Annotated in this window: 46 protein-coding genes, 1 pseudogene and 1 riboswitch (1 of these 48 running past the window's edge); of the genes and pseudogenes, 29 read left to right on the plus strand and 18 right to left on the minus strand. The window is 67.4% G+C overall.

Translation table 11 applies throughout. The annotated features are described in order from the left end of the window. Positions 1–1696: pseudogene (sucB, locus tag EKO23_RS15890) on the plus strand (2-oxoglutarate dehydrogenase, E2 component, dihydrolipoamide succinyltransferase); the annotation flags it as partial. A 104-nt stretch (positions 1697–1800) separates the two neighbouring features. On the opposite strand, the gene EKO23_RS15895 reads toward sucB, so the two are convergent. Further along, entirely contained in the window at positions 1801–2823 is a 1023-nt protein-coding gene (locus EKO23_RS15895) for a ribonucleotide-diphosphate reductase subunit beta (protein ID WP_217702654.1), read from the minus strand. Next, entirely contained in the window at positions 2820–5294 is a 2475-nt protein-coding gene (locus EKO23_RS15900) for a ribonucleoside-diphosphate reductase subunit alpha (protein WP_134719038.1), read from the minus strand. The genes EKO23_RS15895 and EKO23_RS15900 overlap by 4 nt, the downstream gene beginning before the upstream one ends. Before the next feature lie 128 nt (positions 5295–5422). Continuing rightward, positions 5423–5661, minus strand: a riboswitch (cobalamin riboswitch). A gap of 92 nt (positions 5662–5753) precedes the next feature. Between EKO23_RS15900 and EKO23_RS15905 the strand changes: the two genes are divergently transcribed. Beyond that, positions 5754–6647 (plus strand): TIGR01777 family oxidoreductase, encoded by an 894-nt coding sequence (locus EKO23_RS15905; RefSeq protein ID WP_134719040.1) that lies wholly within the window; start codon positions 5754–5756, stop codon positions 6645–6647. Positions 6648–6649: 2 nt separating this feature from the next. Here the strand turns inward: EKO23_RS15905 and EKO23_RS15910 are convergent, their stop codons facing one another. Further along, positions 6650–7168 (minus strand): hypothetical protein, encoded by a 519-nt coding sequence (locus EKO23_RS15910; RefSeq protein WP_134719042.1) that lies wholly within the window; start codon positions 7166–7168, stop codon positions 6650–6652. Positions 7169–7237: 69 nt separating this feature from the next. Here EKO23_RS15910 and lipB point away from each other — a divergent pair, with 69 nt between their 5' ends. The 5 genes from lipB (at position 7238) to EKO23_RS15935 (ending at position 11670) form a co-directional block, all read left to right on the plus strand. Further along, the gene (lipB, locus tag EKO23_RS15915; protein ID WP_217702655.1) at positions 7238–7957 is read left to right on the plus strand and encodes a lipoyl(octanoyl) transferase LipB; all 720 of its coding nucleotides are present in this window, start codon (positions 7238–7240) and stop codon (positions 7955–7957) included. 94 nt (positions 7958–8051) lie between these two features. Continuing rightward, positions 8052–8996 (plus strand): ABC transporter ATP-binding protein, encoded by a 945-nt coding sequence (locus tag EKO23_RS15920; RefSeq protein ID WP_217702656.1) that lies wholly within the window; start codon positions 8052–8054, stop codon positions 8994–8996. Then, a complete protein-coding gene (locus EKO23_RS15925; protein WP_134719046.1) occupies positions 8993–9979 on the plus strand; it encodes an ABC transporter permease subunit in 987 nt (328 codons plus the stop codon). The genes EKO23_RS15920 and EKO23_RS15925 overlap by 4 nt, the downstream gene beginning before the upstream one ends. A 42-nt stretch (positions 9980–10021) precedes the next feature. Then, positions 10022–10954 (plus strand): lipoyl synthase, encoded by a 933-nt coding sequence (gene lipA, locus EKO23_RS15930; RefSeq protein WP_134719048.1) that lies wholly within the window; start codon positions 10022–10024, stop codon positions 10952–10954. Positions 10955–10971: 17 nt separating this feature from the next. Next, positions 10972–11670: a DUF4191 domain-containing protein gene (locus EKO23_RS15935; protein ID WP_134719050.1), complete on the plus strand. Its 699-nt coding sequence runs from the start codon at positions 10972–10974 to the stop codon at positions 11668–11670. Between the two features lie 37 nt (positions 11671–11707). On the opposite strand, the gene EKO23_RS15940 is transcribed toward EKO23_RS15935, so the two are convergent. From EKO23_RS15940 to EKO23_RS15950, 3 genes are all read right to left on the minus strand, one after another. After that, positions 11708–12136, minus strand: a complete 429-nt coding sequence (locus tag EKO23_RS15940; RefSeq protein ID WP_134719052.1) for a hypothetical protein — start codon at positions 12134–12136, stop codon at positions 11708–11710. A gap of 149 nt (positions 12137–12285) precedes the next feature. Beyond that, positions 12286–13110, minus strand: coding sequence for an SCO4651 family lipoprotein (locus tag EKO23_RS15945; protein WP_134719054.1), 825 nt, complete (start codon positions 13108–13110; stop codon positions 12286–12288). 38 nt (positions 13111–13148) lie between these two features. Then, the gene (locus EKO23_RS15950; protein WP_134719056.1) at positions 13149–13547 is read right to left on the minus strand and encodes an RDD family protein; all 399 of its coding nucleotides are present in this window, start codon (positions 13545–13547) and stop codon (positions 13149–13151) included. 200 nt (positions 13548–13747) lie between these two features. Between EKO23_RS15950 and glnA the strand changes: the two genes are divergently transcribed. The 6 genes from glnA (at position 13748) to EKO23_RS15980 (ending at position 21836) form a co-directional block, all read left to right on the plus strand. Further along, on the plus strand, positions 13748–15166 hold the full coding sequence (gene glnA / locus EKO23_RS15955; RefSeq protein WP_134719058.1) for a type I glutamate--ammonia ligase: 1419 nt from the start codon (positions 13748–13750) through the stop codon (positions 15164–15166). 303 nt (positions 15167–15469) lie between these two features. Further along, complete coding sequence (locus tag EKO23_RS15960) at positions 15470–16471, plus strand: hypothetical protein (RefSeq protein WP_134719060.1); 1002 nt, start codon at positions 15470–15472, stop codon at positions 16469–16471. Between the two features lie 166 nt (positions 16472–16637). Beyond that, positions 16638–17750 carry a hypothetical protein gene (locus EKO23_RS15965; RefSeq protein ID WP_134719062.1) on the plus strand — a complete coding sequence of 371 codons (1113 nt, stop codon included), beginning with the start codon at positions 16638–16640 and terminating at the stop codon, positions 17748–17750. A 163-nt stretch (positions 17751–17913) separates the two neighbouring features. Continuing rightward, entirely contained in the window at positions 17914–18288 is a 375-nt protein-coding gene (locus EKO23_RS15970; RefSeq protein WP_134719064.1) for a hypothetical protein, read from the plus strand. A gap of 114 nt (positions 18289–18402) precedes the next feature. Continuing rightward, positions 18403–19854 (plus strand): ATP-binding protein, encoded by a 1452-nt coding sequence (locus EKO23_RS15975; RefSeq protein ID WP_134719066.1) that lies wholly within the window; start codon positions 18403–18405, stop codon positions 19852–19854. Beyond that, positions 19851–21836, plus strand: coding sequence for a Druantia anti-phage system protein DruA (locus tag EKO23_RS15980; RefSeq protein ID WP_134719068.1), 1986 nt, complete (start codon positions 19851–19853; stop codon positions 21834–21836). Before EKO23_RS15975 ends, EKO23_RS15980 begins: the two co-directional genes overlap by 4 nt. A 6-nt stretch (positions 21837–21842) precedes the next feature. Here EKO23_RS15980 and EKO23_RS15985 read toward each other — a convergent pair whose 3' ends face one another. The 4 genes from EKO23_RS15985 to EKO23_RS15995 are packed head-to-tail and all read right to left on the minus strand — an operon-like array spanning position 21843 to position 32554. Beyond that, the gene (locus EKO23_RS15985; RefSeq protein ID WP_167880511.1) at positions 21843–23075 is read right to left on the minus strand and encodes a PD-(D/E)XK nuclease family protein; all 1233 of its coding nucleotides are present in this window, start codon (positions 23073–23075) and stop codon (positions 21843–21845) included. Continuing rightward, complete coding sequence (locus EKO23_RS15990; protein ID WP_217702657.1) at positions 23063–28633, minus strand: DEAD/DEAH box helicase; 5571 nt, start codon at positions 28631–28633, stop codon at positions 23063–23065. Before EKO23_RS15990 ends, EKO23_RS15985 begins: the two co-directional genes overlap by 13 nt. Then, on the minus strand, positions 28623–29711 hold the full coding sequence (locus EKO23_RS25880; protein ID WP_217702658.1) for a hypothetical protein: 1089 nt from the start codon (positions 29709–29711) through the stop codon (positions 28623–28625). The genes EKO23_RS15990 and EKO23_RS25880 overlap by 11 nt, the downstream gene beginning before the upstream one ends. Further along, the gene (locus tag EKO23_RS15995; protein WP_134719072.1) at positions 29711–32554 is read right to left on the minus strand and encodes a hypothetical protein; all 2844 of its coding nucleotides are present in this window, start codon (positions 32552–32554) and stop codon (positions 29711–29713) included. Before EKO23_RS15995 ends, EKO23_RS25880 begins: the two co-directional genes overlap by 1 nt. Positions 32555–32930: 376 nt before the next feature. Here EKO23_RS15995 and EKO23_RS16000 point away from each other — a divergent pair, with 376 nt between their 5' ends. Further along, positions 32931–33152: a hypothetical protein gene (locus tag EKO23_RS16000; RefSeq protein WP_134719074.1), complete on the plus strand. Its 222-nt coding sequence runs from the start codon at positions 32931–32933 to the stop codon at positions 33150–33152. Here EKO23_RS16000 and EKO23_RS16005 read toward each other — a convergent pair. Further along, positions 33112–33471 carry a hypothetical protein gene (locus EKO23_RS16005; RefSeq protein ID WP_134719076.1) on the minus strand — a complete coding sequence of 120 codons (360 nt, stop codon included), beginning with the start codon at positions 33469–33471 and terminating at the stop codon, positions 33112–33114. The two genes, EKO23_RS16000 and EKO23_RS16005, sit on opposite strands and share 41 nt — an antisense overlap. 108 nt (positions 33472–33579) lie before the next feature. Beyond that, positions 33580–37071: a MobF family relaxase gene (gene mobF, locus EKO23_RS16010; RefSeq protein ID WP_134719078.1), complete on the minus strand. Its 3492-nt coding sequence runs from the start codon at positions 37069–37071 to the stop codon at positions 33580–33582. A gap of 350 nt (positions 37072–37421) precedes the next feature. On the opposite strand from mobF, the gene EKO23_RS16015 reads away from it, so the two are divergent. The 12 genes from EKO23_RS16015 (at position 37422) to EKO23_RS16070 (ending at position 48135) form a co-directional block, all read left to right on the plus strand. Continuing rightward, positions 37422–38042 (plus strand): hypothetical protein, encoded by a 621-nt coding sequence (locus tag EKO23_RS16015; RefSeq protein WP_134719080.1) that lies wholly within the window; start codon positions 37422–37424, stop codon positions 38040–38042. Beyond that, positions 38027–38986 (plus strand): hypothetical protein, encoded by a 960-nt coding sequence (locus EKO23_RS16020; protein WP_134719082.1) that lies wholly within the window; start codon positions 38027–38029, stop codon positions 38984–38986. The genes EKO23_RS16015 and EKO23_RS16020 overlap by 16 nt, the downstream gene beginning before the upstream one ends. A 216-nt stretch (positions 38987–39202) precedes the next feature. After that, entirely contained in the window at positions 39203–39691 is a 489-nt protein-coding gene (locus EKO23_RS16025) for an SAF domain-containing protein (RefSeq protein WP_281280954.1), read from the plus strand. 56 nt (positions 39692–39747) lie between these two features. Then, complete coding sequence (locus tag EKO23_RS16030) at positions 39748–40455, plus strand: CpaE/TadZ family protein (RefSeq protein ID WP_246051124.1); 708 nt, start codon at positions 39748–39750, stop codon at positions 40453–40455. Positions 40456–40736: 281 nt separating this feature from the next. Next, entirely contained in the window at positions 40737–41924 is a 1188-nt protein-coding gene (locus EKO23_RS16035) for a TadA family conjugal transfer-associated ATPase (RefSeq protein WP_246051125.1), read from the plus strand. A gap of 152 nt (positions 41925–42076) precedes the next feature. Then, positions 42077–42781 carry a type II secretion system F family protein gene (locus EKO23_RS16040; RefSeq protein ID WP_425464405.1) on the plus strand — a complete coding sequence of 235 codons (705 nt, stop codon included), beginning with the start codon at positions 42077–42079 and terminating at the stop codon, positions 42779–42781. Between the two features lie 191 nt (positions 42782–42972). Continuing rightward, positions 42973–43680, plus strand: a complete 708-nt coding sequence (locus EKO23_RS16045; protein WP_246051126.1) for a type II secretion system F family protein — start codon at positions 42973–42975, stop codon at positions 43678–43680. Between the two features lie 29 nt (positions 43681–43709). Further along, on the plus strand, positions 43710–43904 hold the full coding sequence (locus tag EKO23_RS16050; RefSeq protein ID WP_134719089.1) for a hypothetical protein: 195 nt from the start codon (positions 43710–43712) through the stop codon (positions 43902–43904). Further along, positions 43873–44289 carry a TadE family protein gene (locus EKO23_RS16055; RefSeq protein ID WP_134719091.1) on the plus strand — a complete coding sequence of 139 codons (417 nt, stop codon included), beginning with the start codon at positions 43873–43875 and terminating at the stop codon, positions 44287–44289. The genes EKO23_RS16050 and EKO23_RS16055 overlap by 32 nt, the downstream gene beginning before the upstream one ends. Next, complete coding sequence (locus EKO23_RS16060; protein ID WP_134719093.1) at positions 44286–44708, plus strand: TadE/TadG family type IV pilus assembly protein; 423 nt, start codon at positions 44286–44288, stop codon at positions 44706–44708. Before EKO23_RS16055 ends, EKO23_RS16060 begins: the two co-directional genes overlap by 4 nt. Next, positions 44705–45124: a TadE/TadG family type IV pilus assembly protein gene (locus tag EKO23_RS16065; RefSeq protein ID WP_134719095.1), complete on the plus strand. Its 420-nt coding sequence runs from the start codon at positions 44705–44707 to the stop codon at positions 45122–45124. Before EKO23_RS16060 ends, EKO23_RS16065 begins: the two co-directional genes overlap by 4 nt. Beyond that, complete coding sequence (locus EKO23_RS16070) at positions 45121–48135, plus strand: LysM peptidoglycan-binding domain-containing protein (RefSeq protein WP_134719097.1); 3015 nt, start codon at positions 45121–45123, stop codon at positions 48133–48135. Before EKO23_RS16065 ends, EKO23_RS16070 begins: the two co-directional genes overlap by 4 nt. 134 nt (positions 48136–48269) lie before the next feature. Here EKO23_RS16070 and EKO23_RS16075 read toward each other — a convergent pair whose 3' ends face one another. From EKO23_RS16075 to EKO23_RS16100, 6 genes are all read right to left on the minus strand, one after another. After that, entirely contained in the window at positions 48270–49259 is a 990-nt protein-coding gene (locus tag EKO23_RS16075; protein ID WP_217702660.1) for a uracil-DNA glycosylase, read from the minus strand. Positions 49260–49361: 102 nt separating this feature from the next. Continuing rightward, entirely contained in the window at positions 49362–50186 is an 825-nt protein-coding gene (locus tag EKO23_RS16080) for a hypothetical protein (protein WP_134719099.1), read from the minus strand. A 6-nt stretch (positions 50187–50192) separates the two neighbouring features. After that, positions 50193–52553 (minus strand): DUF262 domain-containing protein, encoded by a 2361-nt coding sequence (locus EKO23_RS16085; RefSeq protein ID WP_134719101.1) that lies wholly within the window; start codon positions 52551–52553, stop codon positions 50193–50195. Next, a complete protein-coding gene (locus EKO23_RS16090; RefSeq protein WP_167880513.1) occupies positions 52550–54340 on the minus strand; it encodes a DUF262 domain-containing protein in 1791 nt (596 codons plus the stop codon). Before EKO23_RS16090 ends, EKO23_RS16085 begins: the two co-directional genes overlap by 4 nt. A gap of 47 nt (positions 54341–54387) precedes the next feature. Next, positions 54388–54900: a hypothetical protein gene (locus EKO23_RS16095; protein WP_134719105.1), complete on the minus strand. Its 513-nt coding sequence runs from the start codon at positions 54898–54900 to the stop codon at positions 54388–54390. Next, positions 54897–55727, minus strand: coding sequence for a class I SAM-dependent methyltransferase (locus tag EKO23_RS16100; protein WP_134719106.1), 831 nt, complete (start codon positions 55725–55727; stop codon positions 54897–54899). The genes EKO23_RS16095 and EKO23_RS16100 overlap by 4 nt, the downstream gene beginning before the upstream one ends. Before the next feature lie 186 nt (positions 55728–55913). Between EKO23_RS16100 and EKO23_RS16105 the strand changes: the two genes are divergently transcribed. The 3 genes in view from EKO23_RS16105 to EKO23_RS16115 are tightly spaced (each overlapping or abutting the next) and all read left to right on the plus strand, a layout consistent with a single transcriptional unit that may run on beyond the window. After that, positions 55914–56822: a bifunctional DNA primase/polymerase gene (locus tag EKO23_RS16105; RefSeq protein WP_134719108.1), complete on the plus strand. Its 909-nt coding sequence runs from the start codon at positions 55914–55916 to the stop codon at positions 56820–56822. Further along, the gene (locus tag EKO23_RS16110; RefSeq protein ID WP_134719110.1) at positions 56819–57160 is read left to right on the plus strand and encodes a hypothetical protein; all 342 of its coding nucleotides are present in this window, start codon (positions 56819–56821) and stop codon (positions 57158–57160) included. The genes EKO23_RS16105 and EKO23_RS16110 overlap by 4 nt, the downstream gene beginning before the upstream one ends. Then, positions 57157–57671, plus strand: partial view of a serine/arginine repetitive matrix protein 2 gene (locus EKO23_RS16115; RefSeq protein WP_134719112.1) — the 5' portion only. The gene runs 334 nt beyond the window's last position; only the first 515 of its 849 coding nucleotides appear in the window; its start codon is at positions 57157–57159; its stop codon lies off the right edge, out of view. The genes EKO23_RS16110 and EKO23_RS16115 overlap by 4 nt, the downstream gene beginning before the upstream one ends.

Consider the following 57671-nt stretch of genomic DNA (forward strand, 5'->3'; position numbering starts at 1 on the left):
CCACCGACAAGGTCGACACCGAGATCCCCTCGCCGGTCGCGGGCACCCTGCTCGAGATCAAGGCCAACGAGGACGACACCGTCGAGGTCGGCGCCGTGCTGGCCCTGCTCGGCGACGCCGGCGAGTCGGCCGGCTCCGACGGCGGGTCCGGCGACCAGGAGGCGGCTGCGGAGGAGGCTCCCGCCGAGGAGCCGCAGCAGGAGCAGGCCGAGGCCCCCCAGCAGGAGGAGGAGGCCCCCGCTGCGGAGCAGCCGGCGGCCCAGGAGTCGTCGCAGCAGTCGTCGGGTGGGTCCGGGGGCGGCAGCGGTACGCCGGTCACGCTCCCGGCGCTCGGCGAGTCGGTCACCGAGGGCACCGTCACCCGCTGGCTCAAGCAGGTCGGTGACGAGGTCGCCGTCGACGAGCCGCTGCTCGAGGTCTCCACCGACAAGGTCGACACCGAGATCCCCTCCCCCNCCCCGTAGCCGGCACCCTGCTCGAGGTGAAGGTGGCCGAGGACGAGACCGTCGAGGTCGGCGCGGAGCTCGCGATCATCGGCTCCGGCGACGCGGCCCCCGCCCAGCAGGAGCAGCAGGCCGAGCCCGAGCCCCAGCAGGCCGAGCCCGAGCCGGAGCCCGCCCCGCAGCAGGAGGCCCCGAAGGAGGAGCCGGCCCCGGCTCCCGCCCCGGCCGCGCAGGAAAGCGCGCCGGCCGCGCAGGAGAGCGCGCCGGCCCCGGCACCGGCGGCTCCCGCCGCCCCGGCCGCGTCGTCGTCGGCCGGTGGGTCGAGCGACGGCGAAGCGGCGTACGTCACGCCCCTGGTCCGCAAGCTGGCGGCCCAGCACGAGGTCGACCTGGCCACCGTGTCCGGCACCGGCGTCGGCGGACGGATCCGCAAGCAGGACGTCCTCGAGGCCGCCAGGGCGAAGGGGGCCCCGGCACCGGCGGCTCCCGCAGCGCCGGCCGCCGCACCCGCGGCGAGCGCTCCGGCCGCGTCCCCGTCACCACTGCGCGGCACCACGGAGAAGGTCAGCCGGCTGCGCAAGGTGATCGCCACGCGCATGGTGGAGTCGCTGCACACCGCGGCCCAGCTCACCCAGGTGATGGAGGTCGACGTCACCAACATCGCGCGTCAGCGCGAGGCGGCCAAGGCCGACTTCCTGGCCCGCGAGGGCGTCAAGCTGACCTACCTGCCGTTCTTTGCCAAGGCGGCGATCGACGCCCTCAAGCAGCACCCGAAGCTCAACGCCAACCTCGACAGCGAGGCTGGCGAGATCACCTACTTCGACCGCGAGAACATCGCGTTCGCGGTGGACACCGAGCGTGGCCTGCTGACCCCGGTGGTCAAGGACGCCGGCGACCTCTCCATCGCCGGGCTGGCGAAGAAGATCGCTGACATCGCCGACCGCACCCGCAGCAACAAGATCACGCCCGACGACCTCACCGGCGGCACCTTCACGATCACCAACCTGGGCAGCTTCGGGGCCCTGTTCGACACCCCGATCATCAACCAGCCCCAGGTCGCCATCCTCGGCCCCGGCGCGGTGGTGAAGCGGCCGGTCGTGATCGACGACCCGAACCTCGGCGAGACGATCGCGGTGCGCTACATGGTCTACCTCTCGCTCACCTACGACCACCGCCTCGTCGACGGCGCCGACGCCGGCCGCTTCCTGCGCGAGGTCAAGCAGCGCCTCGAGGCCGGCTCGTTCGAGGTCTGAGACGACGACGTACGACGGCCCGGGACCGCTGCTGGTCCCGGGCCGTCGTTGCGTGTCCGTGGTGGTTTCGAGACGGTCTCTGCGCGACCTCCTCAAATCCGACGTCAGAAGTCGTCGTCGAACGACACCGCGCCGGTCACGCCCACCTGGTAGGCCGAGACCCGTCGCTCGAAGAAGTTCGACAGCTCCTGCACGTCCTGCAGCTCCATGAACGCCAGCGGGTTCTGCGAACCGTAGATCGGCTCCAGCCCCAGACGCAGCATCCGCCGGTCGGCGACGTGCTCGAGGTAGGCGCGCATGTCGGCGGTGGTCAGCCCGGCGACCCCCCTCCCGAGCAGGTCCTCGGCGAACTGCGCCTCGGCGTCGACGCCCTCGACCAGCATCTGCCGGATCTCGGCGGCCAGGTCGTCGTCGAACAGGTCGGGCTCCTCCTCGCGGACCGTGTCGACCACGTCGAACGCGAACGCCATGTGCATCGACTCGTCGCGGAACACCCAGTTGGTGCCGGAGGCCAGCCCGTTGAGCAGGCCGCGTGAGCGGAGGAAGTAGACGTAGGCGAACGCCCCGTAGAAGAACAGCCCTTCGATCACCGCGGCGAAGCAGATCAGGTTGAGCAGGAACGCCCGCCGGTGCTCCCGGGTCTCGAGCCGGTCGAGGTCGAAGACCGAGTCGATCCACCGGAAGCAGAAGTCGGCCTTGTGCTTGATCGACGGGATGTTGTCGACCGCCGCGAACGCCTCGTTCCGCTCCTTCTCGTCGGGGACGTAGGTGTCGAGCAGGGTCAGGTAGAACTGCACGTGCACGGCCTCCTCGAACAGCTGTCGCGAGAGGTAGAGCCGGCCCTCGGGCGAGTTCACGTGCTGGTAGAGGTTGAGCACCAGGTTGTTCGCCACGATCGTGTCGCCGGTCGCGAAGAAGGCCACCAGCCGCGACACCAGGTGCCGCTCGGCCTCGGTCAGCTTCGCGAGGTCCGCCAGGTCGGAGTGCAGGTCCACCTCCTCCACGGTCCAGGTGTTCTTGATGGCGTCGCGGTAGCGCTCGTAGAAGTGCGGGTAGCGCATCGGGCGGAGGGTCAGCTCCATCCCGGGGTCGAGCAGCATCCTGGTGCGATTCGGGGTGGTGGTCACTGGCAGGCCTCGCAGCTCTCGGGGTTCTCCAGCGAGCAGGCCAGGGCAGCCTGCTCGTCGGTGGTGGACGGGGTGGTGGTGTCGAGACGGCCCCGGCGGGCCTCCTCAACCACCGGCACGACCGAGACGGTCGCCTGCTGGATCCGGGTGGCCGGGCGGGAACGCAGGTAGTAGGTCGTCTTCAGCCCGGACTTCCAGGCATGGAGGTACATCGACGACAGCTTCCCGATCGACGGACCGGCGATGAACAGGTTGAGCGACTGGCTCTGGTCGACGTACGGCGACCGCGCCGCTGCCATGTCCACCAGCGCCCGCTGCGGCAGCTCCCAGGCGGTCCGGAAGAGGGTCCGCACCTCCTCGGGCAGCGCCGCGACGCCCTGGACCGAGCCCTCGGCGCGCTTGATCTCCTCGCGCACCTCTTGCGTCCACAGCCCGCGTGCCTTGAGCTCCCGCACCAGCGCGTTGTTCACCTGGAGGAACTCCCCGGACAGGGTCTCCCGCTTGAACAGGTTGGAGACCTGCGGCTCGATGCACTCGTAGCAGCCCGCGATCGAGGCGATCGTCGCGGTGGGCGCGATCGCGACCAGCAGCGCGTTGCGCAGACCGTGCTCGGCCACACGCGCGCGCAGCGCCGCCCAGCGCTCGGTCTGGGTCGGCTCGATCCCCCACAGGTCCGGCTGGAGGAAGCCCCGCGCCGCCCGGGTCTCGTCGTACGACGGGTGCGGGCCGTGGCGCTCGGCGAGCGCGCACGACACCTCGAGCGCGGTCAGGTAGATCTCCTCCGAGATCCGGGTGGACAGCTCCCGCGCCTCCGGGGAGTCGAACGGGAGCCCGAGCGCGAAGAACACGTCCTGCAGCCCCATCAACCCGAGTCCCACCGGGCGCCAGCGGGGGTTGGAGGCCGCCGCCTGCTCGCTCGGGTAGTAGTTGACGTCGATCACCCGGTCGAGGAACGGCACCGCGGTGCGCACGGTGGCCCGGAGCTTCTCCCAGTCGATCGTCAGGTGGGTTCGAGACAGGCGCTGCGCGCCTTCCTCGACCACCGGTTGGTCGTCCGTGGTGAGGTGCTGGGCGAGGTTCACCGAGCCGAGGTTGCAGACCGCGGTCTCGTCGTTGGAGGAGACCTCGATGATCTCGGTGCAGAGGTTCGACAGGTGCACCACCGGCCCGCCCGGGCGGTCCGAGGTCTGGTTGCAGGTGCGGTTGGCGGCGTCCTTGAAGGTCATCCACCCGTTCCCGGTCTGCGCCAGGGTGCGCATCATCTTCCCGTAGAGGTCGCGTGCCTTGACCTGCCGCACGTAGCGCCCGTCGGCCTCGGCCCGGCGGTACGCCTCGTCGAACGCCTCGCCCCACAGGTCGGGCAGCTCCGGGGCCTGGTCGGGGTCGACGAGCGACCACGTGCCGTCCGCCTCGACCCGGCGCATGAACTCGTCGGGGACCCAGTTGGCGAGGTTGAGGTTGTGCGTGCGGCGGGCGTCCTCACCCGTGTTGTCGCGGAGCTCGAGGAACTCCTCGACGTCGGGGTGCCACGGCTCGAGGTAGACGCAGGCCGCACCCTTGCGCCGGCCTCCCTGGTTGACCGCGGCGACCGACGAGTCGAGCGTGCGCAGGAACGGCACGATCCCGTTGGACTGGCCGTTGGTGCCGCGGATCAGGGCACCGCGTGAACGGACCCGCGAGAACCCGATCCCGATGCCGCCGGCGAACTTCGACAGCCTGGCCACCTGCCGGTAGCGGTCGTAGATCGAGTCGAGGTCGTCGCGCGGGCTGTCCACCAGGTAGCACGACGACATCTGGGTGTGCCGGGTGCCGGAGTTGAACAGCGTGGGGCTGCTCGGAAGGTAGGCCAGCGACGACATCAGCCCGTAGAACCCGATCGCCTCCCCCGGTGTCCGGGCCAGGCCGCAGGCGACCCGGAGCAGGAAGTACTGCGGGGTCTCCACGACCAGCCGGGTGGTCGGGTGCCGCAGCAGGTAACGGTCGTAGACGGTGCGCAGCCCGAAGTACTCGAACCGCCGGTCGCCGTCGGGGTCGACCGCGAAGTCGAGCTTGCGGGCGTTGTCCTTGACGAACGCCGCGGTCTCGTCGCCGATGAGCCCCTCGGCGTGGCCGAGCGCGATCGCCTGGCTGAACGAGGCGACGCCCTGGTTGCGCACCTCCTTGTCGACGTACGCCGCGAGCAGCCGCGCTGCGAGCCGGGAGTAGGCCGGCTCCTCGCCGATCATCTCGGCCGCGGTGCGGATCGAGAGCCGGTCGAGCTCGGCGGTCGTCGCGCCGTCGTACAGGCCGCTGATGGTGCGGGTGGCGACTCGCAGCGGGTCGACCGCGTCGAGGTCGGTGGCGACCCGCTCGACGGCCCGGACGATCTTGTTGACGTCGACGGGCTCGGTGTCGCCGTTGCGCTTGCGCACCTGCATGGTCGGGCGGGCAGGCGTCGCAGGGTCGGGTGGTGCTGTCGGGGTGACCGTCATGTCTCTCTCCTCGCGAGTCCGGTCGGGGACCGGTCCTCCGACGCGAGGAGGAGTCGACGGTGCAGGGCCGCGCACGGCGGGTCCTGGGAGCCGTCGGCCGTCCCTCGCGGCGTCGGACCACCACACCCGGCGGGTGCGGTGCGCTGGCAGGTCTTCGGACTGGCGGGCGCGCCTCCCGGCACCCGGACGGGTGCCGCTCGACCCCTACTGGCCGTCGCTTCCCAGACCGCCCTGTCGGGCTGCGTCCAGTGCTTCGTGACGGCGGTCGTTCCCACTCACCGCTGCGGGGCAGTCCCGGAGTCTCACCGGGTTCCCTCTTGCCTCGGACCGCGCGGACGCGACCCGAACCAGCTGCGCGACCAGCATATGTAGGGGTGGCCCGCAGGTCCGGCACCAGATGTTGTGTCGGCGTGTCGGCATGGACCGCCGTGACCAGGACCGCCGTGACAGAGTGGCCCCATGCAGGTCGTCATCGCCGGCGCCTCCGGCTTCCTCGGCAGCCACCTCACCGACGCGCTCTCCGGGCGCGGGCACGACGTGACCCCGCTGGTACGGCGCGAGGCGCAGGCCGGCGAGTCGCAGTGGGACCCCTATGCGGGCGAGGTCGACCGGGCGGTCATCGAGGAGGCCGACGTGGTCGTCAACGTCGCGGGCACCCGATTGCTTGGCAACCCGCACTCGACGAAGTACCGGCGCACCCTGCACGACAGCCGCGTCGTCACCACCCGGGTGCTCGCCGACGCCGTGGCCGCAAGTGCCGCCCCTCCCGCGTTCATCGCGCAGAACGCGAGCGCGTGGTACGGCGACCACGGCGACCAAGTGCTCACCGAGGAGAGCGACTCCCGCGGCGACGCCTTCATGACCCAGGTGGCCAGGGACTGGCAAGACGCGACCACCCCCGCCACAGAGGCCGGGGCGCGCGTCTGCGTTCTCCGCACGGTGCCCGTGGTCCACCCGGAGTCCCTCACCTTGAAGGTGCTGACGCCGGCGTTCCGCCTCGGACTCGGGGCTCGGCTCGGCGACGGGCGCCACTACTTCCCCGTCATCTCGCTGCAGGACTGGGTGAATGCCACCATCCTCCTTCTCGAGCACGCGACGGCCGCGGGCCCGTTCAACCTGACCAGTCCCGATCCGTGCACCAACCGTGAGTTCACCGACGCCTTCGCCGACGCAGTCGGGCGCCGGGCCAGGCTCGCGGTCCCCGCGCCGCTGCTCAGGATCGGAGCGGGCAAGCTCGCCCCGGAGACCCTCGGGTCCTTCCGTCTTGTGCCGGCCGCCCTGGAGGCGCTCGGGTACCAGTTCCAGGACCGGGACGTCCGGGAGATCATGGGCCGCACCATCGCCCGGGCCTGAGGTCACACCACCCGGGCCACCACCCACCTCCCTTCGTGCCGCACCAGCGTGACCGTGCGCTCCCCCGGCCGGTCGGCCGGCAGCCGGGCCCGCACGCCGCCGGCACGGACAGCCACCGCGCCCACCATCCGGTCGGTCACCCGGAGCACCATCCGCCCGGGACCGCGCGCGACCACCCGCCGGTCGAGCACCTGGGTGCGCAGCCCCTCGACCCGCAGCCCGCGACGCAGCCAGGCCCGCAGCACCGCCACGTCAGCCTCCCCGGCCCCGCTCCCGGGCAGGTAGAGCGAGCGCAGCGCCGGCACGTCGCCCCTGGAGTACGCCGCGGCCCGGCGCCGGTCCCACCCGGCCAGGACCGAGGCCTCGGCGCCGACCGGCTCCGCGACGACCGGCGACCCGGGAGCCCCGCCGGCCGGCCGGTCCGGGGAGGCGACCTGCCACCACGTGCCGGCGACGACCGCGAGCAGGCCGGCGACCAGCAGCAGTGCCGGAGCCACGTCGCGTGCGTCCCGAGATGCCATGCCCCCACTGTGCGCTCCCCCGCCGACAGCCGCACCCGGCTCTCCACAGGCCGCGGGTAGGGTGGCTCTGTGCCCCTCGACTTCCGCATCGCCGGCCTCGGTGACGACGCCGTCGACTACCTCGCCGCGTGGGACCTCCAGCGCGAGGTGCACGCCTCGGTGGTCGACGGAGCCGGCGACACCGTGCTGCTGCTCGAGCACCCGCCGGTGTTCACCGCCGGCAAGCGCACCGACCCGCACGAGCGCCCCGTCGACCCCGGCGGCGCGCCGGTCATCGACGTCGACCGCGGCGGCAAGATCACCTTCCACGGCCCCGGTCAGCTGGTCGGCTACCCGATCGTCCGGCTGCCCGACCACGTCAAGGTCGTCGACTACGTGCGCCGCATCGAGGAGGCGCTGATCGCCGTCTGCGCGGACTTCGGCGTCACCACCGCACGGGTCCCGGGTCGTAGCGGGGTATGGCTGCGCGCCGACGAGCGCGGTCCCGAGCGCAAGATCGCGGCCATCGGCCTGCGAGTCAGCCGTGGTGTCACCATGCACGGCTTCGCGCTCAACTGCGACGTCGACCTCGGCTGGTACGACCGGTTCGTGCCCTGCGGCATCGCCGACGCCGGCGTCACCTCGCTGACCACCGAGCTCGGCCACGACGTCCCCGTCGCCGAGGTGCTCCCGTCGGTCGAGAAGCACCTCACCGAGCTGCTGGCCTGGCGCGCCTACGACGCCACGCCCGACTACGAGCCGAGGCCTGAGCCGCCGCGGATCCCGCTGGTCACCCCCACCGCCGTCTGACCCTCCGGCGCGCCGTACGGCGGCCCTCGCAGGTGCCTGCGACCATCGTCGGATGCAGCGGACTGGGCCGCGGCACCGGAGCCCGGGGGGTCACGTGAGCGAGCTGGTCATCGAGACACGGGGACTGAACAAGACCTTCCACACCCGCTCCGGCGCGGTCCGCGTCGCGGTGCGGGACCTCGACCTCGCGGTGCCCGCCGGCGGGGTGCACGGCTTCCTCGGGCCCAACGGCTCCGGCAAGACCACCACCATCCGCATGCTGCTCGGGCTCTCGCGCCCGACCGGCGGCTCGATGCGGCTCTTCGGGCAGGACGTGCCACAGCGCCTGCCGGAGGTGATGCCGTGGATCGGTGCGGTGGTGGAGTCCCCGAAGTTCTCCCCCAACTTCACCGGCCGGCAGAACCTCCTGCTGCTGGCCCGCGCGATCGGCGAGCAGGACAGCCGGGTCGACGAGGCGCTCGCACTGGTGTCACTGACCGGTCGCGACCGGGACCGCTACCGCGCCTACTCGCTTGGCATGAAGCAGCGGCTCGCGATCGCGGCCACCCTGCTGAAGCAGCCCCGGCTGCTGATCCTCGACGAGCCCACCAACGGCCTCGACCCGGCCGGCATCCGCGAGATCCGCGAGACCATCCGCAACCTCGGCGAGCGGGGCGTGACCGTCCTGCTGAGCTCGCACATCCTGGCCGAGGTCCAGCAGGTCTGCGACTCCGCGACGATCATCGGCCACGGCCGGATGCTGGCCAGCGGTCGTGTCGACGACCTCATCGGCACCAGCACCACCTACCGCGTCGGCGTGCCCGACCCCGACACCGCGGCGCGGCTGCTGGTCGGCGGCGGGCACACCGTCCGGGCGGAGGAACGAGGCCTCCTGGTCGACACCCAGGCATCACCGGGCGAGATCACCAGGACGCTCGCGGACGGCGGCGTCTACCTGACCGAGCTCTCCCCCGTCCGTGCCGACCTCGAGTCGGTGTTCCTCCAGCTCACCGAGCAGGCGACGCTCGGACACGGCACCGACGAGGGGGCGTTGCGATGAGGCTCGTCGGTGTGGAGCTCACCCGGCTGCGCTGGCGCCGGGCGGTGACGATCCTGCTGGCCGGCTGCGTGCTCGTCCCGGCCCTGGTCTGGTACAGCCTGGTCTGGGACACCCGGCCGGTCACCGCGGAGGAGATCAGGCAGGCCAAGGAGGTCGTCGCCCAGAACCGGCAGGACAACCAGCAGATGATCGACGAGTGCGTCGCACGACCCGAGGAGTACGGCGTGCCGACGACCGGCGACGTGGAGGGGGCGTGCGAGCAGACGTTCGGGTTCGGCGACGAGCAGTACGAGTGGTACCTCACCCGTCAGCCGCTGGACGTCGGCGACCAGCGGAAGGGCTCCGGCCTCGGCGTGATCACGATCCTGGCCGCATTCCTGATGCTGGTCGGCACCACGTTCGCCGGCCACGACTGGAACAGCGGGTCGCTGAGCAACCAGCTCCTGTTCGAGCCCCGGAGGCTGCGCGTGTGGGGCGCGAAGGCAGTCGCCGTCGGCGCGGTCTCGCTGGTGGTCAGCCTGGTCGTGCTGACCGCCTGGTGGGCGGCACTCTGGCTGGTCGCGGAGCAGCGCGACGTGCAGGCGAGCGCCCACACGTGGGAGCTGATCCGGAACTCGGCGCTGCGCGGCTCGCTGGTGGTCACGCTGGCGGCGGTCGCCGGCTACGCGCTGACGATGTTCTTCCGCAGCACCGTCGCCACCCTCGGCGTGATGTTCGCGGTGGCCGTGGTCGGCCAGATAGCGGCGGTGGCGGTGTTCGGCGAAGGAGTGATCCGCTGGCTGATCCCGACCAACGTGGCGGCGGTGGTCTTCAACGGCTTCGACTACTACAGTCCCGACCACTTCTGCACGAACGCCGACATCGGTCCGAACGGCTGCATGGAGCACCTCGGCCTCGGTGCCGGGACGACGTACCTCGCGGTCCTGGTCGCCCTCGTCGTGGGCCTGTCCGTGTGGTCGTTCCGGCGCCGCGACGTCCCCTGATGGCGAATTGGGTGGTCCCGGGCCCCGGCGTAGAGTGACCGGGTGACCCAGGCCCCCACCGCACCCGACGGCCGCAAGCTGCTGCGGCTGGAAGTCCGCAACGCCGAGACGCCGATCGAGCGCAAGCCGGAATGGATCAAGACCCGGGCCAGGATGGGCCCGGAGTACACCGAGCTCCAGAACCTCGTGAAGTCCGAGGGCCTGCACACGGTGTGCCAGGAGGCGGGCTGCCCCAACATCTTCGAGTGCTGGGAGGACCGCGAGGCGACGTTCCTCATCGGCGGCTACCAGTGCACCCGTCGCTGCGACTTCTGCCAGATCGACACCGGCAAGCCGCAGCCGCTGGACCGGGACGAGCCGCGCCGGGTGGCGGAGTCCGTGCAGAAGATGCAGCTGCGCTACGCCACCATCACCGGCGTCGCCCGTGACGACCTGCCCGACGGCGGCGCGTGGCTGTACGCCGAGACGGTGCGCGCGATCCACGAGCTCAACCCCGACACCGGCGTCGAGAACCTCATCCCCGACTTCAACGGCAAGCCCGACCTCCTCCAGGAGGTCTTCGAGTCCCGTCCCGAGGTGCTCGCGCACAACGTCGAGACCGTGCCGCGGATCTTCAAGCGGATCCGACCGGCGTTCCGCTACGACCGCTCGCTGGACGTGCTCACCCAGGCCCGGGCGTTCGGGCTGGTCACCAAGTCCAACCTGATCCTCGGCATGGGAGAGACCCGTGACGAGGTCTCGCAGGCACTGCGCGACCTGCACGAGGCCGGCTGCGAGCTGGTCACCATCACCCAGTACCTCCGCCCGTCGGTTCGCCACCACCCGGTCGAGCGGTGGGTCAAGCCCGAGGAGTTCGTCGAGCTCGCGGACGAGGCGACGGAGATCGGTTTCGCCGGTGTCATGTCCGGACCGCTGGTCCGTTCGTCGTACCGAGCCGGTCGCCTGTACCGTCAGGCCCTGGAGAACCGTTCCTGACCGAGAAGGCACCACGCATGTCGACCCCCGACGCGCCGGAGAAGCTCAAGCGGCGCCAGCAGATCGCCCAGACCTACAAGATGGCCAAGAAGTCCGATCCCCGGATCGGGCTCTGGATCCTCCTCGCGTTCCTCGTGGGCGCCGTGGTCGGCTTCGCCCTGTTCTTCTTCCTGCCCGGCCCCAACCTGTTCTGGGGCATCCTGGGCGGGATCCTGCTCGGGTTCCTGGCCGCCACCATCGTCTTCGGCCGCCGCGCCCAGCGGGCGGCCTACACCCAGATGGAGGGGCAGCGGGGTTCCGCCGCGGCCGCGCTCAACATGCTGCGCCGCGGCTGGAAGGTCGAGCCCGCGGTCGGCTTCACCAAGCAGCAGGACGTCGTGCACCGCGTGGTCGGTCCGCCCGGCATCGTGCTGGTCGGCGAGGGCTCCCCGAGCCGGATCAAGCAGCTGCTGGCCACCGAGAGGCGCAAGCACGAACGGGTCGCCGCCGAGACCCCGATCCACGAGGTCGTCTGCGGCAACGGCGAGGGCGAGGTCCCGCTGCCGAAGCTGGTCAAGCACGTGCAGAAGCTGGGTCGCAGCATCAAGCCAGCCGAGATGACCGACCTGCTCTACCGCCTCAAGGCGCTGGACGCGAACCGCTCCAGCATCCCGCTGCCCAAGGGCCCGGTGCCCACCAGCATGAAGGGCCACCGGGGCAACCTGCGCGGCCGCTGAGCCGCGCAGGCCGCCCCTCGGCGGTCCGACGGACCGCTCAGGCGTCGCAGTCGTAGGCCGACGCGCCGGCGATCCAGGTCGAGACCATCTCGTCGGCCAGGGTCGACCCGGCGCCGAAGTACTCCAGGCCCTTGCCGTTGGCGCCGTTCGGGTTCATCTTGCCCTCGTCCTTCGGGTCGCCGATCGTCTTCGACTCCTTGATCTTGATCCCGACGGGCATGCCCGCGTCACGCAGGGCGGCGTACCCGGCGTCGGCGGCCCCGGCGCACTCCGCCTGGTAGTCGGCGATCAGCGCGGCGCCGTCCTGCGCCGAGACGACGAACCAGTTCGCCGACGCGGGGCCGTTGAGCGAGTACATCGGGATGTAGCAGTGGTGCGCCTGGGCGGTCGTGGTGCCCAGGACGATCGCTGCGGACGCGCCGGCGGCCAGGGTCATGGTGCGACGTGCGTTGCGGCTGAAGGACATCGGTGGTCTCCCCGTGGTCGAGGTCCGGCTCGTCCGGACCAAGACGCACCAGTCCACGACCGAGCCCCGATCAGCACATGACCCGTCTGGACCATTTCGCACCCCAGACGTGGCGAGTGGTCCTCTCCGTGGCGTGCGGCGACCCGGGCTCAGCTCCCCGGCATCTTCTGGACCTGCGACTTCGGCGGCGCCTCGATCGTCACCGGCTCGTCGTAGTTGCTCATCTTCACCGTCACGGAGCCCTGGTCCTCGAGGTCGACCTTCATCTGGACCGGCCGGTCCTGGCTGTCGAGCCACAGGTCGTAGGTGAGCTGGTCGGGCAGCTTGCCGGCGTCGGCGCCCAGGTCGCCGGCGACGGAGGCGGTGTCGGCGGTGACGACGTAGTGCGTCGCGCTCTGGCCGTCGACCTCCTCCTCACCGACCTCGGAGACCGAGTCGATGCTCTTGGTGAACGACTCGATCGTGGTGCGGGGGTCGAAGCTCTCCATGGAGCCGAAGCTGCCGGCCAGCGGGCTGTTGGGGTCGTCGAGCGCGACCTCGAGGTACTTGCCGCCCTGCCCGGGCATCTGCATGTACATCACGCGGTCGACCATGATCACGTTCACGGTGCCGCCGCCGAACGACGCACCGGACATCTCCATCGACATCGCCGGGTCGTCGCCGGAGTAGTCGACGTCGCCGGTGGCCTCCATGGTGGCGCCGCTGCCCTCGATCGACATCTCCATGCTGGCGCTCTTCAGGCCGTCGTACGCCGCAGCCAGGCGCTGACCGAACTCCTGCGGGTCGATCTCGTCCCCTGCGGGCTGGGTGTCAGGGGTCTCGGTGGCCCCGGCGTCACCGCGGTCGGGTGCCCCCTGGCTCGCGGGGGCGCCGGAGGCGGAGTCCTTGTCGTCGCCGCAGGCACTCACCCCCAGCAGGACCAGGGGTACGACGACCCCGGCGGCAAGCGCGCGGGAGAGCAGACGGCGACGCATGGGAGCTCCTCGGGTTTACTCTCGGGTGAACGGCCAATCTAGCCCCGGCCGCTGAGCCGGGACAGGTCCTCCAGCGTGGTGGTGGCGGTCCCGGCTGCCATGTCGTGCAGTCCGCGCCCGTCGGGGCGGAACACGAGTGGCGGGATCACCAGGCACACCATCACGGCTCGCAGCAGCGAGCGCAACAGGTTGGGCGGCCGGTTGGAGCCGTCGACCCGGATCACTCGCAGGCGGGTGGCGAGCTTGCCGAACGAGCCGCCCGAGAGAGCGGTGAGGACCGTGGCCTCCACCACGAACACGCCCATCGTGTAGAAGCCGGAGTAGCGGTCGTCGGACCAGCCGGCGGGACCGGTCACGACCAGCACGACCAGCGTGCAGGCGAACCAGTCGACGACGAGGGCGAGGACCCGGCGGGCCCAGGACGCGGTGGGAGGCACCCGCCGACCCTAGCCCGGCGCCGTACGGGATCGGCCGGGGGCATCTGTTACATCCGCGAAACAAACCGGATACGGTCAAGAAACTGCCCCTGACTACGTTGCAAGCGTCCGATGCAGCGTCGCATCGGCTGCTCGGACTGCACAGATACCTGGCACACACCCCGGCCGCGGCGAGACCACGCCGCCGCCAAGGAGGACGAATGTTCGCAAACAGCGACGAGCTGCTGAAGTACATCAAGGACGAGGGCGTCGAGATGGTCGACGTCCGCTTCTGCGACCTTCCCGGCGTCATGCAGCACTTCACGGTCCCGGTGTCGTCGTTCGACCAGTCGGTCTTCGACGACGGCCTGAACTTCGACGGCTCCTCGATCCGTGGCTTCCAGGCGATCCACGAGTCGGACATGTCGCTGTTCCCGGATCCCACCACGGCCTACATCGACCCGTTCCGCACCGCGAAGACCCTGGTCGTCAACTTCTTCATCCACGACCCGCTCACCGGTGAGGCCTACTCCCGCGACCCGCGCAACATCGCGCGCAAGGCGATGGCCTACCTCGCGTCCACCGGCATCGGCGACAAGGCGTACTTCGCTCCCGAGGCGGAGTTCTACGTCTTCGACTCGGTCCGCTTCGAGACCAAGACCAACGCGGGCTTCTACCACATCGACTCCGAGGCGGGCGCGTGGAACAGCGGCTCCGAGGAGAACAACCGCGGCTACAAGGTGAAGTACAAGGGTGGCTACTTCCCGGTGGCGCCGTACGACCACTTCGGTGAGCTCCGCGACGAGATGGTGATCGAGCTCGAGCGGTCCGGCCTCCAGGTCGAGCGTGCCCACCACGAGGTCGGCACCGCCGGCCAGGCGGAGATCAACTACAAGTTCGACGAGCTGCTCAAGGCCGCCGACGACGTGATGAAGTTCAAGTACATCGTCAAGAACGTCGCCTGGCGCAACGACAAGACCGCGACCTTCATGCCCAAGCCGATCTTCGGCGACAACGGCTCCGGCATGCACTGCCACCAGTCCATCTGGAACGACGGCGAGCCGCTGTTCTACGACGAGACCGGGTACGGCGGCCTGTCCGACACCGCGCGCTACTACATCGGCGGCATCCTCAAGCACGCCCCGTCGCTGCTGGCGTTCACCAACCCGACCGTGAACTCCTACCACCGGCTGGTGCCGGGCTTCGAGGCCCCGATCTCGCTGGTCTACAGCCAGCGCAACCGCTCGGCCTGCGTCCGCATCCCGATCACCGGCGCGAACCCGAAGGCCAAGCGCATCGAGTTCCGCTGCCCCGACCCGTCGGCCAACCCGTACCTCGCGTTCTCCGCACTGCTGCTGGCCGGCCTCGACGGCATCAAGAACAAGATCGAGCCGCCGGCCCCGATCGACAAGGACATCTACGAGCTCCCGCCGGACGAGATGGCCGAGATCGACCAGGTCCCGACCAGCCTCAACCAGGTGCTCGACTCCCTCGAGGGCGACCACGACTTCCTCACCGAGGGCAACGTGTTCACCCCCGACCTGATCGAGACCTGGATCGACTACAAGCGCTCCAACGAGATCCTGCCGGTGCAGCAGCGTCCGCACCCGCACGAGTTCGAGCTCTACTACGACATCTAATCAGCGGGGGCTTCGGCCCCGCTTAGGGTGCCTAAAAACGGCCCGTGACCTGCGGAAACGTCTTCCAACGTCTTCCAGCGTCAGGGGTCGTTTTTCGTTCGTCTGCGGCCCCAGTGCGGCCCAAGCTGCCCAAGCACTGCCATACGGGCGGGGGGTAATACATTGCTTGACGCTCTTCGCACGGACGGCCAGCGCGGCGCACAGTGGAGATCCATCCAAGTTTCTGAACGAAGTCGTCGAACATGACGCCAGCCGAGCGACAGCTTGCACGCGAAGGGTGACGACGGCCGCGAGAATGGCAGGGTGGGTGCAGCGGAGAGAGCCCTAGAAACCGAGTCGCAGCAGGTCTTGGCGCGACTCCTCGGTGGACGCGTGGAGCCGCGAGATGTTCCGCCGGCGCAGGGTCAGCGGGACTTCGACCTCGTGGACGACCAGGGCTCGGTCCTCACCGCTGTCGAGGTGACCTCCGTCCAACTTCCACTGGCACGTGCCACACGGGCACAGATGGAGCGGATTCGCCATCAGGACGTCGGGCTGCAGACGTCATGGATGGTCGCCATCCATGAGGAGGCCGATCTCGCAGCCTCGCTGGCCCAGGTTGTGTCGCTCCTCAACAAACTCGAGTCGCACGGCATCTCGGCCTTCGGGGCGCCTTTCGAAGCCGTCACCGGCCGAGCCGTGGACGCGGTCGACGAGCTCAGACGTCTGCGGATCGCCCAGGGCCGGGCGATGCCCGACTCGGTGCCGCCCCGCCTTTTCCCCAGCGGTTACGGCAGCGGCTCGATCGATCCGGCGAACCTCACCGCGGCGGTGGAGGCTGAGATCGAGAAGCCCGACAATAGGAGAAAGCTGGGCGAGGCCCCGACGGGCGCTGAACGCCACATGTTCGTGTGGCTCCACGACTCGCATTGGTATGTCTCAAGTCTCCTCCGAGATGGTTGGGGGCTACCGCCAGCGCCGGCCCTTCCATCCGAGGTCGACGTGGTTTGGATCGGGGTCGCGGACGGCAACCCACAGACTTGTTCGGCACTGCTGAGAGTCGACTCGAATGGCATCCAGGCCATCGATCCGATGACTGGCTCCCCCAGAACGATGTCGACCAACTCTCCGGCAACGGGGCCTCCGGAGGCCGCACCCCACTGCCCCGTGTGCGGGACGCCTGGCGTCTGGATGAGGACCGATCGGACGCGACACGACCCCTCCACCGGTCATTCAACAGCCATCCAGGCGTGGGAAGCCCGCTGTCCTGCGGACACCCATCATTGGTGGATGCCAGGACGACCCCTCACCAAGCGCGAACTCTGACCGCTGGGAAACCACAGGGACATTGAGCAGGTTTGTCGCCGACACGCGGGAACAGCGGGCCGGCCCAGCGCGCGCGGAGGTCGAGCCAGGTGCGGAGGACGCAGATCGGATCAGTCACCTCATGGAGTCGCGCCCACGGCCGGCTCGGTAAGGCACGATTTGGATCATGGCGACCGACGGCCCCAAGCACACCGGGAAGACAAGCCCTGCGGAGGAGCTTCTGGAGTTCTACGACGAGGTCGACGCCACCCTCAACACATACACGCAGATGGCGCGCATGCGTCCGATCGACACGACGTCGGCGGCGGCTTTCGCCAATTGGCTTCGTCCCTTCACCGACGAAGGGGAGCACTGGTCGTACTTGACATACCGATCGAAGACTGGGGTGCTGCGGGCGATCACGATGCCCACTACGGACATCGGCCCGAGCACGAAGGTGCTCTTCCCATTTGTTGAGGTTCACCAGACGATGTCCGTCTGGTGGCTGACGGCCGCCTGGCGGTCGAGGCAACTGCTGGTAACCGCTGATTGGACCCTCAACCAGGACCTGATTGTGCCTGCCGCCGCCTGCGCCCGGGGCCTCGCGGAGACGGCCGCGCAACTGCACGCCGACGCCGTCAAGGTGGCGGCCGGCTGGGACGCGCTGAAACTCGCCATGACGGGCGAGGAGGGCGCCGGCTTCGATGAGCGCAATGCGCTGCTCGGGATCCTGACTGACGCGACCATGGGCGGCAAGTTCGACGAGAAGGCGCCGGCACTGCAGGAGACGTTCGGGCGCATCAAGCGGTCGAACGTTCTCACGGCCGTAGACAAGCTCTCAGGGGCGTTCGGCTCGTCGTGGCAGGAGGACTACCAGTGGCTCTGCAACGTCGTGCACCCGTCAGTCGGCAACTACCTGAGCTTCGCCTCGCCGTTCATGGGACACGAGTCGGGAACGCACATCGTCGGCTGGTTCTCCGGCGGTTCGCTAGCGGTGGTGTCGGGCGACATGACCAAACGGCAGGAGGCAGTCTCGACCGCGATCCAGAGGACGATCGATCGGTCCGCAAAGGTCCTCCTAGCCGCCGGCGACGACGCGCTGAGAGTGCTCGACGACGTGGCGCTCAGCACGAGGGCCGCCGAAATCGCCGCCTTTGACTACTGGCGAGCAGTCCGAGTCCGCGACAGGCAGGCACCCTGCCCGTGCCGGTCCGGCCAGCGGGCCTACCGCTGCCTCCACATCCTCGGGCAGGCCGGTCCGCGAGTCCGGCCCGTCACGGCCGCCGCGTCGTCAGACTAGGGCGGAGCACCTGAGCACCTAGCATCGCTCCGGCCTCGCTCCCGTACGCGAATCCAGAGGCCACCGTGGCCAGATTGCGAGGATTCACAGTGCGACTCGCGCCGAGAACTGCCAACCACCGCTTGCCGCGCGCCGCGGCCCTGGTGTCATGGATGATGTGCCCATGGCAGACACTCAGCGGACCGACGACCTTCTCAGCGTGCTGAACCGGCTCGTCGGTGAGTCCGTCGCTCAACTTCAGGTTCTCGGGATCAACAGCCTGAAGTCCGTCACACCGTCTCCATCAGACTTGGTTGGGTCGGAGATCACCAGCGTTGGAGCGGCCGACCGCGTAGTGACTGTTGCCATGGGAACGTTTGCAGCGACGGTCGATCTTCAACGAACTGGCCGACTGGCCTGGCTCGACAAAGCCGAACCCGCCCAAATTGGACGTCCCTCCCTACCTACGATCCGACTGCTCCTCCGATCGGGCGCCGGCCTCGACTTCATTGAACCGGCGAAGACGAAGCGGATCGCGGTCACACTCCGTGCCGTTTGACCTCTACAGGAGCGGATGCGCCCGCCGTGCCCACACTCTCGAGTTTGAGGGTGCGCCGCCACCGCGCGACGAGCTACTCTTGCAGAGGTCAATCACTGCGAGAGGAGGCCGAAGATGACTGCCCACGCCCACGGCCAAGACGGCCTGATCGTTCCCTCCAACTTCATTCGGGCTGTGCGGGAATCTGGCTACTTGAGCATCTCGACAGCGCTCGCCGAACTGGTGGATAACTCCGTGCAGGCGGAAGCGAGCGAGATCGCGATCACGATCAGCCGTCCGGCCTCGGATGCCTTGCCTGAGATCACCGTGCTGGACAATGGCGTCGGCATGACGAAGCCGCAGCTTGAACAGTGTCTGCGGTTTGGCGGATCCTCTAGGTTCGAGGCCCGCCACTCCTTCGGCCGCTTCGGCATGGGCCTCCCGGCCGCCAGCCTCGGTCAGGCTCGACGCGTCGAGGTCACGGCGTGGCGGAACGCCGGCTTTGAGCAGACGGTGGCCCTCGACGTCGACGAAATCGCGGCAGGCACGGCCCCGGCGCTTGCTGCGCGACGGGGAGGTCGAGGCGTCGGCCCGTCCGGCTGTCGTGTTCGGTGGGTCGAGTGTGACCGGATCGAGTACCGACGCCTGGCGTGGTTGGAGCGAGCGCTGCACCGCGACCTCGGCCGTATGTATCGCCGGTTCCTCACGCAGGGGCTTTCGATCACGATCAACGAGTCCAAGGTCCAGGCAGTCGATCCGACGCTGATGACCACCAAGATTGAAGGCGCGTCGGCCAAGCCGGCGTTCGACGACCTCCACTACGAGTTGGAAACCGCCAGCGGTGACACGGCAGTGGTCACCGTGCGATTCGTGATGCTGCCCGTTCACAGTTGGCACAGTCTGGACAACGTGACCAAGAGACGCATCGGCGTCATCGGTGGCGGCGGAGTGTCGATCCTGCGGGCTGGGCGGGAGATCGCTACTGGCTGGCACCTCATGGGCGGCAAGCGCCGCGAGAACTACGACGACTGGTGGCGTTGCGAGATCGAGTTCGATCCCCGGCTGGACGAGCACTTCGGCATCACGATCAACAAGCAGGGCATCAGGCCGTCCGCAACCCTCCGTGAAGCGCTTGAACCGGAACTTGAGTCGATCGCCAGGCTTCTCAACGTGCGCGTCCGCCAGGCCTTCGAGGACGTGAAGTTCCAGGCAGCGGCTGAGAGGTCATGCAAGATCGCGGCGGCTGCCGATCCGGATCTTCCAGTCATTGCGTCGCGCGGACGCAGCGGCGCTATCAAGTACCGCATCGGGTCGGACGCCCTGCCGATCAACGCGATGTTCAGATCGAAGCTGGCACAGCGGACGCTCGACCTCACCCTGAACGCAGACCATCCTGCGTTTGCGGCCCTCTACCAGCCGCTGCAGACCATCGAGGGAGACGTCGCTGCCGAGCTCCGGACATCGATCGAACTCTTCCTGCTCTCCTTTGCCAGGAGCGCGGCGCAACTAGAACGGGACGGACACCGCATCGACGACCTGCTGGACGCATGGAGCGCGACATACGGACGGATGCTTCAGAAGTCATGACCGACGACGCCAAATACATCCCTCTGGCATTGCCCGCGGGCGGCTCGACCAGCGAGCGCAAGGGCTTCCTCCGCCTCTGCACGCTGCTCGCGCGCGCACAGTTCGATCCGGAAATGCCTCTCGATCACGAGTTCTGGATTACAGCGGCTGAACTCGGAGACCTCTACAACAAGCCCCGCCTAGCTGCAGCCGTCCACACCTTGATCGACCTCATTGACCAGGGCTGGGCGGTCCAGGTGGACAAGTTGGGTCCCCTCCTGAGCCCACCCGACTCGCACCATGATCGCGAGACCGAGAAGGCTCGCATCCGGCGCCAGGAGCACTTGCGGCGTGATGCCCAGCTACGCCAGCCGAGCGTCCGCCGATTCGTCTCGAACATGGAGCGGTCACATCAGCACGGTGATCGCCTGGTGTCGATCTTCAACCTGATGCGCGATGGTCGCGAGCTGGCAGATGCACTCGAAGCCGCGACTGAGGACGACCAGGTGATCCAGCCCTACGTGCAGATCGTGGATAGCACTGTCACCTGCGAACTCACCGGCTTCAACCTGCACGACATCTGGCGCTACTTCAGGCACACCTGGGCCAACGCCTACTCGACGGTCCCTGGCCGATCGATGCCCATCCTGATCCGTGACGCGGCGACCGAGTTCCACGCCGTGATTGGGCTCGCCGCGATCTCTAGTCCTGTCGTGCAGATTGCCGAGAGGGACACCTGGATGGGCTGGGACACCAAGCAGTTCGTTGCAGACATCGGTGCAGCGCCGACCGACAAGATCGCCCGCTGGCTTGCGCGCCGCATCAAGACGCAGCGGAGCGAGATTTACGTCGATGACCTACTCCGCGACGGCCTCCTGCAGCCGAACGACTTGAAGCAGCCCACGCAAGAGGTCGTAGCCCGTCTCCGAGCAGACGCCGAACGGCACCGGGCCAAACACCACCGCGGTGGGCCGATCCGCGAGGTACGCAACATCGCGACGGACGCGTGGATCGAGCGCGCCGAGACACACCTGTTCCGCTCGAAGCGAGCCGCCCTCCTCGCCGAGACGCTGGAGATCCAGAACCTGCTCGGAACCTACCTGGGTACGAGGCCGACGGCTGCCGGACTTCGGAAGGCGCTGGCGGACCCCAAGGCGAAGACCCAGATTGGTCGCATTGCTCGACGCGCGCGAGGCGAGCGAGTCGGCACGGTCATCGCCGACCTCACGGTGTGCGGTGCCATCGCCCCTTACAACTCGCTGGCAGCAGGCAAGCTCGTCGGCGCACTTGCTGTATCCCCCACCGTCATGGCGGCGTACCGCGCCAAATACGCACGACCCAGCGAGATCGCCTCCGCGATGGCGGGCCGACCAATCACCCGCGAGGCGAGGTTGTCCTTTGTCGGAACGACCTCGCTCTATGGCACCGGATCGAGCCAGTACAATCGGCTCTACTGGCCAGCGTCAGCCATGGGCGGCGATGACCAGCAACGCATGGGCTTTCATCAGTTGGGTCGCTCCAAATCGTTCGGCACATCGCACTTCTCGGACGTGACGGTCGAGGCCCTCCTCCGGCTGTCGGAGCACACCGGCGGACGCATCCGCGTTAACAGTCTGTTTGGTGAGGGCGTCAGCCCACGACTCCGGAAAGTGCGGCTGGGACTGGCCGCGCTCGGATGGCCATCAAACGAACTGCTGAAGCATGGACGCGAACGGATCCTTTACGGCGTGCCTCTCGTGAAGAACCTCCGGGACTACTCATTGGGCATCGATTCGGAGCCGGACTACCTGCTCGATCCAGTGCCAACGGACCCCGGCTCGTCGGTGGCAGCGTGGTGGATGCAGCGATGGGCCCGAAACCGAGCGTCGCAAGAGCATGTGCTGGCCTCGATGCGTGAGCACCGGCTAGTGCGACCCGTGAGACACGGCGCTCGAGTTCCGCTCCCCAGCGAGGACGAAGCTCTGCCGGTTGACTCCTCGCTGCCACCTGCACACGAGGCCTAGAGCCGCCTACACCGTCACGGTTAGTACCTCGGACGCGCTGGTGACGGAGGCAATGAGCGCTTCTTCCTCATCGGGATCGACCGTGCGCTTGGCTCCGAGGATTCGGACGTCCTGGCCGGCTGGCAGCGTGAACGATGGATTCGGCGTGCGGAGCAAGACCTCCTTACCACTTCGGGTTTCACGCAACACCCAGCTCTTGACGCCGTGCTGCCGCACCACCGTCCCCTGCATGTCGTACCAGCCGCTGTCAGGGACATCCGCGGTGTTTGGTGTACCGGTTCCCCAGTACGCGTCGCAAAGCCCGCGAACATTGCAGAGCCCGCAGTGTTCTCCGACAAGCGCTAACGGTAGTTCCTCACGAACAGCCGCGTCGGCGTCGGCAGTGCGTGCGGCCAATGCCCCGCGAAGGTCAGCGAGTTCGGCCGCAGTTGGAGCGGTCACCGGCACGTCGCGACTCGGGTACGCAGCGACGAGCGCCTTTGCGGGCAGGGTGTCCGGATTGACCTCCCCGTCCTCGTTCCAAAGCAACGCGTACAGCCGAAGTTGGTCATGATGCGTTGGGTCTTCGCCGCCAGTCTTGAAGTCCGTGATCGTCGCCCCGTCTGCTTCGACGCTCAGCAGGTCGACGCGACCCTTGAGCCTCAGAGCTTCCGCGACTAGTTCGCGTTCCGGGTGGTCGCCTTCCATGGCGGGGTAGCGCTTACCGGGTCGATCCAGTGGCGCGCCTTCGACGGCATGGGTCCCCGCTGCTCTTGAGCGCAACTCCATGCGGTTGAGGTAGGTCTGAATCTGTTCACGAGCCTCAGGCACCCACTCGCCGAGTGTGCGATTCAACTGCTCGCGACGTCCAGGGCTGATGCGTGGATTGCCGTCGAGACGCGCCAGTTGTTCGTCCAGCACCGCTTCGGCTACCGCGGTGTAACCGCCCAGGTCGCGGAGGACTGCCACGGCGTCGGCCGCCCTCGTCGACAGACAACCGGCCTTCACAAGCGCCTTGACGATGACCTCGAGGGAGCCGTGCACAACGTCCCCCTTGATAGCGGCCGGGTTCGGCAGACGCGGGTACCCGTGCTTGTCCCACAGATCCGGGTAGTCCGCGCGTGACAGCACGTAGCGCCGCGGGCAGGACTCAACCTCCTTGAGAGAGGAGTAACTCCACATCTCAGGTGGCTCCGGGAGGAGCGCCTGGCCGTGCTCCACGCCGGTGTCGTAGGTCCGGGGCTCGCTCAGCTCAGCCACCGCTGCACCTGCTGGCTCGCGACTGGCAGGTTCCTCATGACCACCATGTCGTCGATCGGGTAGACCGGGACGCCACCAAGCTCCTTGGCATCCCATAGTTCCTGCGTCGGCGGTGTGTCGCGCGTCAGTGGGCTCTGGACGTAAAAGATGCGATCACGTCCCTTGGCCCTCGCCAGTAGCGGCGCCGTGATGGTCCCCAGTCCATCGATCGCGACCGGTTCGTTCTTGAAGAACTCCATCCCATCGAGGTCGCGGCTCTGGAGATCAGCGAGCAACTTGTCGATTGACTGGTTCATGCGCAGGTCGTCGAGCACTGGCATCGTGCCGTCGAGTACGTACTTCAGCAGAGCGGCACCGACTCTGCGATCGAGAAGGCCGTGCTCGAATCGGTTACGGAAGCTGCGCAGGCAGCGGTAACAGGAGGCGTCGCAATCCGCCGGGCAGTGTTCGAGCCGGTCCAGCGCCTTCTTAAAGATCGACAGTCCGTAACCGTGGACACGCTTGGTGAAGCCTGCACCACCAGCGAGCGTGTCGTACAAGTAGATCTCGGCCTCAAGACCGTGGTTGCCACCTGGAGTCAATGCTGGGCGGTACTCGGCCTGAAGTTCACTGGCGTCCACGTCGAGTTCCTTGGTCGCAGCGATGGTCAAAGCCTCGGCCACTGTTCGCAGCGCTACCTGAGTCGAGAGAAGCTCAGGACGGAGAGTGAGCGGCTTCTCGACCTTCAGCCGGACGAGAAGGACATCCGAAATGAAGTCCGTCCCCAGGACGAGCCCGTTGGTGGACGCTGATCCCTGACAGTCCGGCTCCCGCTCATCGGGGTACGGCTTCGGGTGGGTTCCGACGACTACCCCCGTCGCGCCCTTTGTGGGCTCGATGAGCCCACACCGGGTGCAGTAGTTGTAACCCTCACCGCGCGGGCCGGTGTTGGTGACCAGCAGGGTGTCCCGTCGATACGTCTGCTCCAGATAGCCCGTGACGTGGTCCCAGGCCTCTTCCTGCTCGGGTCCTTCGGCCACCAGCTTGGCGCGAGTCGCGTAGCTGCTCGCTGGAGCGTCGTCGGGACTGGTGCCCGGATCGTCGTTGGCTCGGTGGGCAAAGCCTGGGGGACGCATCCAGTTCATCGCCTTGCCGAACTTTCCTACGGCCCCACACGCCTCGCAGTCACGCTCTTCACCGCGCTGCGCCTCGCTGGAGGGCACGTGCTTGGCGTAATGGCACACCTGGCACTCGAAGTAGAGCATCTTGTCGCGCCACGCCTGGAATCGCTCCTTGTGCATTGGGGCGTAGATGGCGCCTGAGGTCCACTCCTTGTTATCGATCCAGACGACCTTGCCTGGGGCGTACTGGCTCAGTGCGATGGGCAGCCCCTGGCTCGGCGCATACCGGAACTCGGTGTGGAACGGCTCGGACTTGGCGCGGTCGAAGACGTGGAACGCGACCACGTCGGTCGGGAACGCGTAGCGCGGCAACACACCCTTGTAGAGCAGGCGATCGAGAAGGTTCGTCTGGCTGCGCTGCTCGGTCGGCAACTCGGCGCCGTCCTCCCCCGCGTCGCCCTCCTCGACTTCTTCCTCCTCTGGAGCCGCGTCGCCCTCCTCCGGCTCCGGAAGCTTGCCGTCTGGCTGAAGTTCAAGTGCCTTGTCGATCTCGGCGAGCGTCCCGCTCACGATGCCGTCGAGAACGTGGTTCCTCTGCAGCATCAGCTCCGAAGGAAGCCAGGAGTCGATGTCGGCTCGCAACGTCGCCTCATGCTCGTTGAGCCACTCCTCGAAGTCGGTTCGGTTCAGCGGCGAGGTCGTGCCGACGAATCCGCGCACGGTACCCAGCACCTCGAACAGTTGCGGCTGGTCCTCAGGGTCAATCTCTGGCAGGCGATCCTGGTTGTACTGCTGCAGGAGATACGCCACGACGTGGCGTCGAGCAATCTCGTCGTTATCCAGCGTCAGGATCGGGTCATCGACGTCGCCGCGGATCATGAGGTCCGGGTTGCGGAAGTAGTGATCGTCGTGCGTGTCAGCGCTGCCGAAGGCAACGACGGTGGCCACGGCGTTGCCGCGACGGCCAGCACGACCGGCGCGCTGCTGGTAGTTCGCTCTAGACGGCGGCATGTTGCGAAGCGCCACACCAGACAGGCTGCCGATATCGATACCGACCTCCATCGTCGTGGTGCACGACAGCACATCAATCGCGGCGCGCTCTTGCTCACCGGGTCGCGGCAACCCAACATCGATGTCCTGGAACAGCAGTTCGTACTCCTCGGCACGGGAGAAGACCGCATCCGACTGGGCCGCATTCAGCTGCGCGGTGTGCTCAGCAGCGATGATGCTGAGGATTGGCTTGTCCGGCGATTTCAGAGCCCGTTCTGCGCTCTCGCGGTAGTAGCCCTTGCGCGCCTGGAAGACCTCATCCGTCTCCGGGTCCAGCGTCCGGACCTGGTTCTGACCGCAGCTCACGCACCTGGTCGACCCCGGGATCGGTCGCTGCGTGAAGCGGCAACGCTCGCAGTAACCCCACAGGCCTCCCGGTTCAAGTGCCACGTTGCCAGCGAGCATGCGGTACTTCGCCCCTTCCAGCTCACAGAACCTCGGCAGGAGAACGGGCAGCCATGTGTCCTTGAACTTCTTCTTGGCAGCCGGAGTGCCGAGCCATCGGTCGATGGTCTGGAACTTGCCCGAGTGCGGCTTCACACCACCCCTTTGACGCCACCACTCAGACGTCATCGACGGGAACCAGATGCCCCGTGCGGGGGTTGACCACTGTGCGAGCCATAGACGGAGGAGCGCGAGTCGCTCATCGTCAGTCGTGGCCACCCCATCGATGGCGGGAAGGTCCGCGAGCAAGCCGTCTCGCAGGCTCGCCTTTTCGCGGATCGATGCCAGCCCCAGCGATGTCAGCCCGTAGTACTTATCGGTGAGGGTCGCGTACATGGCACGCAGCAGGGCCTGAGGTGGCTGCGCGGTCAGCATTAGGAGTTCCGCTCGGGCGTCATCGTCGCCGGTGAGCGCTCCGTCATCGATCGCCTTGCTGACGTCCTTCAAGACGTGGAGCGACTCGGCCTCTCGAAGCTCCGGGCGCAACCGAACCTTCAGTTGCTTGGCTCCGACCATGACGGCGAGATAGAGCTTTTCCAGGCTCATTTGCTTGCCAACGCCCGGCTGCGCGGAAAGGTCCTCCCAGCCCTTCAAGATCAGGGGGCGGATAACGTCTCGCATCGAGTAGGCCTGCAAGTTCGGAGCCAGACGAGCTGCAACCTGCCGAGAGTCGGAGAACGCCAGCACCTTCCGACCGCGAAGGGGCGCAAAGACTGAATACGGCGCGCTCGGGGGCTGCACCTCTATCTGCCGTGTCACCAAAGCCTGGAACGGCTGATCGCCCTTGGTCTGGTGATCCTGGACGGACGAGCGTCCGAAGCCGGCCAACTGTCCACAGACCCCACAGGGCTTGAACTCGCCGTCAGCTTCCGCTTGCTCGTCGACGTCGTCCTCATCGTCGTCGCTCGTGACCGTCTCGCCGCTCCGAAGCTTCGGCAGGAAGACAACTCGCCCACGCGTCGGGGGCTTGTCAGGATTCAGGCACCCCGTTACCAGGTCGATCTCGGCGACCTCGACCTGACCCGCTTGAGGTTCCTCGAGCAGAAGGTCGAGGGCGAACAGTTCAGGAATGGAGCCAGATGTGGTCTGGAAGGCGCCTCCGCGCTCGTGCCACAGAAACCTGGGTCGCTGCAGGTCGTCGGTGTAGCCGCGGGCGTAGGCCGAACCGCAATGACGACAGGTGTAGAACTCGAAGACTCGCGCGCCACAGTCGCAAGTCGCCTGGGGCTGGGCATAGAGCTTGCCGATCGGGCCGAGCCCCGGTGGCAGCTCGGCGCGGTCGACCGCATCGCATTCCGGATCGATGCAAGCCCAGAGGCCCGGCAGACCGCGGAAGAATGCGTGAACACGGCAGGGCAACAACCCGGCTTCGTCGTCGCTCCTACGAGCGGCGCTGCCGAGCGCCACCAATGCCGTGACGGCCTTGTCTGCGATTTCGGTGTCCGCCTCAGGAAATACTGCCTTCCCCAGTTCGCTGACGGGTTGCGCCTTCTGCATCGTTTCGTTGACGAGCAAGCTCATCGGCTCGTAGTCCGCAAGCGCCTCGTGCAGTAGTGCCCCGATGGGCCGCTCCAAGTCAGTGACCCCGCGCGACGTCAGCAGATCAGAAACAGCTTCGGCACGCTCGGCGTCCGTATCGCCGTTGTAGAAGTCCTCAAGCGGCACATCGGCGAGTGCTGTCGCGTCAGCAGTTGTGCCTGTGGCCGCCCCGGCTCGCAAGGCCCACTGACTCGTGACGGTGCGGAAATCAGCCTCAGCCTTGCCCGTGAGCTGGGCAGCGAACTCGCGCGCGTACTCAGGTGTCGTGAAGCTGGCGCTGGTGGTGATGACTTGAACGCGGTCAGGAGTGATGCCGAGCCGCGCACGCAAGCGGCGCAGCAGGAGCCCCACCTCGGCACCAGCTGCACCGCGATAGAGGTGCGCCTCGTCGACGATGAGGAGGAACTTCTCCTCAGGGTTGTCTGCCAACCACTGGCGCGTGTGATCAAAGACCGGCCGCTCGAGCGGACGCATCAGCATGTACTCGAGCATCGAATAGTTGGTGATCAGGACATCCGGTGGAGCGGACAGCACCTCATGCCGCGTGAGTAGCTCAGGGTCGTCCTGTCGCATGACGGCACGAACAAACTCGCCCGTCTTGGCGTCCTTCCAGCGCGAACCCTTCGGTCCGAACCACGCCTTCAGGTCGGGCTTCGCCGGCCACTTCCCGCGTGCCTCCAACCTCGTCTTGAGCTTCTTGGCCTGCGCGTGACCGGGTGCACTGGGATCGGCAGCCTGATCAATGAGAAGCAGGTAGAAGTCTTCGATCGAGCCGAGGCGCTGCTGGTCCTTCTTCACCGTCCGTACGCCGGGGTACAGCGTGCGGCTGGTGTACCGAGCGAAGCGGGCGGGACGTCCGGCCCAAGCGTTGAACTGGGTAGTGACGCGGGGGTCCCCCAGCAGCAGGCGCAGGCGGCCGAGTTGGTCGTTCACCAGCGCGTTCATCGGATAGAGGATCAGTGCGCGGACAGCAGGCGCCTCAAACGACGACGGTCGGTGCTTCGCCTCTGCGGCGAGCTTGGCCAACATCGGAAGTAGGAAGGACTCCGTCTTACCCGAACCGGTACCCGTCGTGATGGCGAGGCTCTTGCCATCACGTGACGTCCACTCGATGGCTTCGGCCTGGTGGGTATACGGCGGGTCGTACAGCAGTCGGTCAAGCGCCCCGACCTTCTGGGTGAGCGGGCCGAACAGATCGTGCACCGCAGCATCGACATCCAGTTCCGCGAACTTGCGGTTGGTCTGGTAGCGCGGCGTGCTCTCAATGAACGGCGCCCTGAACAGCACCCCTTCCTCAAGGAGCAGCTGCCGACGCTGCTCGATGATCATCGGATGTCCGACGTGGTACGTCGCCTCGATGTACTCGCGCAGGGCGGACTGTATGTCGTCGATCGTCTCCGCGATCGTAGGGGCGTCAGACGCCACTGGGTGCCTCCTCGATTGCCATCCACAGCATGTCAGCCAGGAACTTCGCCGCCTTGTCACTCGCGCCGACAGGCACTCGGAACGAGAACAGAGTTCCCGGTGTCTTCCCGAGGGCCATGCCAGCAAGTTGCAGGTAGCGCTCCGCAAACCCCGGCAGCGGCGAGAAGAAGTCGAAGATGAGGTCATCACCAGGCGTTCCGCTCGCACGACGACGGAGCCGCTGAGGCACACCTCGCGCTGCGTCCACTGCCGCCTGGTACCGCCAGGCCTCATCGCGGCCAGGTACGACCGGATCCTTCACGGGCAATTCGATGAGCCGCTTCGGCGCTCCGGCTTCGAAGCGAATCAGGCACCAGAGGTCGGCGCCGTAGGCCTGCGGTCGGCGCGCGACGAAGTCCCCGGTATCGCCGGGCCCTGGGGTCCGCCAGCGACCCGTGTAGTACCTGACGGAGGTCGTCGGATCGAGGAGCTGAATGCCTTCGAGTTCACCGGCTGCGCCCGCGACATCCAGACGACCGCGATACCCGTCGATCAAGTCAATTGGCGCTTCGACCGCCGGCCGTGACACCCACCGGTCCTTGGCGACGTGCCGCAGCCCGCGCTCTCGCAGCTCACCGGGGCCTTCGACCGGATCGAGTCGGATCGAGCGCGTCTGGCCTTCGTAGTCGATCGAGTCCGCCAGTTCGTCATCGATGAGAAGTGCACCGAACGGGCGGATGCCCAGCAGAAGGTAGTGGCCCGGCTCGCGCTCAATGAAGGATGGTGGAGCCAGGTACAGCAGGCGCGTCGATCGCCCGTTGTCATGCCGCAGTTCGAGCATGTCGCCCGACCCGACGAGTTGCTCAAGGATCTCGGCGATGTCGGCGCGCGTGACTGAGGAGCCTGTGAGTGGCTGCACCGCGCCCTGCACCGAATCAACCAGTCGACCCGGGCTGGTCGGGCACATGAAGGACGCCGCGCGCCGCAGCGAGGCAGCAAGCGCTTCCGTTGAGGTGAGGTCTACGGCGGAGGGGTCTAGGCCGAGCGTCTCGATGGCGGCCGACGCGGCCGTCTCGGCAGTCAGCTGAGTTAGCAACATCAGAAGCTCCGTTCCACGCCGTCGGCATCGTTGAGGGCGCGTGTGCCAAGCACCGCGAAACGAGCGGCGCGGTACAGGACAGGCGTCTGTATGACCCTCGCCAGCAGGAGCGCGGTCTCCTCGTCGTCCCAATCCGCGAGGAAACCAGGACGACCAGCCAGCATGAGAAGAAACCGGGACGCCGTCGGATGGTCGCCCAATCCGCTCGCCGCGAGGTGCGGCCCAATGACGTCGTTGAAGCCCAGTAGCAAGTCAGCCGCAGAGAGCCACTTGTACAGGCTGTAGGCGATGGCTGATGCAAGTTCCTTGTGCGCCGTCGAGATGCCGACCGCTCCCTGCATCTCTTCGAGGTAGTCTGCTGCGTCCTGGGCTCCTGCGAGCTTGCGCTCGACGGCGACCCAGTGGCTGCCGCCGATGAGCGTCCCAATCGCTCTCGCGATGGCGTCGCCGATCAGTTGCTGCTGGTAGACCGCGAACGCATCGGCAGGTAGTTCTGCTGTGACCCACCTGGCGTGGCCGTCAATCAGTCGGCGCACCTCCTTGGGGCTGGAGGTCGTCGCGGAAACCGACGGGCGCGGCGTACGACGCTGACGAAGGATTGCGTTCGGCTGCGTCGGCAAGATCAGGGACGCGGTTGACTCACCCGACCGAGCAACCACGAGCCCGCCAAGCGGCGGAGCGGCGATCTCCTCATCGGCGGCCCTCCGGACAGCAACGAGAGGGGTCTCGACGTCATAGAACTCGACGGTGGTGTCGCCCCCGTCAGTTCGGTCGACCAAACGTGCAACAACTTGCCCGTCGTGCGCCCTGGTGAATCGCCAGCGCAGCGGCTGGAAGCCGCGGTCGCACGTCAGCGTTGCGAAGCCGACGCCCTCGCGCGCGACGGTCAAGACGCACACCTCGGCATCGTCGTAGGCGTCGCTGAATCGCTGATCTGTACGAATGCCCTTGGCGAGTGCGGTCCAGGTGGTCTCATCCAACGGGAGGTGGATGGAGCGCTTCACATCAGCGATCGGCACCCCATCGTGACCGCGGAGGCTCACGGTGATCTCGGCTTCTGCGCCAGTCGGGCCGTCGATCGAAATGTGCGCGCGGTCGTCCCAGAGTTCACTCAGCGTGGGACGCGCAGGCGCGGCCAGCAGACGAATGCCCTCCCCGATCGCCGCGCCTTCCGGCCGGATCTGCGGGTCACGGATGGTGATAACCAATGAGCCTGAAGTTAGCTGCCGCTCGCCGTCTCCGAGCAAGCATACGCTGGCGACGTGCGTGCCGACCTCAAGTCCCTGGAGCGAGAACAGCATCTCGGACTCGCCGGGTGTCCAGTCGAGGAAGTAGACGGCTCCGCCAATGGTCACGCGACAGCGCCTGGGTGCGAGATCTGACCGGATACCCAGAATCGCCGGCTCCCCTGCCAGCCACTCCACGTCACCCTCGCCATCCCATGAACTCGCGACGATGCCGACTGGGCGGATGGCAACGTTCGAGACAAGGGCAATGCCACTCTCCATCAGGAGGGCAGCATCTGCCTCGCTGACTTGCTCGGGCACGGTCAACTCGTATGCACGAGCCCCCTCCGCGCTGAGCGCCCGCGCGGTACACCACGAGACCGCTGGGGAAATCGCCGAACCGGTACCGATGAGCACATAGCGGTGTCCTGGCCGAACGAACTTGCCCTTCACCTCGACCGCGAGACCCGTCCCCTGGCGACGGAACAGCCACCAAGGCCCGGGCGTCATCACGCACTGGTCGGCCAAAATCCGGTTGGTCGCATCGTCGGCCCGTTCGAGGCGAAGGAACGGCTCGTCAGGACGCGGCCACCTGACGAATCGCACCGACTGCCCGGGGTACAGAAGACCACTCGGCGGGATGTGCCGATCGCCCCCGCTCACGTGCGCTCGGGACATCCTCAGTTGACCGTAGACATCGGATAGGCCAGCACTGAGCGGGGTCATGTCTGGCAACTCCGCGTAGGCGTTCCACACGTTGTCGAGGCGCAGAAAGAGCCGGGGATCGGTTGCTCGCGCCTGTGCCCTCGCCTTCGCCGCCGCAGCTTGGGCCGTTGGCGTTGGGCGGAACCCGCGCACTCGGTGAGCTGACTGCTGCGCAGACCGCAGCCAGCGGCGTGCCTGCTGTTCCTGCGAAAGGCCGTCGACGATCCGGGCCAAGGTGGGACCCGTCAAGTACGGCGTCGGTTCGTTCTCGCCGGAAAGCAAGGCGGCCGCGACCTGTCCGACCAGGGTGGTGTTCTCGCAGAAGATCCGGAACCGCTCGGTGTAGCCCGACGCACGGCGTGCCAGCCTGAGCCCGAGCGTCTCAGGGTCATCGAGCAGTTCGGAAGTTAGCGCGCCGCTGAAGTCGAAGAGCAGCTTGGCAAGGTGACGCTGGAGATACACCGGTAGGACCGCATGGGTGATTGGCCACGAGATGATCGTGAAATGGCTTGCCCAGGCTCCGGTTGGACGAGCGCCACCGTATCGATTGTGGAATCGGACGAACCAATCCCGAATGGTCGATCGCTCCTGGCTGGTCCACCGAGGGGTCAGCGAAGAGAACGTGGTCCAGTACTCCTCGCCGACGTACCCGTACCCCATCTCGGCGGCGTATACGACGAACGGCAGCCAGGTCGCCTCGTAGTGGGCGAGGTAGTAATCGCTGATTGCCGCCCGAACTGCCTCCTTGAGGAGATCCAGGTCCTCCTCGGGCAGGTCGTGCTCCAGCGCGAAGACGGGCGAACTGGGCTCGAGGGTGGCTCGCGCGGCACCCAGCGCCGTGAAGTGAGCATCTAAGCGTCCGTGAAGGTGCTGCAGCAGCTCAACGGTGCTGCTAGACGCGACGTCGGACACCCGCTGTCTCCTCCTCCTTGTGCGGTGCTCAGTTGCACGAGCCAGTTTGGCCGAGAGGACCGACACAAACGGGCAGAATGCAGAGAGCCGCACTTCGCGGGAAGCCGTTTGGAGCACCGACAGTGAGCGTGGCGTGCGTTGCCTGGCGCGTCAGGCTTGGTGCTCCGTGCTCTCCTCAGCGCGCCACGCCGGGCGCATTCCCCATTCCCGTCCGCCCTCGACGGACAACACGCCGTAGGAACGCCCATAGACCGCTTCAGTGCAGATCCTCGGCGGTCGTCCTGTGTTCGCGATCGTCCTCCTCAGCCTGGGATCCGTCCTCTCCGCGTCGACCTGCGCTGACACGACCGCCAAAGTGAATTGAAGGCTTCGATGCATGAACATCAAGGATCATCACAATGCCGTCGACGTTGCAAGCATTCTCGGCGACGTCGAGACGACGGTGCTTGCTGAGCTCGACCGGCCGGCGGATCTTGTCCAAGTGAGCCGGGAGGCCGTCGTCTCTCCTGACAGCTTCGAAAGCAGCACGGGCCGAAGCAGCGGCGTCCCTCAGCCGATCACGACGCGTGAACGATCGAGTTCGCGCTGGCGGACCTGACGCCACAGAGTCCACAGCGCTCCACCGCGCTTCGCAACGCCACAGACGCCGCCGCCAGTCCGAACTTGATCGAATCCCAGCCAAGGACCACGACAACGAGGTTCAGCCAACCGGGGGCGCCAGCAGCCACCGCCTCGGCCAGTAGGTGCATGGCCGCGAGTGTGGTCGTCGCGAGGACAGCCAGGAGGATCGCGGTCCACCACCGCGGCGGTGCGATCCGCACTCGGGAGATCAGCGCGTTGGAGGGTGCGTAGCGCTGCAAGTAGCGGTGAGCGCACATGACAAGAACCAGGACCGGCACCATGACCAGCAACAGCATCGTTGCCCCTCCCTCGGCCGCGAGATGAACCCTTTCGTCGTACGTCGCGACCACTGGTCTTGGGAGTTCGCGGGCCGAACCTGTGGACAAAGGCGGCTCGGCAGAGGGCTATGGAGCCGGAAGGGTCTGCTGCTCGCACGCGACAGGACTCCTCCCGGGACCGGGCTCAGAAGCGATGCGCGGGGCTTCGTGGACAGCTCGAAGGGCGCGCTGGCGGTCGGCGCGCTGAGCGTCGGTGGCCGCTCCCCCGCCGACCGGCAGGTTCGAGGTGATGCAGTAGCGGTCGCGGTACGCCGCCACGGTGCTGACCGATGCGAGCCAGCGCTCGTGGTCAGCCGTCGTGCCCAGACGCCGCGTCCACGCCTCGCCGGTACGCGCCGCCTCCTCTGCAAGTGCCCGTGCCCTTGCTTCGATGAGTTCCTTGCGCTCGACGATTGCCTGGCGGTCTTCGTCGCTCATCTGCCCCAGCGGCTCGGGGATAAGGCCGGCGATCAGGCGCGGGGGTGTCCGGCGGCCGCGCGGTGGCGAGGCCGCAACCTTCTCCAGTCGGTATCGGAGCACGGCGGCGACGTCCTCTGCGTCGTCGAGGCCGTGCTGGCCCACGATCCGGGGGACGAGCCGCTCGAGGTCGTGGTGGTAGGCCTCGGCCCTTCGCAGGGCGGCGGCCAGCGGTCCGAAGGCGGTCGACTCGATGACCGCGGCGTACTGGGCCTTGGTGAGGCCCGACCGGCGCAGCAGGGCGGCGAACCGTTCGCGCTGAGCCTCGGCCGCGATGGTCTCGAGCTCGGCGGCCAGCCGGTCGATGCCGCCGTGGATGTCGCATTCGGCCTCGATCGTCTGGTGGGCCGACAGGCTGGCACCGCTGTGCTTGAGGACTCCGTATAGGACCGTGCGAGCGCTGACGTCCTCGGGCTCGGGAGTCGCGTGGCTGTCGTCGGGCTGGTCGAGAGCGACGTACGCGATGTTGGATTCGCGGCCGCGCGTCATCGAGACGTAGAGATTCTCGCGAGTCGTGGATGCAGTGACGACGACATGCGCTGCGTCGACGGTGACGCCCTGAGCGCGATGCGCGGTGACGGCGTAGCCGAGGTCGACGTGCTCGGCGACGTACTCCGGCGGCAATACCGTTCGCAGTCCGCGGGCTCCGAGGCGCTTGACCACGACAGAGCCGTCACGCCTGATGTCGGTGATCAGCCAGCGGTCGCCGTTCTTCACCCACCCGCCGCGCCTTGTTCGGATGCGGCGGTCGTTCTGGCGCGTGATCACGACGTCTCCGACCGAGGCTCGGCAGCCGTCGACCAGTTGCGCCTCGCGGTGATCGACGGCACCGTCCAGAAGCAGCCGCTCGGCCCGGGCGCGTTCGTTGAGCGCGCGGACGTCCCGAGCCGACTCGGTCACCAGGATGCTGGCGCGCCCGGCCGCGCAGTCGGAGCGCCAGGCGACGTACGCAGCGTCGACCATCTCGTCCGTGAGGCCCTCGCGGATCCGCTTGTGCCGGGCGTACGCCGAAATGACCTGCACGTCGCCGCGGCTCAGCGCGAGTGTGGCCTCCTTCTCCCACTCGTTGGTGAATCGGTGGATCTCATTCAGCTCCGGGGTGTCCGCACGCCGGTCGACGAGGAGTGCGAAGGCTCCGCCGGCATCGACGGCCTGGAGTTGGTGCGGGTCGCCGACAAGGAGCACCTTTGCGTTCGCGGCGGCAGCGATCCCCGTGAGCCGATCCAGCGTCACCGTGTCTGCGAGAGTTGCCTCGTCGACGATCACCAACTGACCTCGGCGGAGTTCGGTGCGTCCGTGGTCGTACTCATGGAGCCACTTCGCTGTGTTCTCACACGCGACCCCGAGGTCGTCGGCCAGCGCTTGGGCTGCAGCGGCGGACGGCGCCAGACCGACGACACTCCCCCGCCCGTGCTCGCTGATCCAGGCCGCGCGGAGCGTTCTCATCGTGGTGGTCTTGCCAGCCCCGGCCGGCCCGACGAGAAGGTCGACCTGACGTCCTGAGCGACAGACGCTCTCCACCGCACGCCGCTGCTGAACGGTCAGCGAGGCCGTGTCACGGCCACCGGCTCGCCCTGCGACCCCGGCCGACACCGTTGGCGCTGTCACCTTCTCGGCGCGTGCCAACAACCGCGCCTCGGCCTCGAGCACTGCGATCGAGGAGTACTTCTCGCCATGCCGCGGGCGGAACCGGCTCGTGCCGTCCTCGCGCTGGAACCGGGCCGGGCTGAGGGCGAGCTCCGGCGGCGTCAGGACTACAGAGCGCACCTGGGCCGCGTCCACGGTGAGGCCCACGACGGCCTCGCGGTCTTCGGTCGTCGCGAACCTCAGATCCATCGTCTGCTTCGCCGCCTCGGCCATCAGGTTCCAGTGCGTCCACACGGCCCGCTTCACAGAGACCGCCGCGACCACCTCGGCACCGATCGCCTCGATCGCAGCGAGCGGCACGTCCTCCGCTGTCAGTAGGTCGCCCGCTCGACCGATCACCGACTGCGACCACCCGGTCGGCTCGGCCCCCAACTGCTCCGCGGCACGCTGCCGCCACTCACCTGTCAGGTCGGCGAGCGACCGGACCTCCTTCGGCGGGCGCGTGGCCAGCGTCGCCTGGGCCCGGAGCTCAACGATCGTCCTCGCCGAGGGCATTCGCCCGTACTGTGCGACGTACTCCGCGATGAGCTCGTCCTTCTTGAGCTCGATCTCGCGCGTACGGCTGGAGAACTCCGTGATCAGCTCGTCGGTGACACCGACGATCTCCCATTGGGGATTCCGGTCGGGGCCGCGCTGCCGCAGCTCCCATTCGATGCCGAGGTCGCGCGACAGCCGGTCAGCGAGGAGGGCGTCGTAGTGCGCCGACAGGCCGGTGCGTGAGGCGAAGACCGGGCGTCCGTCAAGGCTGCGCCAGCGGCCGTCCATGACGGTCAGCACCTTGTTGGCAACCACGACGTGCGTGTGGAGCTGCGGGTCGCCGGCCCTCGAGTCGAAGTGGTCGTAGGCGACGGCAGCGACGCCTGCCACGTCGACCTGAGCGATGGCGCCGTCAGCATCGGAGATGCCCGCACGAGTGGCGGCGACCTCTCGCTCGAAGAGCGCAATCACGTCTGCGACCGCCGTGTGATGGGCGGTGACGATCCGCTCCTGGGTGACGGCGTCTGCGACACCCCAGAGCACGGACACGGACTTCGGAACGCTGAAGGTGAGGTCGAACCCGGCCACCGCTCGTCGCATCCCAGCGGCGGTCTCCTCGGCCTCGATCCTCGTGGTCTCGGCCGCGCATTCCTCCTGCGTCATCTCGGGATCTAGGGCGCCAACGCGCTCGGAAATCCGATCCGAGAGCCGCTTGTACGACGGATACGCCCGGCCGAGTTGCTCTCCCGTGATCGGGTCTCGGCCCATGCCGACAAGCAGGGCGAGCTGCTCCTCGCTCACCTGCATGCCCGGGCGGAGCTGGCCGGCGCCGAATGCGCCGACACCGGAGCCAAGCCAGCGGCCGGGCGGCGTGCCGACCTCGGAGTAGTAGCGGGTCAGGGGCGTCGACAGGACGCGGTCGTCGTCGCCGGCCGCGACGCTGCGCAGGAGGTACTGGTAGCCGCTGCCCGCGGACATCCGGCGCATCGAGACCGTCACGGCCGTTTCCGTCCCACAGCGCTCAGGTGCGCGTTCTTCTCCACAACCCCCTCGATCTGCACACCGTGTGAAGGCGAGAGGGGGTGGCGTGGAGATACCGAGGACTGAGCGGGGACGAGGGGCAGGGGCGGATGAAGAGGCGGGATAGGGCGGGGAGTGAGTCGGTGGAGCGGCTTGGAGAAGGAGAGGCACCTGAGGATGGAAGGGCCTGTGGAAGTTGGCGGGCCAGAATCACCGAATCGTGGCTACGATGAGGCGCAGACGGCGCTCGGGATCCGTCCGCAGCGGCGTCCGCCTCCTCAGTCACACGTAGGAGGAACAGGAACCGCATGATGAATCGACTCGGGTTGATCTCCTGGGCGACCGGCACAGTGATGTTGGCCGCGGTTTCCGCGTGTGGAGGCAGCGACACGGACCCGCCGCCCACCTCCGCGCCGTCGTCGACGTCTCCGAGTTCACCGACGACGAGTTCCTCGCCCAGTTCCCCGTCCGATGCGGCGAGCGGTGCGGCCACCGACGCGGTACGGAGCTACTTCGCGGCGGTCGACCAGCTCCGGAGCGATCCTGCGGTTGACCTCAAGAAGCTGAAGTCCGTCGCGACAAGCGCGCAGCTCAACGCCGTCGAGACCCTCATCAGCCGACAGCGCGATGAGGGCCAGCGGCAGACCGGCACGACGGCCCTCATGGAACTGAAGGTCCAGTCGGTCAATCTCGACAACTCCGACCCGAAGGCCGGCAAGGTCCCGACGGTCGTCATTGACGTCTGCTGGGACGTCAGCAAGGTCGACGTCCTCGACAAGAGCGGTCAGTCGATCGTCTCCCCGGACCGCCCGGACACCGGGTGGACGCGTTACACCGTTGCGAACTACAAGTACGCCGCCGACCCGACAGGCGGCTGGCGTGTGGCGACGGGCCAGGACCTCAAGCAGACGCCATGCGCCGCATCCTGATTCGCCTCCTGCTGACTGCGCTTTCCGCCGCCGGCCTCTCTGTCCTTGTCCAGGCTCCGTCATACGCGGATACGGTGTGCTCGCAGACCGACCCGGCGACGGGCGAGTGCCTCATCTGGATCGAGGTGCCGGGCACGCCAGGGGCGCCGGGTGAGCCGGGTGACGATGGGCCAGAGGACACTGGCAGCGGAGCCGCCTGCTACTGGGACGGCACGAGCCAGGGCATCACGAAGCCGCCACCGGGACCTGTGCCCTGCTCATCGCCCGCCGGCTACTGGTCGAACAACTACCACTGCTACATCAGCCCAGTTGAGCCGCAACCGCCGGCGGGCGACCCGAGCTGGCAGGGTCACGAGCCCGGCGACGGCGCGGTCTACAACTGCTACCAGCCGCAGACGGGGCTGCTCATCACGATCTGGTCGCAGGACCCGCCGCCGAACTCCGGCACGGGACCAACACCACGTGAGGTGGCCCAGATCGCCATCGAGCGGATGCGCCTATCGGCCATCAACATCGGCATCGCCCCCGAGCCGGGCCCGGACAGCATCGGCCTGGTCGGGATGCCGATCTGGATGTGGGCCAAGGACCCGAACGCCCACACCATGGGCCCCATCACTGAGAGCGCCTCCACCGGAGGCATCACCGTCACGGCAACCGCCAAGGTCATCCGCATCACCTGGGACATGGGCGACGGCACCGAGGTCGCCTGCGACACGGCGGGCACGCCGTACAAGCCGTCCTACGGGAGAAAGGCATCCCCGGACTGCGGCCACACCTACGAGAAGTCGAGCGCGCACGAGGCCGATGACGCCTACACGGTCACGGCCACGTCGAGCTGGGTCATCAATTGGTCGGGCGCCGGCCAGACGGGGACGATCCGGCTCGACGGCCTCAACCGCTCGGCTCAAATCAGGATCGGCGAGGCGCAGGTGCTCGTGAACTGACGAGCTTTGCGAGGGAGGTACGACGAAGTGACCACAACTGCCCGAGAGGAACGGCGGACCGGGGCGCGTGCCTCCGTTCCGGAGACCTCCGCAAGTGTGACCCCGCCTCCGAAGCTCCGGAGACGTCCCGAGCTGGTCGTAGCCGGGGTCATCGTGACTGCGCTCGGCTGCCTGCTCGGCGCGTGGGCCTGGAGCGCGACGACGAACACACAAGAGGTGCTCGCAGCGCGGGACACGATCCACCGCGGCGAGGTGATCAAGGCCGAGGACATCAAGCGGATCAGGATCAGCGCCGACCCGGCGCTCACGCCGCTACCCGCTTCGGTGTACGACGACGTCATCGGCCAGCGAGCAGCCCTCGACATCGCGGCCGGCGGCGTGCTCACGAGCGAGTCGACGGCCGACGAGCCGCTACCTCCGCAGGGCCAGTCGATCGTCGGCATCTCCCTGACACCCGCGCAAGTCCCCGGAATGCCTCTGTACGGCGGCGATAAGGTCCGCATCATCGTGACGCCGGGCGACAACGGCGAGGCGCCAGCAAACTCCCCGCAGTTCACTGTCGCCGAGGTCGTCGGAACCTACCTGGACGAGACCACGGGCAACACGGTCGTCAACGTCCTGGTGCCGTACGCCGACGCGGGCGTCCTTGCCGCACGCGCGGCCACCGGCAACGTCGCGCTGGTACTGGACTCGGGGGCTGAATGATGGCCGTGATGTGCCTGACATCCGCATCCGGATCGCCCGGGGTCACCACGACGGCCGTGGGCCTGGCCTTCTGCTGGCCCCGGCCAGTGCTTCTCGTCGAGGCCGACCCGACCGGTGGCTCCGGGATCCTCGCCGGATTCATGAAGGGCACGACGCCATACGACGTCGGGCTGGTGGAGCTCGCTCTCTCCCCACTCAGCACCGCGGACGCGTTGCGCGACGTCGTCCGGCCCCTGAATTCGAACGTCTCCCTTGTTGCGGGTACCCGTACACACGCCCAGGCGGCCGCGCTCCGCGACGTATGGGAGCGCCTCGGGTCGGCCCTGAGCGACCTCGAGGCAAACGGGCAGGATGTCATCGTCGACGCGGGCAGGCTCGGGCTGACCGGATCACCCCAGCCACTCCTGGATTCCGCTGACGCGACCTTGCTGGTCACTCGCGCCAACCTGCCGTCGATCTCAGCGGCACGCTCGTGGGCGGAAACCGTCCGCCAGCCCGGTACGGGGTGGCGACACCCGGGCCTGCTCCTGATCGGCGAGGGACAGCCCTACCGAGACACCGAGATCTCGAAGGTGCTCGGAATGCCGGTAGTCGCCGACCTCCCCGACGATCCTGCGGCGGCCGCGGTCTACCACCGCGGCGCGCGTCCGCCCCGCCAGTTCGAGATGGGACCCTACGTCCGGGGACTTCGGGCAGTAGCTGAGGCAGTCCAAGCGCACGTCGCACGTGGTCGGTTCGCTCTCGTCGAGGAGGCGGCACGGTGACTGAGGCCTCACGTTACCTGAGCGAGTACGGCGACCTTTCGCACCTGCCGCTCTTCAGCCAGCCGATGAACGGCTCGACACCACCAGCCGCCCAGCTCGGCACTGCAGTAAGCGTTCCTCCCACGACTGGGCCCGATGTCAACTGGTCGATCGTCGCCGAGCTCCGCGCGCGAGCGTCCGAGCAGTTGAGCCAGGCCGTCGCCTCGGACCGGAGCCGACTCGACAAGGCAGCCCAACAAGAACTCGGCCGCTCGATCGTGCTGGACCTCATCGAGTCCGCGATGGCCGACGACGTCGACGCCGGCCGCGGGGGCTGGAGCCCCGGGCGCCAGCAGACCACGGCGCAGGCTGTCTTCGACTCGCTCTTCCGCCTAGGTCGACTGCAGCCACTTGTCGACAACGACGACATCGAGAACATCGTCATCGTCGGCCACGACAACGTCCTTCTCGAGCTGATCGACGGCACCCTGATCGATGGCCTACCGGTCGCCGACTCCGACCAGGAACTCATCGACTTCCTGGTATTCCTTGCCTCCCGCAGCGAGGTCAACGCTCGGTCCTTCTCCGAGGCCCAACCGCGGCTCCATCTGCGGCTGGACGGCGGCTCACGGCTGGCTGCCGCTGCATGGGTCACGCCCCGACCGTCAGTCGTGATCCGGCGGCACCGGCTGATGCAGGTCACCCTCGACGACCTCGTCGCCCGAGAGATGATGTCGCCGACCGCGGCTTCGTTCTTGCGCGCCGCGGTCCGAGCACGACGCTCGATCGTGGTCGCCGGCGCCCAGGGAGCGGGCAAGACGACGCTGGTTCGCGCGCTCTGTTCCGAGATCGACCCCATGGAGGCGATCGGAACGTTCGAGACGGAGTACGAGCTCCACCTCCATGAACTCGGCCGTCACAAGGTCGTTCATGCCTGGGAGGCACGCCCGGGGTCTGGTGAGCGTGCGCTCGATGGCCGTCAGGCTGGCGAATTCACCCTCGACGAGGCGCTCGTCGACTCCTTCCGGTTCAACCTCTCCCGGCAGATCGTCGGTGAGGTACGAGGCAAGGAGATCTGGGCAATGATCAAGGCGATGGAGTCCGGAACAGGGTCCATCTCGACGACCCATGCCGCTGACGCCGTGTCGGCCGTCCGCAAGCTCGTCACGTGCGCGATGGAAGCCGGCCCGCACGTCACCCAGGGGCTCGCGACAAGCAAGCTGGCGGCCACGGTGGACCTGATCGTCCAGCTGAGCATGGAGACCAAGGCCGTCCCCGGCGGTGCTCAGCGGACGAGGCGGGTCGCCGAGATCATCGCCCTCGCTCCCGGCGAGCGGGAGGTCGGATATGCAACCACGCATGTCTTCCGAGGCGATGCATCTGGTGTCGCCAGACCCGACGTACTTCCCGACGAGTACCGGGCGCTGGCTCACTACGGCTTCGACCTCGCGGCGTACCTCTCGACCCAGCCGTACGGGGCCCAGCCGTGACACCCGTGCTTCCCGCCCTCGCAGGTGGACTGATCGCTCTCGGCATCCTCGGGATCGTCCTCGGCCTGCGACCGACAGCCGAATGGCCTCGCGAGAGGCGCAGGGCGCGCGACCGCCGTGTGGCGCTGACCTCTCGCACCCGGATGCTTCTAGTGACCGGTGTCGGGCTTGGCTTTACCGGCTGGGTCATCACCGGATGGGTTCTCGCCCTGGTCATTGCCCCGGTGGCGGTCATCGGGCTGCCGGCCCTGTTGGGCGCTCCCCCGGCCGCCACCCAGATCAACCGGCTCGAGGCGATGGAGGAATGGACGCGCTCCCTCTCTGGCGTCCTCACCGTCGGCATCGGCCTTGAGCAGGCGCTGGGCGCGACGCTTCGCTCCACGCCGGCGCCGATCAACCCTGAAGTCAGCCGGCTCGTTGCTCGCCTGCGTGCCCGTTGGGACACCGAGACGGCGCTCAGGGCCTTCGCGGACGAGCTCGACGATGCGACAGGCGACCTGATCGCGGCGAACCTTATCCTCGGCGCAAGGCGCCGCGGCGGCGGGCTTGCGAGCGTTCTCGAAGGTCTCGCGGAGTCGGTCGCGGCCGACGTACGGGCCCGCCGTCAGGTGGAAGCCGATCGAGCCAAGCCTCGCGCGACCGCTCGATGGGTAACACTCATCAGCGCCACCGTGCTGGTGGTTCTTGCGTTCTCCGGCCAGTACGTCGAGCCGTACGCGACCGCCATTGGCCAGGTGATCCTCGTCGTGCTTCTCTCCGCGTACGTTGGCACCCTGATCTGGATGCGGCGCATGGCCAGTGGCAAACCGCTGCCCCGTTTCCTCGGAACCCGACCCGATGCGGTGGCGACGCCATGATCACGGGTCTGCAGTTGATGATCCTGTCCGGTGGCCTCCTCGGCCTCGGACTCACCCTGGTCGCCGCGCGGCTCCTCCCCACCGAGCCAGATCTCGCCGACGCGTTGAAGCGTGTCTCGTCAGCCTCACATCGCACGACTACAACGGCCGCAACCGCCCGCTCCGGCAAGGAACGGCTCGGACTCTGGGGTATGCGTGTGCTACCGCCCGGCCTGTGGATCCGGACGCCCACGCGCGAGCTCGCTCTACTGCGCATCTCCGTCGCGCAGTTCTACGGCGAAAAGCTCACCTTCGCCGGCCTCGGCCTCCTCATCCCACCCGGGCTCACCTTCCTGTTCAACTCGCTCGGCCTCGGTCTCCCACTTCAGATCCCGGCCCTCGCCTCGATCGGCCTCGCGGCCGTCATGTTCTTCATCCCGAACTACAACGCGCTCGACGAGGCGCGGAAGTCACGCGTCGAGTTCGCCCGCGCCCTCGGCGCCTACATCGACCTGGTCGCACTCGAAAGGCACAACGGCATCGGGGTCCGACAGGCCATGGAAGCAGCCGCGGAGGTCGGCGACTCCTGGGTCTTCACACGTCTGTCCGAGGAGCTGACGCGGTCGCGCTGGTCGGGACTCCCGCCTTGGGACGCGCTGCACACCTTGGCAGAGGAGCTCGGACTCCCCGAGCTCGACGACTTCGCCGACATCATGCGGCTCTCCGGCGAGGAGGGAGCAAGCGTGTACGCCACCCTGCGCGCCCGGTCTGCAGCCATGCGAGCGGCGATGCTCAACGAAGAGACCGCCCAGGCGAACGCCGTGGGCGAGCGCATGACCATCCCCGGCTCGCTGCTGGGCGTCATCTTCATGGCCCTGCTCGTGACCCCCTCATTGCTTCGCATGTTCACGGCCTCGTGACACGGAAGGACCGATCAAAGGAGGAACACATGTTGAAAGTCCTGGTCTTGCTTCAACTCGCCGTCCTGACTGGCTGCGACGACCTGCGGGCCGCCCGGCGAGACGAGCGCGGCTCGGTGACCACGGAGCACGTCCTCTGGGCGGTCGCCGTGATCGCCATCGTCGGGATTGTCGTTGCGGCCGTGACGAGCTATGTCAAGAGTCAGGCCGGCAACATCAAGTAGGCGCCGTCGGCGGCGCGACGACCGGGGCTCGGTCTCGATCGAGCTCGTCGTCCTGCTGCCCGCACTGTTCGCGGTCATGTTCCTCGGGATGCAGGCAGCGCTCTACTACCACGCGCAGACGGTCGCCATCGCTGCTGCGCAGCAGGGCGCCAGAGCCGCTGGAGCCGAGCAGGGCCGGGAGTCCGACGGAGTGGGCGCCGCCAACGACTTCCTCGCCGATGCCGGTGGCGATTACGTCCTCACAGCGACCTCGACCAGCGCGAACCGGACCGCCACCACCGCCACCGTGACCGTCAGCGGCTTCTCCCTGAGCGTCATTCCGGGGTGGAAGGTCCGCATCACTCAGAGCGCCAGCGTGCCGGTCGAGCAGGTGACGGCACCGTGATCCGCCGGGACGAACGCGGTTCAGCTGCGGTCGAGGCCGCGATCGGCGTACCCGCCTTCGCGCTCTTCGTCGGCCTGGTCATCTTCGGAGGCCGTACGGCGACCACTCATCAGGCGCTTCAGTCCGCCGCCGCCGATGCTGCTCGGTCAGCCTCACTCGCCCGCAACGCGGACGTCGCCCGAGCGGATGCACGCGCCGCGGCCACTTCGAGCATCACCAATCAGAAGATCGGGTGCTCGGCCATCGACGTCGTCGTCGACACGAGCGACTTCGACAAGCAGCCTGGCGTTCCTGGCTCGGTGAACGTCACTGTTTCCTGCCGACTCGACCTGTCCGATCTCGCCGTTCCGGGAGTCCCCGGATCCCGCGTCATGCGCGCGACGATGTCCAGCCCCATCGACACCTGGCGGGAACGATGAGCCGCCGGGAGGAGCGCGGCTCCATCACCGTGTGGCTGGCCCTGTCTAGCTTCGTGATGATCTTCCTCGTCGGACTGGCGACCGACCTCGGAGGCCAGGTCCACGCCCACGAGCGTGCCCACGACGTCGCCGCGCAGGCCGCACGGGCCGGTGGCGAGGAGGTCGAAGGAAGCTCCGCCATCCAGGGCCACGACCTCGCGATCTCCCCCGCCGCCGCGCGTGCCGCCGCCCAGCGCTACCTCGACGCGGCCGGCGTCACCGGAACGGTCGCCATCAACGACGGCACCACGATCACCGTGACCGTCACGGACTCCTACGACCCGCAGTTCCTCGGTCTCATCGGCATCAACCGCCTCGACGTCACCGGCACTGCGACCGCGCGACTCGTCCGCACCCTCGGAGGTAGCGAGCAATGAACAAGACCGACTCCAGGCTGCGCGGCTTGCTGGCCACCATCACGCTCGTCGCCTTCGTGGTCGGGGTGCCCGTCGTGCTCATCTCCATCGACGCGCTCCCCGACCCGAGCGCGTTCACGTGGACGAGGCTGACGGCTCAGGACGACGGCACGCTCGCCCTCCAGGTCATCACCGCTATCTGCTGGATCGCGTGGGCCGTCTTCACGTGCCAACTCGTCGCGTCGATCCTGTCGCAGGCTCGCGGCATCCGTACGCCGCGCCTCCCAGGTCTTGCAGTTCCTCAGCTCGCCGCAGACCGCTTGGTCGCGGCCGCGGCGCTGCTGTTCGTCGCAGTCCCAACGGTCAGCGCCGTACTGCCCCAGCCTCGGGCGCATGCGGCGGTTGCCGCGCCGCTGCCGGACGAGCCGCAGGTAGCAATTGCTCTGGATGCGCCACCAGAACCGCGAGCAGACGAGCACATGCAGACGGTCCAGCCGCAGACCGAGCGCTACACGGTCAAGCGCGGCGACAGCCTCTGGAAGATCGCCGAAGAGCGACTCGGCGACGGCACGCGGTACGTCGAGCTCGTTGCCCTCAACCAGGCCGTCCTCGACGGGCGTCCCGACTTCCTCCTGCCCGGGACCGTGCTCAAGGTCCCCGTCGCCGACGACTCTTCGGACGGCTCGTACGTCGTCCAGCCCGGTGACACCCTCTCCGAGATCGCCGAGGACCAACTGGGCGACGCCGACGCCTACCCGTCGATCTTCCGAGCATCGCGCGACACTGTCCAACCGAACGGCGCCCACCTCTCCGACCCGGATCTCATCCTGCCCGGCTGGAAGCTCACGATCCCGGGACAGTCGGAACCGGTCGAGCCTCAGGAGCCGAAGCATGTCCAGGAGCCGCCTCGGCAGGACGCGACTCCACCTACCGACGGAGCTACTCCTCCCGCTCCCGAAGCATCTGACCCCGAACCCGAGCATGCTTTCGCCGACTCCGCCGAGGACGAGACCACCCCGACCTGGCTGCTCCCGGGACTGGCCGGCGCTGGAGCACTCCTGGCCGGGTCGCTCTGGCTGGTGCTGCGACAGCACCGGCGAACCCAGCTCCGCTATCGCCGACCCGGAAGGATCATCGCCCCACCGCCGGCCGAGCTGCTCGCTGTCGAGAAGACCGTGCAGGTGTCGGGATCCGTCACCGCCCATCCGATCGAGGAGCTTGATGCGGCGCTCCGGGGCCTGGCCCCTGCACCTCGCCTGCTCTCCGTCCGGATCTCCTCCAGCCGGATCGTGCTGACGCTCGCGCAACCGGCTGAACTCCCTAAGCCATGGATCGGAGAAGGCGCTGCGTGGCACGTACCTGTCGAGGCGGTCCCGACTCCGCCCCCGGACGCACTTCCGCCGTACCCGATGCTGGTCAGCGTCGGTCAGTCGGACGACGGCGCGCTCGTGCTGCTCAACCTCGAGGAGATGCGCGCGCTGGCGCTCACCGGGGCAAGCGAACCGAGCGTGGCGCTGGCTCGCCATCTGATTGCGGAGTTGGTCGTCAACCCTTGGGCCTCACCAGTGCACATCGAAGCGCTGGGAATCGGCGCGGAGTTGGCGGCGATCAACCGCGACTTCCTCCACGTCCACGAGCCCGGAGACGACGTATTCCTTGACGCGCTTACCGACGACCTTGCGACCGCCAGCCCGACCGGGGAGCCGGATGAGTTCCACGCGGCGATCATCGCGGGCGGCGACAGAGGTCCGGACTTGACGCACCTGGCCGGGGCCCTCGTTGGCTTCCCGGGACGCGCCGGCCTCGCTCTGGTCAGCGTCGGAGGGGAACCGTCCCCGCCATACGTCGACGTCCACGTGAGTGCCGGAGGGCGTATGCGGATCCCTTCCCTCGACCTCGACCTCGCCACCGCGGGGTTGACCGCCGCCGAGGCGGAGGCGTGTGCGGCGCTGATCGATCTCACTTCGGAGGCTCAGGTGGTGCCGGTCCCCCGCGCCGCCGACATGGAAACCGTGACGGACTGCGCGGGCGCGCTCGTCGACGAACTCACCGACCCGCGTCCGGAGGAGCAACCGGCTGGCGCCTCGTCACTCCTGCCGCTCGAAGCCCACGTCTACGCCGACCGGGCGGCAACGACCGTCGACGATGTCGCGTCTCTCGCGCCCAACGCTTCTCCGGAAGCCGCAAGGGCCGTCCATGCCTCCGATCCGGACCTGGATGAGGACCTCGCCCGATGGGACTCCCCGGTTCCCGTGGCGCCGAAGGTGACCCTGCTGGGTCCGGTCACGGTCAGGACTCTGGGCGACGCGACCGCCACGGCCCACCGCCGGCCCTACTACGTCGAGTTCCTTGCCTATCTCGCGCTCCACCCGAACGGGGTCACCGCGGAGAAGCTCGCAGAGGACCTCTGCATCCGTCCTCAGAAGGCGCGATCCGACCTGAGCATCATCCGGAAGTGGCTCGGGCAGAGCCGGGCGGGCAAGCCATTCCTCCCCCGCGCGCAACAGACTCATCAGGACGGCGTCCCGGCGACCTACGCCCTCGACGGGGTTCTCTGCGATCTCGACCTGTTCAGGCGCCTCCGCGCGCGCGGACAGAGCCGCGGCGCCGAGGGGATAGCTGACCTCATCGCGGCGCTGCACCTCGTGAGCGGCGAGCCGTTCACCGACCTTCGCAAGGACGGGTGGGGATGGCTTCTTGAGGGCGACCGCCTTGACCACATCATGACCGCCGCGATCGTCGATGTCGGCCACATCGTCACCACCCATGCACTGGCCCTCGGCGACCTCGGTCTTGCCGACTTCGCGTCCAGCGTCACCCTCGCCGCATCGCCGTACGACGAGATCGCGAACCTCGACCGCGTCGCGGTCGACCGAGCCATGGGGGACGAAGGGGCAGCCAATGTCCGGCTGCGGAATGGAGTCTCCAACCGGAGCGATGACGATTATGGACCGATCCAGATGCCTCCGCGGACCACAGAAGTACTCGAGGGCAAGCGACAGCCGAGTCCGACTCGGCGGCAAACAGGTTGATGCGCCGCGCCGGCGCACCCGTGCGCGGCGCGTCGGGCGAAGATCGCGACCGGGAACCTCGCGATAGGTGGACGCAGGCACCACTGGACACCAGGCCTGCTCCTGAAGCGGTCCGTCCTCCGGGTCGTTGCGGCTCAGCTGGTCCGCGCCCAATCGATCGTGCCACGACCGGACTCGCGCAGGAACGCGTTGGCCTGGCTGAACGGCTTGCTGCCGAAGAACCCCTTGTAAGCAGACCGCGATGCCGGGTGGACCTGTTCGATGACGCGGTGCTTTTCGGTGTCGACGAGCTTGACCTTCTTGCGGGCGTGAGCGCCCCACAAGATGAACACGACCGGTTGGTCCTTCGCTGAGATCGCCGAGATGACCGCGTCAGTGAAGGTGTGCCACCCCTGGCCCTTCCGGCGCCATCCTCGGTGTGCCGCGTGGTCCGTGTCGCTACCGGCGCGCAACGTCAGCGCCGTGTTCAGAAGAAGGACGCCTTGGCGTGCCCAACCTTCCAAGCTGTTGCTCGTCGGTACTGGAACCCCCACGTCGTCGGCCAGTTCAGTGAAGATGTTCTTCAGGCTGTCCGGGGTCTTCGCCACGGGATTCGAGACCGAGAATGCGAGACCGTCGGCATCGCCAGGCGTCGGGTAGGGATCCTGACCGAGGATGACGACACGCACCTCGTCGTAGGGTGTCAGCTCGAAAGCCCGGAACGTCTGCTCCGCGGGCGGGAAGACCTCATGCGCCCGCCGCTCCGACGCGACGAAGTCGATGAGCTCGGACCAGTAGGGAGCTTCCAGCGTCGCCGCCAGGTGAGCGCGCCAATCACCCGGCAGCCCGAGAGGTGCGTCGGGGGGCAGGTCACGCTGCGTTGCCTTCGGGTGCCGCCGGATCGCTTCGAGAACATCGTAGAAGTCCTCAGCGATCGGGCCGTGGCCAACGTGGTGGTGTTCACGCTGCCGGTAGAACGCCCACGCCCGGAGGAAGTCGACTCCGCACCACTCGGGGATCCGCTTGGTCGCCGCGTGTTCGGCCATGGCTGGACGGAGCACCTCGAGGAGGGCTTCGGGCGAGTGTGCGAAGCGCGCGTAGCCGTCGTAGCTGAGTGCCCACCGCAGTTCCGCTTCTGTCACCACAGGTCTGATCTTTCCAGCATGGGCCGACTCAAATGGCGCCTGAAGTGGGTTCCCATCGTGGGTTGCCGGATTCGGTGGCAGTGGGATCGAGTCGTCGGTCCACTATTCAAGGTTTCCTCGCACGCGGTGCTCCCCCGCCCGCGCCGCGATCTCGGCGAGCACCTTCGGCGGTGTTGGACGAGGGGGCAACTCGCCCTGCGCCGGCGGCGTGAGGTAGGGCGACAGCATGCGAACCAGGGAGTCCAGCGTGGGGCCTCCCCAGTACTCGGGCTCGTCCCAGATGTCCGCGAAGCTGACCGGGTCGTCGCCGTATTCGTACTTGCCTGGATCGACGTCAGGGTTGCGAGGTGACCAGACGTGAAGGTTGCAGTCGTCAATCCCGACGATGTGCCGATCGTTCCATCGCAGGTACACATCAGGCTCGCTGAGGTCGCCCATCCAGTCGAGGTCAATCGGTTCCCAGCGATATCCGAGCGCCGAGACGAACTCGTCAGTGCTGACACAGCAGAGGTCGGCAAGCTCAGGAACAATCGTGCGCTCTCCCGCGTCCCGCCACTCTTCCTCCGTCGGGATGGACATCAAGCACTTCGCGATCGTGGTGCGGTCGTCACATTCGACCATGTAGGCGTCGAACTGATCCTTCGTGAACGGAAACGCGAGGTGCCACATGGTCACGCGACCGCCAAGGGTCGCGAACGCGATCGACTCGTCGTCGTGTTCGACAGTGGCGTCACCCGGATCCTCTGCGAGCGCTCCATGGATCCAGTCATCGATGTCGTCAACGTCGCGTTCGAGCAGGGTGACGAGCTGCTCAATACTGCTGACCTCGGTGTCATCGGGCCAGTCGACATAGGTGCGTTCGACGGGCACTTCGTCGTGCGGCAGGTCTCCGTGGTCCGCGTGCATCAGGCTGTGCTCCTTCGGCATCCGGAGCTAGAGGTTCGCTTGGTACAGATGATGGACGAGCTGGATGCAGCGCTGAACTCGGTCCTCGCGATCCACAAGTGCACCGTTGACCGGAGCCTGCTCGATGTGTACACGTTCGCCATCTGCGCCCGGGAACGTCGCGAGGGCAGCGCTCGCTCGCATGGCGATGTCCTCGTTGTCATCAGGGACCACGATCTCAAAGCTGTCGTTAAGGCATCGGATCTCGACTGAGGACTGAGCTATGGCCATGCCCGGGTCGTCGCGGTGCCACCACTTCGGCTCACGAGCCACAGCCCCAAGGTTTCCCTCCACCCAAGCCGCTCTCAAGAGCGCGTCGCTGAAGTACGCGTTGTAACTCCCTCCGTGCAGCATTCGGAGTCGGCCATAGCTGAACCCACCACGACTTTCGTCATAGCCGTTGTTGTGGAAGTACCCCTCGCCCACTGCGCTCCGGGCGCCGGCGTAGCGGACGAAGTAGTAGCGCCAGTCGAAGTGTCTACGAGACTCGCGATCGGCGAGCCATTCTCGACGGATCGCTACGAGCCCATCATCTGCACTCCCGCCGGTGGCCTCCATCCGCTGGTGGACGTCGTCGAGCAATTCCATGAGCGGAATCCGTGTGCGCGCGACCGACGCACGACTGCCAGTTGTGAAGAGGTCGCGCCAAGAGTCGTCCTTGGTTGAGCTTCCGAGCTGCCGGCGAGTCCCATTCCAGCCGACCTCGCGCGAGTAGTCCGCCTTCGTGAGGAGCGCGGCGCCGAGCGAATCTCGAACGGATGGGTGTGCCACGAGCTCAAATACGTTCGCCCGGGTCGGCAGGGTTTCGGGATCGAGCTCGAAGGCGAAGAGCCGTCCACGGATGACGGATAGATCCTCAAGCTTGTGTAAGGCCGGCACCACTTCAGGGTGCGCATCCGCGACCTTCCACTTCTCCACCTCGTCCGCAGTCCACTCGGCGTTGAAGCCCTGGGCGTTCTCGAGCGTCCCCTGAAGCATCAAGCGCTCGACGGTGCCGACGTACTCGGACATCCGCTTACGGTCGATGAAGGCCGACTCGGCCAAGTTGCGAAGAGTTCGGAGCCTCTGGTCGCGGGCCGGTGGTTCCAAGCCGTCGCTCTGGCGCGACAGAAGCACGGCGAACAGCATCAAAGTCTCCGCGAGCGAGAATTCCTGGCCGTAGGAACTGATGCAGCTGCCGAAGAGGTCGGGCGAGGCTGAAACCAAGAGTGGCAGCGGGCCGTCACCGGAGCCGCCTGCGGTGAACAAGCTTGAGAACTCCGCGGCCGGGTCCACCCCGCTCCATGTGTCGAACGCATGGAAGAAGAAGTCACGGTTCCGGTCGGCGTTCGCGTTGTTCTCGTCCGCGAACGCCAGTCGGGCGCGTTCCTCGATCGGCCACTCCCGAGAGGCTGCCTTGTCCCGCCATCGGCGGTCGGGCTGGCCATCTCGCCACTCGCAAATGTCGATGATGAAGGTGAGGTACCGCATGAACTCGTCGTCAACGACGTAGTCACTATCGTCTGCCTTCTCGTACTCCCACAGGACGTCGGCCCAGTCGCCATCGATGCTCATGGCGAGGTGCTCGTAGCGGTCGTGGGTGTGCCCGATGACGGGGCAGTCGCTCCCGCTGAGGACGGGCTTGAGCATGCCCTCCAGGTCAGCCTTGAACACCTCAAAGGGGGTCAGCGGCTTTCCGCGGGAGTTCATCTTGATGTACAGATCTTCGCCGTACTCCATGTCGGCGACGGGCAGGAAGAGGAACCAAACGGCTCGGTCGGATCGCTTCTCAAGGCGTGCCCAAACGTCGGAAAAGTCCGGGGCGTCGGCCACGAAGCGTTCGTGGAGGGCGTCGAGCATGACGAGCATGGACGAGATCGTCGGGTCCTGCCGCCAGGGGTACAGGTACCACGGTTGGTCAGTGACCCATGCCCGCGGCGACGCCGGTCCACCCGGGTATGGGTTTTCTGCGAGCGACTCGCAGAAGTCCCGCGCGGTTGGGCGCGTGGCGTAGGAGAACCGCAGCCACGCCGCCGCCGGATCGAGGGCATTTGCCCTCGATGCCACGTACCAGTGCAGAAGGAACAAGGTCGTGAGTCGCTGTTGCCCGTCGAGCGGGCGGAGAACTCCGGCCTTGACATCGCCGTAAACGAAGTCCAGCGCCATCTCGGCATCGCTCACGCATGCGCGAACAATCGCGTCGAGGAAGCGCTCGCGGATTCCGCTCGCCTCGTCGTCGGGGCGCCCTTGGGCAAAGTCTCGCTGAATGATGGGGATCTCGATCGACGTGATCGCCGGTCGGCCCTCCCCCGGGGGCTCGAAGAGCTCGATGAATGTCGACGGGTAGCCCTTGAGGTGCTGTTCAATCATGCGACGTCCTGGCCCTCGGCATCCACCTCTACGGCTAGAAACGTCCCGATCGCGGCGAGCAGCTTCTCGTAGTACTGCTCCTGATCTTGGGGGCCCCAGATCGAGAGCTGCTGGTCGGCCGCTGCGGTGTAGTACTTGAGGAAGACGTTTCGGGTGCAGGGCAGGATGTAGGCGCCTGCCTCGTCGAGCTCGACGACGCGCTCGCGCTTGAGAGCAAACACCGCGTTGTTCAGCTTGCTGTTGAAGTCGCGCTGGAGCAGTGCCAGGTTGCTGAGGCCATGCAGGTTCTCCTGGGTAGAGCTACCTCCGGGAGAGCCAAAGAGCGCGAAGGCCTTATCCAAGATCTCCTGGAACCCGATGTCGTCGGTCCTGCCAGGAGCCAGTGCCAAGTGCGCGTCGATCAGCCCAGCCACTTGCTCGGCGGCCGGCGCAAGCTCCGCGCTCCACTCCGTGGAGCGGATCTTCTTGACGTGCGCCTCAAGCCAGTCTCGCCGCTGGTTCTCCTTCTTGAGCCCCTCAGCGTTCTGGGCATGGATGTGCTCGAGCGACCACCCGTCACGTGCATACGCGTGGAACGAGAAGCGGGCACCGCGGTCGCTACTTGCCAGGACCGTCTCAACGTTCATGAGGAGCAGAACGTCAGTGCACTTCGCATCGTTCTTGCCGTACTGGAGCAACGACACCTCATCGCGCGAAAGCTTGAGCCTCTGACGAGTGCGGTCGACCAGAGCCGCGCGGAACGCAGAGTGAGTCTGCGATCGCGAAGCCTCGATCAGGTCAGGGACAGAGTCCCCGATCGCGACCAGATACCCGATCCGGTGGTAGAGCTCGCGGTCATGGAACCAACCGGTGAGCAGGCCGTGCCTGGCGACGACATCGCGCCAGAATGCCGCCGCTCCCCGCTTCTCGATGTCGTCCCGAACCTTCTCAAAGGTCCAGTACCGAGGGCGGACGCGAAGGCCAGCCGGAGGAGTCATACTCTCGAAGAGGAAGTCAATGTGGGTCGGCCGTCGCGTCGTAGAACCGGTGAGGAACGCCCAGAACTGGTCGTCCCGAAGGTCGCGTTCGAACGCGTCCCACTGCGCGGCGATCTCCTCTTGCCGGCCAGGTTGCCCCACAGCTGCGCCGCTGTTCGACAACACGAGCGCCTTGATCAGCTCCGAATCCGTGAGCGGGATGCGGTCACGGTTTAGCCGGGTGAAGAGGTCGTTGGGATTCGTGTCACTCGGCGCCTCGTACCAAATGACGTATACCCACTCCGACAGCGCGTTGTAGATGTCGTTGGCGGCCTTCTTCGGATTCGTCTGCTCACGGAACCATTCCGTGATCTCGTCGTAGGCGACGGCAATGTGGTGGAAGTCGATGTTGGACTTCCGCACTTCGTCGTCCAGGGTCTCCAGGTGCTCGAGGAAGTGCCGACTGTCATTGCCCTCCTGATTGCGCGTCTCGTACGAGAGCGTGTACTCGACCTTGGCGTCGGGGTCCCTCGTGCCGATGTACTTGGCGATCAGGTACAGGGTCGTGAGGCGCTGCTGGCCGTCGACGAGTTCCCAGAGTCCCTCCCCGCGAGACAGCACCACGACGGGCTGGAGGTAGTAGTCGCTTGGCGTCTTGCCTTGCTTGCGCGCATCGTCAGCGTTTGCCTTGATGTCATCAAGTAGCTGCCGGACTTCGTGGCGGCCCCATCGGTATCCGCGCTGGTAGGCCGCGACTAGGAAGTCGCCCGAGATGAAGGGCTCACCGTCGTTGCCTGGGATGACCAGTCTCGGCTCGAGAGTTGCCTCCACGCGTTCTCCTGCTCGTCGTTGTTCTACCGTCGTCACGGTATCGGCGATCAGCCGAGTCCGTGGTCGAAGACTCCGCTGATCATGTGCCTCATGGTCCGCGAGCATCCCTCGGGCAGACTGCCGTGCAGCCAGGTCCACATCAGGTCTGCTGCGGCGTAGGGCTGCCAGAGCTCGAAGCCGAATGCCGGACGGCGCCCGCTCGGCTTCGGGTAGTCGCCCGGGCCGCCGCGGTAGACGCGCTTGGCGAAGTCGTCAGGGGTTCCGTCGTGAGCGTCAACGACCAAGCCTGTGGGGTATCGCATCGTCTGACACCACCGCCGTACGTCTCCATCGGACCACTCGACGACCGCCCACTCACCTGGTTCCGGCAGGCTCGACACGAGCACTGACAAGTGCTCCACGTTGCGCACCGCGGTGCCGCTGCGGCGATATCCGTGAGGGCACGAGAAGATGGGCTGGTCTGGGCTGACAGCGGTCAGGTCCTCGAGCCAGGACTCGGCTTCAACGCCGAGCGACACGACAGGAGCGGTCCAGAGCTCCGTCGCCACATCCGCCGTCATGACGCATCCCGGAGGGACGAGATCCGCCGCACAGACTCCGCGGAGACGTCGCGGACGGACCAGTCGTTGCCGGCGACGTCGATGACAGCCAGTTGAGCGACCTGCTCCACCTGTCGGCGCTCGGCGGGACCCATTTCAACGGATGTATCCACAATGACCCAGTCGAACTGGCCGGGCGTGAACTTGCCCGCGCGGAGTGCATCCCGGATGTCGACGGGATACACGGCGGCCGCCTTGGGGTGCTTGCGGAGCAGCAGGTTCAGCATGGCCTGGCTGGAATCGACTCCGGCGTAGCGCTCAGGCGCAACGATCGTGAGATCCAGCACGCGCCCGGTCCCGCAACCGATGTCGAGCACGTGCGGTGGGTACGTGCCCCGAACGCCAGCAAGAAGGTGCTTCACTCGATCACGCTCGCCATCAGTGATCGGGTGCCTGGCATCCCACCACGTGGCGATTTCATCGAAGGGGGTCTCGATGCCACTGATCGTCGCCGGGGCATTCTGGATCCCGTAGAACAGCTCGGTCGTCGCCCTGTTCACCAGCGTTGTGTCCGTGAAGTGCCTGTCCTCGGTCCACCACCGGTACCGGCCGTCAGGGCTAACCAGGTAGATCTTCGTCAGCGAGTAGTACTTGCCCGGTTGACCAAACGTGTGGATGACGCGAGCGGCGCGGACCATGTCATCGTGCGTTACGCCGGGCGTGCGGTTCTCGACCACGTAGTGGTGCGGAGCCGTCTCGGCGTAGGTCTTGGCGAAGGTCCACTCAAGCTCAGCGGCTCGCGTGAGCCACCACTCGAGGTCGGCCTGGGTAATGCGGTCCTGCGTCATCGGGGCTGTCCTGGGGTTCGTTTGTCCGATGGCCAGATCATCGTCGCGACCACCGACAGAACCGAGCGCGCTCGAAGCAGAACGGCTTAGGGATACCTCCTGACCTGCGCAAACGCAGGTATCCCCCTCTCCGATCCGGCTAGGTATCCCGAAATCGTGGATACCTGACGACGCATCGTCGGGGGCATGCTCGACCCCAACAACCCGATTCCGACGTGGTCGGCGTCGACGATGCAGCGAGTCGCCGACGAGCCCACGCTCGCGGCCGCCGCGCTGCGCTATGCCAACCTCGGCATCCCGGTCTTCCCGTGCGTCCCGGGCGGCAAGCAACCGCTCACGCCCAATGGCTTCCACGATGCGACCTCCGTCGCCCGCGTCGTCCACGCCTGGTGGCAACGCACCCCCGACGCAAACATCGGACTGCCCACAGGCGCAACGACCGGCGTCCTCGTCGTCGATGTCGACGTCCATCCCGGCGCGAGCGGGTTCGACGCCTTCGAACGAGCGCGGAGCCAGGGGTTCGCAAACGACTGGGCGTGGCTGGTGCGAACGCCCTCGGGCGGGCTCCACGCCTACTACCCGACCGTCCGCGGCCAGGAGCAGCGCAGCTGGCAGGCCCCCTCGGCGCACATCGACTTCCGCGGCGACGGCGGCTACGTCATCGCTCCCCCGTCGCGTGTCACAGTCGAGGACGCCCAGCGGTCGTACGACGTCATCGCCGTCGCCACGCACCCGGTGAAGCCTGTCGATGCGCTGGCGCTCCGCCGGTTCCTGGAGCCACCGCGACCGGCGCGGACTCCCCCGCCGCCCGGCATGCCCGCCAAGGGATGCCGCCCCGACGCCCTGGCGCGAACCGTCACGCTCACGCCGCAGGGCGGCCGCAACCGCACCCTCTTCTGGGCGTCATGCCGGATGGTCGAGAACGGGCTGAGCCACGCGGAAGTCATGGGCTGGCTCGGGCCGGCAGCACAGTACGCCGGTCTCCCGGACCGCGAGATCGAGACCACGGTCGACTCCGCGTTCCGCATTGCCTCCCGGCTCGGCCCGGGGAGCCGCCCGGGCCCTACCCCAGCGAGTGAAGGGATCCACCTGTGAACACGCACGCCGAGTACCGCCGCCACAGCTATCGGCCGCCGGAGCACCCCAGGCCTGCCGAGGCCGTCGAACCCACCGCCATCGAGCTCGCACGGCACCGTGATCCGTCACTCGGGCCCGAACAGTCGGCACACGCGCAGGCGCAGAAGCGGATCGCCTGGGTACGCCCCACCGAGCTCGGCTCCTACCTCGGCCCGATGGTCGGCCGCGGGATCGCTCTCCAGACAGAGTTCGTACGACGAGCGCGCCGTACGCCGGCCACGACGACCCGGACGCTCCGCCACCACGGACCGGACCGATCAGCGCCCGCCGTGAGCCAAGAAGGACTCGGACTGTGAACGCCTCGTTCGCCACCCCTGAAGGACTCCGCGCACTCCTGCAGCGGCTTCACGACCGGGAGAGCGTCGGCTACTGGGCTTGGCGGCAGGACCCCGAGGCGGAGCGGCTGATGCAGTTCACGATCCGCAAGTACCGATTGCTTGCGCGCGCACACAATTGCGAGCCGGAAGACTCGGCCTACGCCGCCTTCGAGGCAATGCGCACGCGCTCGGTGAGGTGCGCGGACGACCCGTGGGCCGTCATCACCCGTGCCGTCCAAGTCAGCCTGATCGCCGAGGAGCGCGCGGCCGGGTTGCTCTGCTCGACGGCCCAGGCGCGCAGGCGGGAGGTCATGCGTCACCACGACGCGCGCCGCTTCGGCGAAGACGAGACGGGGTTCCTGGAACTCCTCGCTGAGAGCAGGGGTCCGTCGCCGGTGGACCCGGCGGCGTCGGCGCCGCGGTTGAAGCCCGGGGAGACGGCGCCGACGACAGCGTTCGAGGCGCTCAACCTCGTGATCAGCATGTTCGT

The organism is Nocardioides guangzhouensis (assembly GCF_004519545.1).
Classification (GTDB): Bacteria; Actinomycetota; Actinomycetes; order Propionibacteriales; family Nocardioidaceae; genus Nocardioides; species Nocardioides guangzhouensis.

Excerpts from the sequence above, each read along its gene's own strand:
- EKO23_RS15980 (WP_134719068.1), top strand. The coding sequence starts at position 19,851 with ATGACCGACGACGCCAAATACATCCCTCTGGCATTGCCCGCGGGCGGC.
- EKO23_RS16070 (WP_134719097.1), top strand. The coding sequence starts at position 45,121 with ATGAACAAGACCGACTCCAGGCTGCGCGGCTTGCTGGCCACCATCACG.
- EKO23_RS15935 (WP_134719050.1), top strand. The coding sequence starts at position 10,972 with ATGTCGACCCCCGACGCGCCGGAGAAGCTCAAGCGGCGCCAGCAGATC.
- EKO23_RS16095 (WP_134719105.1), bottom strand. The coding sequence starts at position 54,900 with ATGACGGCGGATGTGGCGACGGAGCTCTGGACCGCTCCTGTCGTGTCG.
- EKO23_RS16050 (WP_134719089.1), top strand. The coding sequence starts at position 43,710 with ATGTTGAAAGTCCTGGTCTTGCTTCAACTCGCCGTCCTGACTGGCTGC.
- EKO23_RS15940 (WP_134719052.1), bottom strand. The coding sequence starts at position 12,136 with ATGTCCTTCAGCCGCAACGCACGTCGCACCATGACCCTGGCCGCCGGC.
- EKO23_RS16035 (WP_246051125.1), top strand. The coding sequence starts at position 40,737 with ATGGCCGACGACGTCGACGCCGGCCGCGGGGGCTGGAGCCCCGGGCGC.
- EKO23_RS15975 (WP_134719066.1), top strand. The coding sequence starts at position 18,403 with ATGACTGCCCACGCCCACGGCCAAGACGGCCTGATCGTTCCCTCCAAC.
- EKO23_RS16055 (WP_134719091.1), top strand. The coding sequence starts at position 43,873 with ATGTCAAGAGTCAGGCCGGCAACATCAAGTAGGCGCCGTCGGCGGCGC.
- EKO23_RS16045 (WP_246051126.1), top strand. The coding sequence starts at position 42,973 with ATGCGTGTGCTACCGCCCGGCCTGTGGATCCGGACGCCCACGCGCGAG.
- EKO23_RS25880 (WP_217702658.1), bottom strand. The coding sequence starts at position 29,711 with ATGTTGCTAACTCAGCTGACTGCCGAGACGGCCGCGTCGGCCGCCATC.
- mobF (WP_134719078.1), bottom strand. The coding sequence starts at position 37,071 with ATGTCCGCGGGCAGCGGCTACCAGTACCTCCTGCGCAGCGTCGCGGCC.
- EKO23_RS15970 (WP_134719064.1), top strand. The coding sequence starts at position 17,914 with ATGGCAGACACTCAGCGGACCGACGACCTTCTCAGCGTGCTGAACCGG.
- EKO23_RS16065 (WP_134719095.1), top strand. The coding sequence starts at position 44,705 with ATGAGCCGCCGGGAGGAGCGCGGCTCCATCACCGTGTGGCTGGCCCTG.
- EKO23_RS16000 (WP_134719074.1), top strand. The coding sequence starts at position 32,931 with ATGAACATCAAGGATCATCACAATGCCGTCGACGTTGCAAGCATTCTC.
- EKO23_RS15905 (WP_134719040.1), top strand. The coding sequence starts at position 5,754 with ATGCAGGTCGTCATCGCCGGCGCCTCCGGCTTCCTCGGCAGCCACCTC.
- EKO23_RS15965 (WP_134719062.1), top strand. The coding sequence starts at position 16,638 with ATGGCGACCGACGGCCCCAAGCACACCGGGAAGACAAGCCCTGCGGAG.
- EKO23_RS15900 (WP_134719038.1), bottom strand. The coding sequence starts at position 5,294 with ATGACGGTCACCCCGACAGCACCACCCGACCCTGCGACGCCTGCCCGC.
- EKO23_RS16020 (WP_134719082.1), top strand. The coding sequence starts at position 38,027 with ATGCGCCGCATCCTGATTCGCCTCCTGCTGACTGCGCTTTCCGCCGCC.
- EKO23_RS16015 (WP_134719080.1), top strand. The coding sequence starts at position 37,422 with ATGATGAATCGACTCGGGTTGATCTCCTGGGCGACCGGCACAGTGATG.
- EKO23_RS15945 (WP_134719054.1), bottom strand. The coding sequence starts at position 13,110 with ATGCGTCGCCGTCTGCTCTCCCGCGCGCTTGCCGCCGGGGTCGTCGTA.
- EKO23_RS15925 (WP_134719046.1), top strand. The coding sequence starts at position 8,993 with ATGAGGCTCGTCGGTGTGGAGCTCACCCGGCTGCGCTGGCGCCGGGCG.
- EKO23_RS16100 (WP_134719106.1), bottom strand. The coding sequence starts at position 55,727 with ATGACGCAGGACCGCATTACCCAGGCCGACCTCGAGTGGTGGCTCACG.
- EKO23_RS16105 (WP_134719108.1), top strand. The coding sequence starts at position 55,914 with ATGCTCGACCCCAACAACCCGATTCCGACGTGGTCGGCGTCGACGATG.
- EKO23_RS16085 (WP_134719101.1), bottom strand. The coding sequence starts at position 52,553 with ATGATTGAACAGCACCTCAAGGGCTACCCGTCGACATTCATCGAGCTC.
- EKO23_RS16005 (WP_134719076.1), bottom strand. The coding sequence starts at position 33,471 with ATGCTGTTGCTGGTCATGGTGCCGGTCCTGGTTCTTGTCATGTGCGCT.
- glnA (WP_134719058.1), top strand. The coding sequence starts at position 13,748 with ATGTTCGCAAACAGCGACGAGCTGCTGAAGTACATCAAGGACGAGGGC.
- EKO23_RS16080 (WP_134719099.1), bottom strand. The coding sequence starts at position 50,186 with ATGCCGAAGGAGCACAGCCTGATGCACGCGGACCACGGAGACCTGCCG.
- EKO23_RS15910 (WP_134719042.1), bottom strand. The coding sequence starts at position 7,168 with ATGGCATCTCGGGACGCACGCGACGTGGCTCCGGCACTGCTGCTGGTC.